Origin of the sequence: Streptomyces sp. NPDC088387, from assembly GCF_044753385.1 — a bacterium.
Taxonomy (GTDB): domain Bacteria; phylum Actinomycetota; class Actinomycetes; order Streptomycetales; family Streptomycetaceae; genus Streptomyces.
Genome location: NZ_JBIVNC010000002.1, coordinates 1 through 56926 on the forward strand (window position 1 = coordinate 1; position 56926 = coordinate 56926).

Genomic DNA, 56926 nt, shown 5'->3' on the forward strand with positions numbered 1-56926 from the left:
ACGTTGTCGCTGTTGACGACGAGGCTGGTGGTGGCCTTGCCGACCGCGGCGCCGCCGACACGGAAGTACACGTCGTGCAGCGAGGTCGGGTTGGCGGCGTGCGACGCCGACGAGCCGGTCGGACCGACCTCCATCAGCGTCTGCGAGTTGGTGGTGCCCGCGTCGAAGAGCACACCGGCGACCTTCACACCGTCGACGTCGGCGACCCGCATGGCGGTGACGCCGTTGTCGGGGATGAACGTGGCCAGGCCCAGACCCAGCACGACCGTGTCGGGACGGTTCACCTGGAGCGTCTGGTTCAGGTGGTAGACACCCGGCGTGACCAGCAGGTTCTTCCCCTCGGCCAGAGCGGCGTTGATCTGCGCGGCGGTGGCGCCCGGCTTCACGACGTAGAACTGGTCGATGGACAGCGAGGATCCGGGCGTGTTGCCGTTCGCCCACGTGGTGCCCGCGGTGTTGGTCCGCAGGGACGGGACGAACACCTGGTAGTCACCGTTGGAGTCGATGTACAGGTACGGCTTCTCGCGGGTCACCGGGCTCTGCGCCACCGTGGTGTACGGCGGGTTGGGGAAGCTGGTGCCCGGCACGCCCTGGCTGCCGACGAAGACCATGTTCCAGTTGGAGCCGGTCCAGCTGCCGAGCTGCGAGTTGCGGGTCAGCCACTGCTGCTGGGTGCCCGAGTTGACCTGGCCGTCGATCTTCGAGTCGGCCATGTAGCCGCCGCTGGACCAGCCGCCGTCGCTCAGCGCGAGGCCTCCGCGCACATGCATCCGCCGGTACGCGGACGCCTGCGAGACCGCCCAGCGGTCGGCGCCGCCGGTCGGGTTGACCGAGAGGTTCTCCGCGCCCCGCCAGAAGTTCTGTGTGGCGTTCTGCGGCGGGAACCAGTCCGCCTCGACATGCACGGCCCCGTTGATGGTCACCGAGTCCGGCGACTGGCCGAGCCCGAGGACCTGGGTGTAGAAGCCGACGTTGACGTCGGCGCTGTACGTGCCGGGCTTGAACATCACGGCGTAGCGCTGGGAGCCGAACTGGTTCGTCTCCTGCTGCTGGAAGATCGAGTTGAGCCGGCTCTGGATCGTCGAGGACGGCATCGACGGGTCGAAGACGACCACGTTCGGGCCGAGGTCGATGTCACCGGGCGGTGTGGTCACCGGAGCGACCTGGAAGCGCTGGGCGGCGCTGCCGTTGCAGGTGTACTGCACCAGCTGCACGCTGTCCGCGGTCGACGCGCTGGGCACGTCGAGGCACTTGCCGCTGTTGCGGTTGACGAAGTGGTAGGCGCCGCCGCCCTCGTCGACCGGCAGCCACTGCTGGTTGGTGCCACCGCCGTAGGCCCACAGGTGCACGAGCGCGTTGTCGGCCGTGGAGACGTTCGAGACATCGACGACCTGGTTGGCGTTGTTGCCGTTGTTGATCCGGACATAGCCGTCGCTGGTGGTCGTGAACGTCCACTGCTGGGCGGTGGAGCTGTTGCAGGCGTACTGCTGTACGACCGTGCCGTTGGCGGTGGCTGCGGACCGGGCGTCCAGGCACTTGCCGCTGCCCGAGTTGACCACGGTCGACGCGCCGGTCGGCAGGGCGGCGATTCCGACCTCGGCGTCCGGGGCGGCCTGTGAGGGAGCCGCGGTGAGCAGGGACGCGGCGGAGACCGTGCCCAGCAGGGCCGCGGCCCAGCGGCGGCGGACGGTCGCGGATCCGGGGTGCCGCGTGGGGGTGGGTGGAGAGAGGCGAAGCACACATCCTCCTAGCGAGGACTCGGCCGGGGACAGCCGTGGATGGGGGGGTGCGGGTGCGGGTGCCCGGACTGTGTGAAGTCCGGGCACCCCCACGGGTGTTGCAGTGTCCCGTGAAGCTATTGGTCTGCACCAACAGCGTCAAGAGATGAAACAAAGTGCGTCCCACCCGTGCTCTGCCGAACAGAAGTTGAAGCTACGCAGTGCTACTGGAAACGCCCCGCCCAGTACGCGGTGCGGTCCAGATACGCCGTCTCGGCGGCGGCTCCCGTCTGCCCGTAGGCGCCGTTGTAGGTCTGGTAGTTCTGGCCCGCCGGCGGGGTGGAGTCGGCCGGCTCGATGGTGCTGCCCTCGTGCCACTCGTTGAACGACGTCACCGACACCCATGTCGGATTGCCGCCGATCGCCGGGTCCAGGGCGTTGTTCCACTGCCGGTCGTAGGCCGCGCCGTTGGCCCGGGCCACGGTGGGTGTGGTGTTGCCCGGCACCGCGCGGTCGTCGACGTAGCCGGGTGCCACGGACGGCGACCAGATCAGCCCGTTGGCGCGGGCGTAGTCGCCGGCCTGCTTCCAGCCGGGTGCCGTGGCGCCCGCGATGCCGTCGTAGGTGTACATGCCGGAGAAGTGCGCGATCCTCGTGGTGTCGGTGGTCTGCGCCAGCACGATGCTGTTGCCGGTCACCTGGTCCAGCGCCGTCCAGTCCGGGATGTCGAGGCTCTGGAAGACGTAGAAGGCGTTCTTGCCGCCGTGGTCCGCCGACCGGTAGAAGGCGGGGTGGCTGCCGTAGGTGCTGTTGATGTACTGGATGTCGGCGACCGTCGACGCCGCGCTGCGGCCTCCGTACGGCTCCAGGTGCCAGGCCACCTTGATGCCCTTCTCCGCCGCCGCGTCGAGCACACCCCGGGCGAGCTGGTCCTCGTAGCTGCCGCGGCCCCACCAGCTGTAGACGAGCACACCGGCGCCCGAGCGGACGACCCAGTCCATGTGCTGCTCGACGGCTCCGGCGAAGTCACCGGAGTCGTAGGCACCGAGTGTGGGGTAGAAGTCGGCGCCGACGTCGTTCGGCGGGGTGCGTCCGCCCTGCTGCCAGTGGCGCCAGGAGCCGTTGACCGCCGGGCTGCCGTACCACGGGTAGTAGAAGAGATGGACGTTGTCGTCGAGGGCGTCGGCGATCGGTGCCGTGCCGAGGCTGAAGGTGTCGACGTCGAACAGGGCTCCGCCGCCCCCGGTGAATCGGAGGAACAGCGGTCCGGTCGCCGATCCGGTCAGGGTCGTGGTGACGGTGGTGAAGGTCTCCCAGCCGCCGGTCACCGGGACCGCCACCGAGCCGAGCAGGGTGCCGGTGGCCGAGCCGGAGCGGACCTCGATCCGGCCGCCCGCGCCCGCGGACGACACCTTCGCGGTGAAGGTGCGGGCCCCGGCGGTGGTGACGCCGGAGTAGCCCGCCCAGTCGCCGTTGTCGATATGGCCGAGGGTCTGCCCGCCGCTGGCCGGGGCATGTGCCGCGGCCTGTACGCCGGAGCCGGAGGTGTACGACTCCGCCTCGACCTGTCCGCCGCCGGCCGGGGCCGAGCAGTTGGCGCTGACCTGACCTGCCGCGTACCGCAGTCCGCCGAGGAGCAGCGAGCGGAAGTTGGCGTCGGCGTAGGACTCGATGGTGTGCCCGAGGCCGGTGTAGAAGGAACGGCCCTGGCCCTGGGGGTGGCACCAGGTGATGGGGTGGTCGCCGCCCATGGAGCCGCCGCTGTAGCTGCTCTCGTCCAGGGTCTGAAGGACGTGCACGTTGGGGCGGGGGTTGGCGCGGTAGTTGTACCACTCGTCGGAGCGGGTCCAGGTGGCGCCGAGGTGCGAGGTGGCCGGGTGGGTCCGGTCCTCGTTCCTGATCGTGGCCGTCTGGATCGCCGGGTGGCTCTGGAACCAGGCGCCCACGAGCTGGCCGTAGTACGGCCAGTCGTACTCGGTGTCGGCCGCCGCGTGCACACCGAGATAGCCGCCGCCGCCGTCGACGTACGACTGGAGGGCGGTCTGCTGGGTGGTGTTGAGGACGTCGCCGGTGGTGTTGAGGAAGACGACGGCCTCGTAGGCGGCGAGGTTGGCCGTGGTGAAGGCGCCCGCGTCCTCGGTGGCCGTGATGGTGAAGTCGTTCTGCTGGCCGAGTGTGCGCAGGGTGTTGATGCCGGTCGGGATGGCGTCGTGCCGGAATCCGGCGGTCTTCGAGAACACCAGGACCTCGAAGGGCGCGGCGTGGGCCGTGCTCATCGGTGTGATCAGCGCTCCGAGCAGGGACATCGCCGCGACGGCGGTGCAGCGGCGCAGTGTGCGCATCAGGTTCATGGTCATCACCCCTTTCGCGTGGAGGCGGTGGTGGTGGAGGACAAGGTGAAGGTGTCGACGTCGAAGAGCGAGCCGGCCCCACCGGTGAAGGTGAGGAACAGCGGGCCCGTCCCGGAGCCGTTGAGCGTGGTGGTGACGTTGGTGAACGTCTCCCAGCCGCCGGTCACCGGCACGGTCACCGAGCCGAGCACCGGCCCGGTCTGTGAGCCGGAGCGGAACTGGATGGTGCCGCCGGCGCCCGCCGAGGAGACCCGGGCGGTGACCGAGGTGGCGCGCACGGTCGAGACGGAGGCGTAGCCCGCCCAGTCGCCGTTGTCGATGTAGCCGAGGGTCAGTCCGCCGCTGGCGCCGGTGTGGGCCGCCGTCTGGACGCCGGAGTTCGAGCTGAACGACTCCGCCTCCCACGGGGTGGTCGTGGTGGAGCCGGTGCCGAATGTGAAGGCGTCGAGGTCGAGCAGGTTGCCCTGGCCGGTGACGCCCTTGAACACCAGGAAGAGTTCGGTGCTCGCGGCGGGCACATTGGTCAGGTTGGCGCTGACGTCGGTGTAGTTCTCCCAGCCGCCGGTGGGGGCGACGGTGGCGGTGCCCAGCAGGGTGCCGGTGGTGGATCCGGCCCGCACCTCGATGGTGCCGCCCGGTCCGCCGGAGGCCACCCTGGCGGTGAACCGGGTGGCGCCGGTGAGGGCGTAGGGCTTGAAGGAGACCCAGTCGTTGTTGTCGGTGAAGCCGACGGTCCTGCCGCCCTCGGCCGTGGGGTGGTCGGCGATCTGGATGCCGGACTGGGCGCCGAAGTGCTCGCCCTGGCGGTGGCGCGGCTGGAGGGTGCGCAGCGAGTGGGTGGTCAGACCGGCCGAGTCGGTGTACTCGGCGTCGAACACCCCGTAGAGGTTCGCGGCGCTGTCGTGTTCGCCGTCGGCGGGCACGGTGAGATTGCCCGAACAGCCGTTGGTCGAGGTGATCGCGTGGGTGTGGCTGTCATGGCCGAGGAGGTAGGTGACCTTCACCCTGGAGCAGTCGATCGTGCCGTCCTCGGGGTCGCTCACCGCCACCCGGAACGGGACGGTGTCGCCGAAGGAGAACAGCTGCCCGTCCAGGGGTTGTTGCAGGGTCACCGTCGGCGCGGTGTTGCCCGCGGTGATCACCAGGCTCGCGGTTCCGGTGAGCCCTTGTGGGTCACGGACGGTGAGGGTGGGGCGGAAGGTGCCCGCGGTGGTGTACGTGTGGCTGGGGTTGGCCTGGGTGGACGTGGAGCCGTCGCCGAAGTTCCACGAGTAGGTGAGCGCGCCGCCCTCGGGGTCGGAGCTGCCCGCGGAGGAGAACTGCACGGCCAGCGGCAGGGCGCCGGAGGTGCGGTTGGCGGAGGCCTGGGCGACGGGGTTGCGGTTGGCGCCGCCGATGTACTCGATGCGGTACAGGCCGGCGTTGTTGCTGCCGGTGCCGTAGTCCAGGACGTACAGCGCGCCGTCGGGGCCGAAGTCGCTGTCCATCACCTGGGTGCCGTTCCAGGGGACGTCCTCGATGACACCGTAGGAGCCGTCGCTGCGGACCTCGATGGCCTTGATCCACTGGCGGCCGTACTCGCCGGCGAAGAAGCGGCCGTCGAGGGACTGCGGGAACTTCACCGTGGACGAGGAGTTGGGGTCGTAGCGGTAGACCTCGCCGCCCATCGGGGACTCGGAGCCGCCGCCGAACTCGGGCGGGGAGCCGTCGAGGCCGTACTTGATCCAGCTGGGCCGCGCCGGCGGCAGCTGGGCCTGCCCGGTGTTGCGGAACGAGTTGTTGGCGGGGCCGCCCGAGCAGTTGTACTTGGCGTTGGCGGGGCCGCTCGGGAACGTGTACTCGTTGTACGTCTCGTTCGTGGTGTTGGTGCCCGTGCAGTACGGCCAGCCGTAGTTGCCGGGCGAGGTGATGCGGTCGAACTCGACCTGGCCGCCGGGCCCGCGGTTGGGGTCGGTGGCTCCGGCGTCGGGGCCGTAGTCGCCGAGGTAGACGATGCCGGTGGCCTTGTCGACGGACATCCGGAACGGGTTGCGGAAGCCCATCGCGTAGATCTCGGGCCGGGTGTTCGCGGTGCCCGCGGCGAAGAGGTTGCCCGACGGGACGGTGTAGCCGCCGGCGGCGGTCGGCCTGATCCGCAGCACCTTGCCGCGCAGGTCGTTGGTGTTGCCGGAGCTGCGCTGGGCGTCGAACTGCGGGTTGCGGTTGGTGCGTTCGTCGATCGGCGCGTAGCCGGCGGAGTCGAACGGGTTGGTGTCGTCGCCGGTGGTCAGATACAGGTTCCCGGCCGCGTCGAAGTCGATGTCGCCGCCGACGTGGCAGCACTGGCCGCGGTCGTTGGGCACTTCGAGGACGACCCGCTCGCTGGCCATGTCGAGGGTGCCGTCGGTGCGCAGGGTGAACCGCGAGAGGTTGAGATGCCCCTTCCAGGCCTCGAAGTCGGCGGCGCTGCCGGTGGTGGGCGCGTCTCCCGCGGGGGTGTTCAGCCGTGGGGAGTAGTACGCGTACACATACCGGTTCGTGGTGAAGGCGGGGTCGGCCGCGATGCCCTGGAGGCCTTCCTCGTCATGCGTGTAGACGTCCAGCTTTCCGGCCTGCCTGGTGTTTCCCGCGGGGTCCGTGATGCGGATCGTGCCGTCGCGGGCGGTATGCAGGACCGAGCGGTCGGGCAGCACGGTCAGGGACATCGGCTCGCCCATCTCGGCGGCGCCGGTGGCGAGTTGGACCTGCTGGTAGTCGGCCGGCGGCAGGTCCGCCACGGCCGCGGACGCCGTGCCGGCCGCAGGGGCCGCGGTGGCGGCTCCGGCCAGTACGAGCGTGAGCGCAAGGAACGTTCTCAGCCCTGCGCGAGGGCGTCGGAACATGGGGGATCGTCCTTCCTGACGTTGGGGGATGTCAGGCAAGGCGCGCGCCGGCCGCGCTTGCCGGGTACCTGTGCGACGCGCGGATCCGGAACACCCGAGTCCGTGCGTTGTGCAGTAATTGCGTTACGCAACAAGGGAATTGCAGATATCTGCGAACCCTTTGCATGCTGCGAGGCACCCGTCAATTTGTCAAGGGCCTGTCAAAACTAGACTACGGCAGTGTTTCCCGGCCCGTGCGCGAACGCGCCCCCTGCTGGACCGGACCACCGCATCCGTCGCACCTCAGTGCGGCGCCCGCTCCTCCAGCACCGCGTGCCACGCGGGCGCCGGGCCCTCGGGCACCGGCTCCGGGCGCCGGCCGCCGCGCGCGAAGAAGTCGGCGAGCGGCAGGATCGCGGCACCCACGGTGACCGCGTCGGGACCGAGCCGGCCGAGCTCGACGGTCACCTTCTGCGCCGGGTACTTCAGCGCGTACGACACCGCGTGCCGGCGTACGTCCGGCAGGAACCGCGGGCCGAGCTGGAGGCCGGCCCAGCCGCCGATGAGGATGCGCTCCGGCTGGAACAGGTTGATCAGGTCGGAGAGCCCCGCGCCGAGATACTCGGCGGTCTCCTCCAGGACCCCGAGCGCGACCGGGTCGGCCTCGCCGCCGTCGGCCGGATAGGCGGCGGCGAGCATCGCGGTGAGGGTCGTCTCCTCGTCGCTGTCCTCGGGCGGCCGTCCGCCCGCCTCGCGCCAGCGCTCCAGCAGCGACTCGGCCCCGGCGTAGGCCTCCAGGCAGCCGAGTGCGCCGCAGCGGCAGCGCCGGCCGCGCACCCGGACCGTCAGATGGCCCCACTCCACGGCCCGGCCGTGCTCCACCTCCGGCGTGACCAGACAGGCGCCGACACCGGAGCCGAACAGGACGACCACCGCGTTGTGCGCGCCGCGTCCGCCGCCGAACCACATCTCGGCCTGGCCGAGGGTCTTGGCGCCGTTGTCGATGAAGTACGAGACGGAGACGGGCAGTTGGGAGCCCTCGCGGAGCAGCTCCTCCAGCGGGACCGCGTCCCAGCCGATAGTCTGGCCGTGCACCACGGCACCGCGCTCCGCCGTGCGCTCGACGATGCCGGGGACGCCGATGCCCACGCCCAGCAGCTGCTCGGGGCCGACACCGGCGGCCTCGATCACCTCGCTGATGCCGTCGCGGATGTGACCGACGATGACGTCGACGTCGTAGCGCTGGTGCTCCAGCGCGCGCTCGGTGCGGGCGAGTTCGGTCAGCGCGAGATCGAACAGCTCGACCCGCACACGGGTCTCGCCGACGTCGACGCCGATCATGTGGCCACTGGTGGGCGCGACGCGCAGCAGGGTGCGGGGGCGACCGCCGTCGGAGTCGACGCTGCCGGCCTCCTCCACCAGTCCGTCGCCGACCAGGTCGGCCACGACATTGCTGATCGAGCCGGAGCTGAGGCCCGTCGCCGGGCCCAGTTCGAAGCGGCTGAGGGGGCCGTCGAAGTACAGCCGTTGCAGCACGGCCGTGCGGTTGGCCCGCCTGAGGTCCCGCACTGTGCGCCCGTTCCGCCCCGCCATGTGGCTCCTTCCGACCCGCGTCCGACCTGCAACATACCTCTGGGGTTGCCCCGGGCGCGACCTTTCTCGAACCCTTAATTCATGTTATGAGCAAAGCGCGGGGCAAGGCCGGGCGGGGTACGGGACGCCACGCACACGTCCCCGCGGACAACCCCGGAGCGACGCCCGCCCGGGAGGCGGAGCGGCCCGACGCCGACCGGGGGGCCGGCCCGACAGACCTTGCCGGCCGGCCGACGAGTCCTGCCACGAGCGACGGCGTGCTGTCGGTTCCCTGTGCGGTCCCGTCACAGGGTACGCAACAGCGGGTGTACGGGAACTGTGCGCGGAGTGAGTGCGTGGGTCCGCCGTGGTGTCGCCCGGCGGGGGTGACGGCGGGGCGGTGCCCAACTCCCTTGGCGGCAGGGGCGGTTCAGGGGCTCGGCCGCACCTGCGCCTGGGATCCCGGATGTACCGAGCGGTGACGGTATCGGCTGCGTCCCGCGTTCACGGGCTCGTCGGCACCCGGCGTACACGGGCTCGTCGGCACCCCGCGTTCACGGGCTCGGCTGTACCCGTGCCGCCTCGATGCCCGAGCAGGCGGTCCCCGCGCCCTCGGGGGCCCCGAAGCGTGTCGCGCGACGTGGTGCAGGGCGGCCCGCGCCCGCGGTGGCCGGACCCCGTCCGGGAAATCCATTGGTATCCCCCTATCCTGACTATCTATCGTAGGACCGTTCCTAGGATGCCTAGGAATCTAGGAATAGCTGATACCACGCTTGCAGCACACCCGGGAGGCTCCCCATGCGCTCACTCACCGAGCAGGACATCCGCGCATCCTTCGTCAACTGTTCGAAGGGGGAGGCGAAGCGGCTGGCCGTGCCTCGGGATCTTGAGCAGCGGCCCTGGAGCGATCTCGACTTTCTCGGGTGGCGGGATCCGGGCGCGCCCGACCGCAGCTATCTGGTGACCGAGCGGGACGACCGACTCGTGGGGGTGACCCTGCGGTTCCCCGCGTCCCAGCGCGGCTTTCTGCACCGCAGTATGTGTTCGCTCTGTCTGACGACCCATCCCGGTGGTGGCGTCTCGCTGATGACGGCCCGCAAGGCGGGCACCGCCGGCCGCGAGGGCAACTCGGTCGGTCTGTACATGTGCACCGACCTGGCCTGCTCCCTCTACCTGCGGGGCAGGAAGGTGCCGGACAGCGGGGGCCGGTTCGAGGAGAGCCTCACCGTGGAGGAGCAGATCGCGCGGGCGACCGGGAATCTCTCCGCCTTCCTCGACAAGCTGTATACGTAGGCACCGGCCCCGGCGTCCAGCGGTGGATCACGCCTCCCGCGGTCTCCCGCCCCGCCGTCTCCCCCACCCGGCCCTCCCGGAACACCCGGCACGTTCGACACACCGGATCGGGGGGAACAGCCCCAGGGATGCGAGACGTACGTAAGTGGTGGCCGCCGCTCGTCCGCGAGGTGCGGCGGCGGAGCCGGGACCCGGTGATCGTGCAGACCCTGCGGTCGACGGGCGCGGCGACGATCGCGTATGTCATCGCGCTCCGGCTCAGCCCCGAGGCGGCGCCGCTCACCGCGCCACTGACCGCGCTGCTGGTCGTGCAGGTCACCCTCTACTCGACGCTCACCACCGGCATCCGCCGGGTCAACTCCGTGGTCGCGGGCGTCCTCGTCGCCATCGCGTTCAGCCTCCTGGTGGGTCTGACCTGGTGGAGCCTCGCGCTGGTGATCCTCGCCGCGCTCGGGGTCGGGCATCTGGTGCGGGTCGACGAGTTCGTGCCCGAGGTGGCCATCAGCGCGATGCTGGTGCTCGGCGTCACCGCCGTCGGCGACACGGCCTGGGCGCGGATCGTGGAGACGCTGATCGGCGCGGTGGTCGGCCTCGGCTGCAATCTGCTGGTGGCGCCGCCGGTCTGGGTGGACGAGGCGGGTGCCTCGATCGAGGGGCTGGCGCGCCGGGTGCGGCAGTTGATGCTGCGGGTCGGTGAGGAGGCGGCCGGGCGTACCCCGGCCCAGCAGGCGGCCGAGCGGCTGCACGAGGCACGGCAGCTGGACCACGAGATCGTCGAGGTCGACGCGGACCTGCGGCAGGCGGAGGACAGTCTGCGGCTCAATCCACGCGTGAAGGAGGGCCTGCTGCACCGGATCGTGCTGCGCACCGGCCTGGACACGCTGGAGATCTGCACGGTCGTCCTGCGGGTGATCGCGCGCACCCTCACCGACCTGGCCAAGGAACGGGAACCCGAGCCGTTGTTCCCCGCACGCACGGGCGCGCTGGTGGAGCAGCTCCTGTCGGAGATCGCCGACGCCGTGGTGAGCTTCGCGGTGCTGGTCACGACCAGTGTCAGCGTGAGCGCCGAGTCGGCGGAGGCGCGCCTCGCGGCCGAACTCCGGCAGGCCGCGGCCACCCGCGACACGCTGGCCCGGCTGCTGCTGGAGGAGGTGCGGCACAACGACCGGCAGTGGCAGTTGTTCGGCGCGCTCCTCACCGAGGTCAACCGGATCATCGACGAGCTGGACACCGAGCACCGTTCGCGCCGGCTCTTCGAGGAGCTGGACCGTTACTCGCGCGAGCAGCGGGAGCGCAGGCCGCGGCTGACCCGGATGCGGGAGCGGGTGCGCGCGTCGCGTCGCGCGATGCGGAACCGAGCGGCGGCCGCCCGGCGTTCTCTGTGAAGACCGTGCGCGACATCATCGGCGGTCACCTGGACGACGACGAGGGGAGCCCGCGGATGGCCACGGCCGGCACGGTGCGGATCGACGGAAACACACTGCGGCTGCCCGGCGGTGTGGCGGTGCGGTTCATCCGCACGCTGCGACTGCCGGAGACGGGTACGCACGCGCTGCCGCCGGGGCTCGGTGAGTTCCCGGTCCGGCGGGTCGAGGACTTCCCGGACACCGTTCCGCCGGAGTGGCTGGCGCGCGGCGGGGTGCTGCTGCCCGTGTATCTGCGCGAGGCGATGTGGCTGAGCTTCGGCGGCACCACCGAGCCCGCCGCGTTGCAGGTCGGGGTCGGCAAGGTGTGCGCGGTCTCGGGCGAGCCGTGGAGCGACCGGCTCGCCCACGACCCGCAGAACTACGTGGTGCTGCCGCGCCAGCCGTGGCTGGACGGCATCAACTCCGGCAAGGGCACGGTCCGGCAGTTCGTCGCGGTGCCACTGGGCCTCGGCGCGACCGTCGAGGGCCAGGTCACCGGCGAGGAGGTCTGGGGCGGCGTACAGCTGCGGTCCTTCCCGCTGAACGACCGGGCGCTGGCCGCCTGGCGCGAGTCGCAGCGGGAGCGGCCGGCGTTCGCGCGCGGGATGGCGAAGGCGGCCGGGGGCTACGGGGCGGCGATGCCGATGGCGGCACCGGCGGCTTTCGGCGGGGCTCCGCCCGCCCCCGCGGCGATGGGTCTGGGGGTCGGCGGGTCGATGCGGCAGGAGGTCTACCGCGACGACCGGCGCCTGTCGGACTGGTCGCGCGAGCCGTCCGGCCGGGTCTTCGTGCATCTGGTGACGCCGCCGGAGTGGCGGCGGATCACCGGCGAGGCTCCGCCGCCGTCGCCGGTGGACCGGGCGGCGTACACCCGCGCGGGACTGCCCTGGTTCGACTACTACGACCAGGAGGGCGAGGACCTCGCGCCCTCGGAGCAGCTCGGCGGCGTGAAGCCCGTCGGCGACTGGCTCGGCGACGACCACGAGCCCTGGCAGGAACCCTCCGCCGGCCAGACCCACCAGCTCGGCGACCCGCCGGGAAAGCCTGTGCAGGACGGGGACTGGTGACGGGACGGGACGGGGACCAGGTGGCGGGACCGGGGACTGGGTGAGGTGACGGGTACGCGCGTGCCCCCACCCCCCACGCCCCACCGCCCACGCCACGCCCCACCCCCCACGCCCCACCCCACACCTCCACACAAACACCCCCTCGCCCCCACGACCCTCCTTTGCGTCACCGCCCGCCGCACGCCAAGGTGGGTGGCGGGCGGTGAGGCAGTCGACGACCTGAGGTGCGGGCATGGGCAGTGGTGCGGAAGCTGCGGGCGCGAATGCGGCGGGCAGCGGTCTGACGAGACGCCGGCTGGTCGGGGCGTTGACCGGGACCGCCGCGCTGGCCGTGTTCCCGGGCACGGCGTGCGGCGCGAAGGACGAGCCGGCGCCCGGCGCGGCCTCGTCCCCGGCCTCCGGCGGCGCCGCCGCGCAGGACGCGGCCACCAGCCCGGTGCCCGAGCCGACCGCCGGCCCGCGTCCGCTGTATATCGGCACCTACACCTCCGTCGACGGCGGCGGCACCGGCATCGGGACCGCCACGTACGACCCGGCGACCGGTGGGATCACCGGGACCGGCACCGTCACGGGCGTCGGCGATCCGTCGTATCTGGCGCTGCATCCGGGCGGCGGCACGCTGTACGCCGTGAACGAGCGGGCGGACGGCGCGGTGACCGCCGTACGGCTCGACGACCACAAGGTGCTGGGCAGCCGGAGCACGGGCGGGGCGGCGCCCTGTCATCTGTCGGTGCATCCGGGCGGCCGCTGGCTGCTGAGCGCCAACTACACGTCGGGCAGTGTGGCCGTGCACCCGATCGACGCGTCCGGCGCGCTGGGCGAGCGCAGCGACCTGGTGACGCACTCCAGCCCGGCACCCGGTCCCGGCCAGGACGGTCCGCACGCGCACCAGTGTGTGACGAGCCCGGACGGCGGCCATGTCCTCGCCGTCGATCTCGGCACGGACACCGTCTACACGTACCGGCTCGACGAGGCTGCCGGCACGCTCACGGAGGTCTCGCGGGCCCGCACGCGCGCGGGTGCCGGTCCGCGCCACCTCACCTTCCACCCGGGCGGGCGGTACGCCTACCTGGCCAACGAGCTCGACAACACGGTCGCCGTCTGCGCGTACGACGTGGCCGGCGGCCGGCTGACCGTCGGGGAGGCCCAGCCGACGGGCACGGGCGCGGGCACCAGTTACCCGGCGCAGATCCTGGTGACCGCGAACGGCGCGTACGCCTATCTAGCCAACCGGGGCCACAACAGCCTCAGCCGGTACGCGGTGGAGGCCGACGGGGCCCGGCTCAGGCTGCTGGACACGGTGCCGGTGGGCGGTGACTTCCCACGGCAGATCGCCTTCTCGCCGGACGGGCGGCTGCTGTTCGCGGCGAACCAGCGGTCGGGCACCGTGACGGTCTTCGAGGTGGACGACACGAGCGGTGAACTGTCCCGCGCGGGCGGGCCGTTCGCGTCACCCGTCGCCGTCTGTGCGCTGCCGCTGTAGCGCCGGACGGTTGCACGCGGCGGCGCTCGCCTGGGCGAGCAGGACGTGCATCCGCTCGGTGAGCTGCGCGACGGTGTCGGCGGGGGTGTGGAAGGGGAGGCGTACGTCGCCGTGGGCGCGGCGGCGTTCGATGCGCAGGGTCAGTCCGTGCCGGTCGACGGCGAGGGGCTGGACACGGACGACACCGTGCAGGTTGTCGGACTCCACGAGGCGGGTGAGCCGCTCGACGGCGTCGGGGTGGGCGTCGGCGAGGTGGGTCAGCAGCCGGGCCTCGGCGGTGGCCAGCGGGTCGGGCGTGGCGGCGGCGAAGTCGTCGAGGTCCACGACCTCGGCTCCGGTGGGCTGGTGCAGCACCACGCGGGTCGCCTTGAAGACGAGGTGTCCGTCGACGGAGGAGAACCAGCCGGCCAGCCAGAGCCGGGCGCGGATCCGGTTCTTCACGGGAACGGGGGCGACGTCGGCGAACTCCAGGACCGCGGACGGCTCGCCGCGCGGGGCGCAGATCGCGGTGGCGAGCAGCGCGCTGTCGTCCGGTACGTGCAGGAGCACCCGGCCGTCCTCGGCGACCTCGTGCGCGCCGACGAACTCCTCGCGGCTGCCCTCCGCGGTCACCGCGCACGACCACGCGGCGGCGAGCACCGAGCGCGCGCGTTCCGCCGCGCCGGGGGCGGCCGTCCAGGTTTGGCTGTCACCCATCCGAATCCTCCTTAGGTAAGGCTTGCCTAACCTATCGAAGATCGGGCCGCGCGCCAACCAGGCGGACCGTGAAGTCACACAGAAGATGCGCCCCCTTCACAAAGACGGGGTCCGGCTCAGTCCGGGACGACCCCGAGCAGCGCCCGCGCACACAGCTCCCGCACCTGGTCCCGCGAGAGTTCGGACCGTCTCAGCCACTCCAGGCAGACGGACGTCGTGAACGCCAGCCAGCCGTGCACCGCGAGCCGCAGCTCCGGCCGGGCGACCGCGGCGGGCCCGAACTCCGGGTCCGCTTCGAGCGCGGCGAGGATCTGCCGTTCCTGCGCGGCCAGCGCCCGCTGGTAGACACGCCGTACGGCCTGGTCGCCGGCCGCGTCCGCGCGGTGGAACGCACGGAAGCCGTGGGCGTGCTCCTGGACGTACTCCAGGAACGTGTCCAGGCCGGTGGAGAGCTGGTCGCGGACCGGCACCCCGGGCACCGCGGCCGTCATCCGCAGCATCCGCTCGCTCTCCCGCTCCACCACGGCGGCGAAGAAGACCCGCTTCGTCGGGAAGTAGTGGTAGAGCAGCCCGCGCGACACACCGGCGATCTCGGCGACCTGCTCGATCCAGACGTCGTCGTACGGGTTCTCCGAGAAGAGCCGCGCGCCGACCGACAGCAGTTGCTCCCGGCGCTCCTGCGTGCTGAGCCGACGCCGTACGCGCTCGCCCTGGTTCGCGGCCATGCCGGCACCTTACTTGACGCCGGTTCAACAGCGGGTCGAGACTGAACCCGCTATTGAACCCACGTACAACACGCGCAACCCGCCGCCGAGTCAAGGGAGATCGCGTCATGGCGGAGACGGCACAAGCCGCACTGCCGAAGGGCTTCCGCAGCGCCGAGCAGGGCTGGCCCGAGCTGCACCGCATCCCGCATCCGCCGCGCCGGGTCCCGCTGGTGGGCGATGTCGTCGGCGCACGGCCACGCAGCCCGTTGCAGGACTCCATGCGTTACGCGCGCCTGCTCGGCCCGATCTTCCGGCGCCGGGCGTTCAACAAGGAGTTCGTGTTCGTGTGGGGCGCCGGTCTCGTGGCCGATCTCGCGGACGAGACCCGGTTCGCCAAGCACGTCGGGCTCGGGGTCGCGAATCTGCGCCCGGTCGCCGGGGACGGGCTGTTCACGGCGTACAACCACGAGAAGAACTGGCAGTTGGCGCACGACGTGCTGGTGCCCGGCTTCAGCCGTGAGGCGATGGCGGGCTACCACCCGATGATGCTGGACGTGGCCGCGCGGCTGACGGACCACTGGGACGGCGCCGCGGGCGCCGGACGGACCGTGGACGTGCCTGGCGACATGACCAAGCTGACCCTGGAGACCATCGCGCGCACCGGGTTCGGGCACGACTTCGGCTCCTTCGAACGCTCCCGGCCGCATCCGTTCGTCACCGCGATGGTCGGCACCCTCGCCTACGCGCAGCGCCTCAACACCGTGCCCGCGCCGCTCATGCCGCTGCTGATGCGCCGGGCCGGCCGCCGCAACGCCGCCGACATCGCGTATCTGAACCGCACGGTCGACGACCTCGTCCGCACCCGCCGCACGGCGAGCGGGGACGGCGACCTGCTGGACCGGATGCTGGACACCACCCACCCGGAGACCGGCGAGCGGCTGTCCGCGGAGAACGTCCGGCGGCAGGTGATCACGTTCCTGGTGGCGGGGCATGAGACCACGTCCGGCGCGCTGTCGTTCGCGCTGCACTACCTGTCCCGGCACCCGGAAGTGGCCGCACGCGCGCGTGCCGAGGTGGACCAGGTGTGGGGCGCCACGGCGGCACCCGGCTACGAGCAGGTCGCCAAGCTGCGCTACGTCCGCCGGGTCCTGGACGAGTCGCTGCGGCTGTGGCCGACCGCGCCCGCGTTCGCCCGGGAGGCGCTGGAGGACACCGTGCTGGCCGGGGACCATCCGATGCGGCGCGGCGCCTGGACGCTGGTGCTGACGTCGATGCTCCAGCGCGACCCCGAGGTGTGGGGCGCGGACGCCGAGTCGTTCGACCCGGACCGTTTCGAGGCCAAGGCGGTACGGGGGCGGGCCGCGCACTCGTTCAAGCCGTTCGGGACGGGGGCCCGGGCCTGCATCGGACGGCAGTTCGCCCTGCACGAGGCCACCCTCGTGCTGGGCCTGCTGCTGCGCCGCTACGAGCTGCTGCCCGACCCCGCCTACCAACTGCGGGTGACCGAGCGGCTGACCCTGATGCCGGAGGGACTGCGGCTGGGACTCACGCGCCGGAGCGGGGTCTACGGGGGTGGGGCCTACGGGGATGGGGCCTACGGGGATGGGGAGCCCGTCACCGACGGCGAACCCGTTGCGCGGGAAGCGGTCGGCGGCCCGCCGTCGGACACGGCACCCGGCGCTCCGGACACCACCGGCGCGTCCGGCGCCTCAGACGCCCGCTGTCCAGTGCACCGGCCGGGTCACTGACCCGGGCAGCCGGGTGCCCGCACTCCCCCGGGCCGCGTTCAGCTGCGGCTGGGTGAGGAAGAACGCGCCGGTCAGGTCGGCGTCGGTGAGGTCGGTGTCGCGCAGGTCGGCACCGATGAGGTCGGCGCCGCGCAGATCGGCGCCGGTGAGGTCGGCCGCGATGAGGTAGGCGCCGCGGAGGTTGGCGCCCCGCAGGTCGGCCCCCTTGAGGCGGGCGCCGATCAGGTCGGCGCCGCGCCGCTGCTTGCCCCGGCCGCGGGCGCCGGCGCGGGCCAGCTCGCTGGTGCGCAACAGCAGGACGTTGACCTCCTGCCGGTGCGCGGCAACGTCGAGCGCGGCGAGCTCCTCCGGGGTGCCCAGGGTGAGCTGTTCCGTCCGTTCCAGGGCGCGGCGCAGGTCGGGGTGGACCGGGCGGGCGGCGGACAGGGTGAGTGCCTCGGTGAGGCACCAGAGCAGTTCGTGCAGCTGGCGGACCACCGGGAAGACGTCGAACATCCGGCGGGCGTCCTCGCGCGGGCCGGTGCGCCAGTCCGTGCCGCCGAACGTGCGCTGCGAGACCTTCTGGCCCGCGCCGAAGCAGTCGTAGACCGTGCAGCCGGTGAAGCCCTGCTGCCGGAGCCGGGCGTGGATGCCGCACCGGTGGTCGTCGCGGAGGTTGGGGCAGGGGGTGCCGGCGTCCTTGTCGAGCGCGAAGTCGGCGGAGGCCGCGAAGGGCAGGGCGACACAGCACAGTCCGAAGCAGTTGGCGCAGTCGCCGTGCAGGACGGCCAGGTCACCGGGTTGGTCTCGCATGACGTCCAGCCTAGTCACCGGTCCCCCGGCACCGCGCCGACGTTCAGTCGGCCGGTCACCGGGAGAAGAGCTCGAATGAGACCGCGGGGCGGCCGCCGAACCGCTCGCCCGTGCTGCGCGCGAACCCGGTGAGCAGATCACGCACATGTGTCTCCGGGTCCTCGTCGGTCAACGCCTCGATGTAGGCGCGGTGTTCGAGCAGCGAGCGCACGGCCCGCTCCAGCCCGGCGGTGGCGTCGACGGCGTGGGTGGGCGAGACGGAACCGGCCACGGCGACCCACCGGACGCCGTTCCACGGTTCGAGGCCCTGCTCGCCGAGTTCGGGGAAGATCCAGCGGTTTCCCGCGTCGCCCGCCGCGTCGAGCGTGGCCCGGCCGACGGCCACGTGATCGGGGGTGTTCCAGGCGAACCCGCCCCAGGTGTCGCGGTGGTTGAGGGTGATCACCAGCTCGGGGCGGTGGCGGCGGATCGCGGCGGCGATGTCGCGGCGCAGCGGGACGCCGTACTCGATGACGCCGTCCTTGTGGTCCATGAACTCCACCGTCGACACCCCGACGACCGCCGCGCTCGCCCGCTGCTCGCGCTCGCGCAGCGGGGCCGCCTCCGCGGGCGCCAGGGTGTCGATGCCGGCCTCGCCGCGGGTCGCGAGCGCATACGCCACCTCGCGTCCGGCGTCCGTCCACTGCGCGATCGCCGCCGCGCATCCGTATTCGAGGTCGTCGGGGTGCGCGACCACCGCGAGGGCGCGCTGCCAGTCGTCGGGCATGGGCTCAAGCTGAGTGGTCGTCGGCTCGCTCATGTCCGCAGACTAGCCCGCGGCACGGGACCGCCACCCGAGGGTCCCGGAAGATCACATCCGGGACCCTCGCCTCCGGTTGCGGACCGTGCCACGAGCCCCGGGCGGCCGGCCCGCACACCGGCACCGCGCCGCGGTCCCGGCCCGTTCAGACCTCGTCGCGGGCCAGTGCCAGCAGCCGGTCCAGGACCCGCGGGCCGCCCGCGCGGACGCCGTCGTGCTCGAACTCGTCGGTGACCCAGGTGCGCAGGCCGCGGATGGAGCGGGCGGTGTGCAGGGCGTGGGCCGTGTCGACGTACATGTCGTCGTGGTAGACGGCCGCGGCGACCGGCACCTCGTTGGCGGCGAGGCGCTCGCGGTCGTAGAGCGGCTGCCAGTCGGCGCGGGCGGCGAGGAGTTCGGCGGTCTCGCGCAGCGGGCGCAGCGCCGGGTCGGCGTCGAACGTCCAGGGGTGCACCGACTCGCCGGTGAACAGCAGCGGCCCGTCGCCGGTGAGCGTCTTGGCCGCGTCGAACTGCGGGAACTCGCCGCGGACCCGCTCGGCGGACCAGTCGGTGGGCCGGTCGTCCTGGCCGTAGATCGCCTCGTGGATGAGGGCGTAGAGCGGGTGGCCGGCGTACGAGAGCAGGCTCTGGGCCTCCTCCTGGAAGGCGTCGGACAGTTCGCCGCCGCCCGGGGTGCGCACGAAGGCGTCCTCCAGGAGGTAGTGCAGCCGGTGACTGCCCTCGCTGCCGCCGAGGAGGATGCCGAGCGACTGGAACGCCTCGACGGTGAGGCGGTAGCCGTTGGGCAGGACCACGTCGTGACTCAGCAGGTGGTCGGCGATCCGGCGGGCCCGCTCGACGTCCTGCGGGTAGCGGGCGTAGTGGGCGGCGACCTTGCGCTCGATACGCGGGTAGGCGGCGCGGTAGACGTCGTCGGCGTGGGCGTCGAGGGCCGGCAGGCCGCCGGTGATGACGGCGGCGCTGAGGCCCTCGGGGGCGGTCGACAGGTAGTTGACCGTGCAGAAGCCGCCGAAGGACTGGCCGAGGACGGTCCAGGGCGCGCCGCCGGTGATCTCGCGGCGGATCAGTTCGCAGTCCCGGACGATCGAGTCCCCGCGGAAGAGGGTCAGGTAGTCGGCCTGTTCGGCGGGGCCGCCGCGCAGCGGGAGGGTCTGCCGGTTGGCGGGGGTGGAACGGCCGGTGCCGCGCTGGTCCAGAAGGAGGACGCGGTACTCCTTCAGGGCCCGTTCGAGCCAGGCCTGCCTTCCGACGAAACGGTTCGCCCCGAAGCCGGGGCCGCCCTGGAGGTAGACCAGCCACGGCAGGTCCTGGCCCGGCCTGTCGGCGGCGGCGACCTCGCGGGCGTAGATCTCGATCGTCTCGCCCGCCGGGGCGTTGTGGTCGAGGGGCACGGTGAAGCGGCGGTCGGTGAGGACGACGCCGGGCTGGCGGTAACTGACGCTCAACGGGGCTCCCGGTGCGGACGACTGTGCTGGCCGCGTCCCAGTTCAGCACACCCGGCGGGGCGCGCGACGAGCGGGGATCATGAACGGCTGCTGAATGGTCGGTCAAACGGCTGCTGAACGGCGGGTCAGCGCCGGGTCAGCGGCCGGCGAGGCTGGAGCGGCGGACGACCAGCTCGGGCTGGAGCACCAGGCGCCGGTGCTGGTGCGGCGGGACCCCGGGTCCGGCGTCGGTCTCCTCCAGCAGCAGCTCGGCCGCCAGGGCCCCCATGGTGACGGCGGGCTGCCGTACGGAGGTGAGCGGTACGGCGGCCGCGGCGGCGAACTCGATGTCGTCGTAGCCGACGATCGCGAGGTCGTCCGGCACCCCGACACCGGCCGCGTACATGGCCTGGAGGACACCGAGGGCGAGCAGGTCGTTGGCGCAGAACGCCGCCGTCGGCCGGTCCCCCAGGCCCAGCAGCCGGGCGCCCGCGTCCCGGCCGGCGGCGACGTCGAGCCGCTCGGTGGGCAGCTCGCGCAGCGCGTCGGGGCCGAGGCCCGCGCCGGCGAGGGCGTTCAGCGCGCCGGTGCGCCGGTCGCGCACCTGGTTGAGTCCGGGCGGTCCGCTGACGTACGCGATCGAGCGGTGCCCGGCGTCCACCAGATGGCGCACCGCCAGCGCGCCGCCCGCCACGTCGTCGACCGACACCGAGCACTCGGTGATGCCGTCGGAGACCCGGTCGACCAGGACGAACGGGATGTTGTGGCGCCGGAACGCGGCGATGTTGCGCCCCGTCGCGTCGGCCGGGGTGAGCAGGACCCCGCGGACCCGCTGCTCGGCGAAGAGCGACAGGTAGTCGGCCTCCTCGCCGGCGTCCTGGGCGCTGTTGCAGACCATCACGCCGAGCCCGGCCTTGCGCGCGGCGCGTTCGGCGCCGCGCGCGACGTCGACGAAGAACGGGTTCCCCATGTCCAGGACGAGCAGCCCCATGATGCGGCTGCGGCCCGCGCGCAGCTGGCGTGCCGACTCACTGCGGACGTAGCCGAGCCGGTCGATCGCCGAGAGCACCCGCGCGCGGGTCTCGGTGGCGACCGAGTCCGGACGGTTGATCACGTTGGAGACCGTGCCCACGGAGACTCCGGCGGCGCGGGCGACGTCCTTGATACCCACCGACTGGGCCATGGGGCGGAAACCTCCAGGTGAACGAGGGGCGGCGGGGGCCTTCACAGTACCGCCACGGCACACGGCGGCCTCAGAAGTCGTACTGGTCGATGTTCCCGGCGTTGAAGACGGTCGGTTTGCCGAGGCTGATCACACCGTCCGCGCCGATGGTGAACCCGCCCATGGATCCGGCGGTGAAGGTCTCGCCCTCCTTGCCGGTGATCTGCCCGGAGGACAGCGCCACGGCGGTACGCGCGGCCAGTTCGCCCAGCTTGGCCGGGTCCCAGAGCTCGAACGCCTCGACGGTGCCGTTCTTGACGTACTTGCGCATGTCGTTCGGGGTGCCGAGGCCGGTCAGCGCGACCTTGCCCTTGTACTTGGAGCCGGACAGGTACTGGGCGGCGGCCTTGATGCCGACGGTGGTCGGGGAGATGATCCCCTTCAGGTTCGGGTGTTCCTGGAGCAGTCCCTGGGTCTGCTGGAAGGACGCCTGCGCGTCGTCGTTGCCGTAGGCGACCTCGACCAGCTTCATGTCCTTGTACCGCGGGTCCTTGAGTTCGTCCTTCATGAACTCGATCCAGGTGTTCTGGTTGGTGGCGGTCTGCGCGGCGGACAGGATCGCGATCTCGCCCTTGTGGCCGATCTGTTCGGCGAGCAACTGCACCTCGGTACGGCCGAGGTCCTCGGCGGAGGCCTGGGAGACGAAGGCGTTGCGGCAGTCGGCCTTGGTGTCGGAGTCGTACGTCACGACCTTGATGCCGTTCCTCATGGCCTGCTTGAGCGCGGTGCACAGGGCGCCGGGGTCCTGCGCGGACACGGCCATGGCGTCGACCTGCTGCTGGGTGAGGGTGTTGACGTAACTGACCTGCCCTGCGGTGTCGGTGGCACTGGACGGCCCGACCTCCTTGTAGCTGGACCCCAGTTCCTTCAGCGCCTTCTCACCGCCCTTGTCGGCGCTGGTGAAGTAGGGGTTGTTGACCTGCTTGGGCAGAAAACCCACCGTCAGGCCCTTCTTGAGGGCGGCATCGGGATCGGCCTTGCCGCCACTGGCGGCAGAGGCGTCCTCGTCGGCCACGTCCTCCTTGGTGGTGCCGCCACAGGCGGTCAGGGCGAGCGCGAGGGACGTGACGACGACGAGGCTCACGGAGACACGCCGGAGGAGTGCATTGAGCATTACGGCTCCATTTGGAAGAGGTTGCGGAAAGCCCAGCCAGGGGCGCGGGGCTGTATTCGACATGCGGCTCCGCCGCGTGGCCGCGACCAGCCACATACAACGGTCAGCCGGACGACTGAGCACGTACTACGGCGATCTGCCGGGCCACCCGCGGCCCGAGGACGGAGAGCACGAGCAGTACACCCGTGACGACGATCTGCGACTGCGCGGAGACGTCCTGAAGGCTCATGACGTTCTGTAGCGCGCCCAGCAGGAACACCCCGGCGATCGCGCCACCGAGCGTGCCCCTGCCGCCGTCGAAGTCGATCCCGCCCAGCAACACCGCGGCGACGACGGAGAGTTCGAGGCCTGTCGCGTTGTCGAAGCGCGCGCTCGCGTAGTGCAGCGCCCAGAAGACTCCCGTCAGCGAGGCCATAAGTCCCGTGACGGTGAACAGGACCAACTTCTCCCGCTTCACCCGCAGCCCGGCGAACCGCGCCGCCTCCTCATTCGCCCCGATGGCGAACAACGCCCGCCCGAAGGGTGTGGCGTGCAGCGCCACAACGGCGATCGCGAGCAGCACAACAAACGGCAGAGAGGCGTACGGCACGAACGTGTCCCCCATACGCCCGGAGGCGAAATCCAGATAGCCCGACGGAAAGTCGGTGACCGCGTCGGCCCCCAGCACGATCTGCGCGATCCCCCGATACGCGGCGAGGGTGCCGATGGTCACGGCGAGCGACGGCAGCCCCAGCCCCGTGACCAGCAGGCCGTTGATCAGCCCGCAGACCAGCCCGAGCAGCAGACAGATCGGGATGATCGCCTCGATGGTCAGGCCCTGGTTCCACAGGGCGCCCATCACCGCGCCCGACAGCCCCGCGGTGGAGGCCACGGAGAGGTCGATCTCGCCGGCGACGACGAGCAGGGTCATCGGCAGGGCGATCAGCGCGATGGGCAGGGTGTTGCCGATCAGGAAGGAGAGGTTCAGTGCGTTGCCGAAGCCGTCCACGAAGCCGAAGGACAGCAGCAGGACGACCAGCAGGAGCACACCGACGACGGTGTCCCAACGGACCGCGCGCGTCAGGGAGTCAGGCACGGCGGGCGCTCCTCTTCTTCAGGGCGGACGCCACCCGCAGCGCGACCACACGGTCCACGGCGATGGCGAGGATGAGCAGCGTGCCGTTGATGGCGAGCACCCAGACGGAGCTGACGCCGAGGGCGGGCAGCACACTGTTGACCGAGGTGAGGAGCATGGCGCCCAGCGCGGCGCCGTAGACGCTGCCGGAGCCGCCGGTGAACATCACGCCGCCGACCACGACCGCGCTGACGACGGTGAGTTCGTATCCGGTGCCGGTGCCGGAGTCGACGTTGCCGAAGCGGGCCAGGTACAGCGCGCCGGCGAGTCCGGCGAGGGCGCCGCAGAAGGTGTACGCGGCGAGGATCCGTCTGCGGACCGGGATGCCGGCGAGCCGCGCGGCCTCGGGGTGGGAGCCGAGCGCGTACAGCTCCCGGCCGCCGCCGTAGTGCTTGAGGTAGTACGCCGTCGTCACCAGCACGGCCAGGGCGATGAGGGCGAGCCAGGGGACCGCCGAGATGCCGCCGGAGCCGAAGTCGACGAATCCGCCGGGGAGATCGGCGGCGGTGATCTGGCGGGAGCCGACCCAGATGGAGTCGATGCCTCGGACGACGTAGAGGGTGCCGAGGGTGACGACGAGTGCCGGCACCTGGCCGAGGCTGACGAGGAGTCCGTTCAGCAGACCGAAGCCGACCCCGGTGAGGACCGCGAGCAGGACGGCCACGACGGGGTTGCCGCCGCCCTGGAGGAACGTACCGGCGGCGAAGGCGCTGATGCCGAGGGTGGAGCCGACCGAGAGGTCGACGTTGCGGGTGATGACGACCAGGGACTGGCCGGTGGCGACCAGGACGAGGATGGTCGCGTTGAGGAGCAGGTCCTTGATGCCCTGCTCGGAGAGGAACTCGCTGTTGCCGGCCCGGGTGACGGCGATCATCACCAGGAACACGGCCAGGATGGCGAGTTCGCGCATCCGGAACACCCGGTCGACGAGGCGGGTGCCGCTGGACCTGGGCACGTCGGTGACGGGTGCCGGCTGCGGGGAGGTCACCGTCATGCGGCGGCCCTCCCGGTGGCGGCGGCCATCACGGTCTCCTCGGTGGCGGCGGAGCGCGGTATCTCGGCGGTGAGCCGGCCCTCGTGCATCACCAGCACCCGGTCGGCCATGCCGAGCACCTCGGGCAGGTCGGAGGAGATCATCAGCACCGCCACGCCGTCGGCGGCGAGCTGGGAGAGCAGCCGGTGCACCTCGGCCTTGGTGCCGACGTCGATGCCGCGGGTCGGCTCGTCGACGATCAGCACCTTGGGCCGGGTGGCGAGCCACTTGGCGAGCACGACCTTCTGCTGGTTGCCGCCGGAGAGTGTGGCGACGGCGTCGGCGATCCGGGCGTACTTGACCTGGAGCCGGACGGCCCAGTCGCGGGAGCGGCCGCGTTCGGCGGCGGGATCCATGAACCCGGCCCGGACGGTCGTACGGAGTCCGGTGAGGCCGATGTTGCGCTCGATGGACATGTTCATCACCAGGCCCTGGGCGCGCCGGTCCTCGGGGACCAGGGCCAGCCCGGCGGCCATGGCGGCGGACGGGGCGCCGCCCGCGAGCCGGCGCCCCTCGACCTCGACGTCGCCCGCGTCCGGGCGGTCGATGCCGAAGACGGCCCGTGCCACCTCGGTGCGTCCGGCGCCGACCAGGCCGGCGAGGCAGACGATCTCGCCGCGCCGGACCTCGAAGGAGACGTCGGTGAAGACGCCCTCACGGGTCAGGCGCCGTACGCTCAGGGCGACTTCGCCGGGCCGGACGTCCTGCTTGGGGTAGAGCTCGTCGAGGTCGCGGCCGACCATCCGGCGGACCAGGTCGTCCTCGGTGATACCGGACAGCGGTTCGCTCGCCACGCGGGCTCCGTCGCGCAGGGTCGTGACACGGTCCCCGATGCCGAAGATCTCCTCCAGGCGGTGCGAGACGAACAGGACGGCGGCGCCCTGTTCGCGCAGGGTGCGCACCACGCCGAAGAGACGGGCGACCTCGCTGCCGGTGAGGGCGGCGGTGGGTTCGTCCATGATCAGGACCCGGGCGTCGAAGGAGAGCGCTTTGGCGATCTCGACGATCTGCTGGTCGGCGATGGACAGTCCGCGGGCGGGCCGCTCGGGGTCGAGTGCGACGCCGAGCCTCCGCATCAGGACGGCGGTCGCCTCGTACGCGGCCTTGTGGTCGACGCGGCCGAGGGAGCGGCGGGGGCTGCGGCCCACGAAGATGTTCTCGGTGACGGACAGGTCCGGGAAGAGCGTGGGTTCCTGGTAGATGACGGCGATCCCGGCGTCGCGGGCGTCGCGGGGGCCGTGGAAGACGGCGGGCGCGCCGTCGAGCAGCAGCCGGCCGGTGTCGGGCCGGTGCACTCCGGCGAGGGTCTTGATGAGGGTCGACTTGCCCGCGCCGTTCTCGCCCGCGAGGGCGTGCACCTCTCCGGGCCGTAGCTCCAGGGAGACGTCCCGCAGGGCGCGCACGGCGCCGAAGGACTTGGAGACGTCCCTGAGCGCCAGCACCGGGGCCGGACCCGGGTCGGACGGGTGGGTCATGTCAGGCTCCTCGACGACGCCGGCGGGAGCTTTCCCACGGCGGCGTGAAAGGTTTCAACTGGGTTGCCGGGGACGGTAGGCACCACGCACCGGGCCCGTCAATGGGTCGGTGGCGAAATTCTTGCGGTGGGCGGAAGGCACCCGGGCGACACGGGGAACGTCCCGGGTCGAAGGCCTTGACACGTCATCGCAGGGCTCATATTTTGCGAACCTGAATCGTTTCACGGTGGGGTGTTCCGATCCGTGTCACGGTGCGACGGTGCAGCGTTTCCCACCCATGTCACAGGAGACCGGCAGTGACCGACCTCGCCGCGGTGAAGGCCGCACTCAGGACCCAGGCCGTCGAGACGCCGTCGTGGGCGTACGCGAACTCGGGGACCCGCTTCAAGGTGTTCGCCCAGCCGGGCGTGCCGCGCGATCCGCGCGAGAAGGTGGCCGACGCGGCGAAGGTCCACGAGTTCACCGGAATCGCGCCGACCGTCGCGCTGCACATTCCGTGGGACACGGTCGACGACTACGCGGCGCTCGCGAAGTACGCCGAGGAGCGCGGGGTGCGGCTCGGCGCGATCAACTCCAACACCTTCCAGGACGACGACTACCGGCTCGGCAGCGTGTGCCATCCGGACGCGGCGGTACGCCGCAAGGCGGTGCGGCATCTGCTGGACTGCGTCGACATCATGGACGCCACCGGGTCGCGGGACCTGAAGCTGTGGTTCGCCGACGGCACGAACTATCCGGGGCAGGACGACATCCGCTCGCGCCAGGAGCGGCTCTCCGAGGCGCTGGCGGAGGTGTACGAGCGGCTCGGCGACGGGCAGCGGATGCTGCTGGAGTACAAGTTCTTCGAGCCGGCCTTCTACGCGACGGACGTGCCCGACTGGGGGACGGCGTACGCGCACTGTCTGAAGCTCGGGCCCAAGGCGCAGGTCGTGGTCGACACCGGGCATCACGCGCCGGGCACCAACATCGAGTTCATCGTGGCGACGCTGCTGCGCGAGGGGCGGCTCGGGGGGTTCGACTTCAACTCGCGGTTCTACGCCGACGACGACCTGATGGTGGGGGCCGCCGATCCGTTCCAGCTGTTCCGGATCATGTACGAGGTCGTGCGGGGCGGGGGGCTCGACGCGGGGGTCGCGTTCATGCTGGACCAGTGCCACAACATCGAGGCGAAGATTCCGGCGATCATCCGGTCCGTGATGAATGTGCAGGAGGCCACGGCGAAGGCGTTGCTGGTGGATGCGGAGGCGCTGGCCGCTGCGCAGGGGGCGGGGGACGTGCTGGGGGCGAACGCGGTGGTGATGGATGCGTTCAGCACGGACGTGCGGCCGTTGTTGGGGGAGGTTCGGGGGGAGATGGGGCTGGAGGCGGATCCCTGCGGGGCGTATGCGCGTAGTGGGTGGCAGGAGCGGATTGTTTTGGAGCGGGTGGGTGGGGTTCAGGCCGGCTGGGGGGCCTGAGGGGGCTGTTGGTCGTGGATGCGTGCGGGTCGAGTGTGGCTGGTCGCGCCCGCGCGGCGGAGCCGCAAATCGGTACAGCCCCGTGCTCCTGGACGGCCGCTTCGCGGCCGAATTGGTCATCCCCTTTCTGGAAGGACTGGACGTTCATGGTGTTGCATCCCGAGGCCTCGGCCCTTCTTGCCCGGTCACGTCGGCTCGGTGCCGATCCGCGGAACACCAACTACGCCGGGGGCAACACCTCTGCCAAGGGGGTCGGCGTCGATCCCGTGACCGGTGGGGGTGTGGAGCTGATGTGGGTCAAGGGGTCCGGCGGGGATCTCGGGACCCTTTCCGAGAGTGGGCTGGCGGTGCTCCGGCTGGATCGGCTGCGGGCGCTCGCCGGGGTGTATCCCGGGGTCGAGCGTGAGGACGAGATGGTGGAGGCGTTCGAGTACTGCCTGCACGGGAAGGGCGGGGCGGCGCCCTCGATCGACACGGCGATGCACGGGCTCGTGGACTCCGCGCACGTCGACCATCTGCACCCGGACTCCGGGATCGCGCTCGCCTGTGCGGCGGACGGGGAGAAGCTGACCGGCGAGTGCTTCGGGGACGCCGTGGTGTGGGTGCCGTGGCGGCGGCCCGGGTTCCGGCTCGGGCTGGACATCGCCGCGGTGAAGGACGCCAACCCACGGGCGATCGGCGTGATCCTGGGCGGGCACGGGATCACGGCGTGGGGCGACACGGCCGAGGAGTGCGAGCGGAACTCCCTGCACATCATCCGGACCGCGGAGGCGTTTCTGCGCGAGCGGGGGAAGGCGGAGCCGTTCGGGCCGCCGCTCGACGGGTACGCGGGACTGCCGTCCGGCGACCGGCGGGCGCGGGCCGCCGCGCTGGCCCCGTACGTCCGCGCGATCGCCTCGCAGGACCGGCCCCAGGTCGGCCACTTCGACGACTCCGCGGTGGTGCTGGACTTCCTGGCGCGGGCCGGGCATCCGCGGCTCGCCGCGCTGGGGACGTCCTGCCCGGACCACTTCCTGCGGACCAAGGTGCGCCCGCTGGTGCTGGATCTGCCGCCCGGCGCGCCCCTGGAGGAGGCCGTCGCGCGGCTCCGGGAACTGCATGCCGAGTACCGCGAGGAGTACGCCGCCTACTACCGCCGGCACGCCACGCCCGACTCCCCCGCGATGCGCGGCGCCGATCCGGCGATCGTGCTGGTGCCCGGCGTCGGCATGTTCTCGTTCGGCAAGGACAAGCAGACCGCGCGTGTGGCGGGCGAGTTCTACGTCAACGCGATCAACGTGATGCGGGGCGCCGAGGCCGTGTCCTCGTACGCGCCCGTCGAGGAGTCGGAGAAGTTCCGTATCGAGTACTGGGCGTTGGAGGAGGCCAAGCTCCGGCGGATGCCGCCGCCCCGGGCGCTGGCGACGCGGGTGGCGCTGGTGACCGGTGCCGGCAGCGGGATCGGGAAGGCCGTCGCGCGCCGGCTGGTGGCGGAGGGGGCGTGTGTCGTCGTCGCCGATCTCGACGGCGAGAGCGCGGCCGGGGTCGCCGAGGAACTCGGCGGTCCCGACAAAGCCGTCGCGGTGACCGTGGACGTGACGTCCGAGACGCAGATCGAGGAGGCGTTCCGGGCGGCTGTACTGGCCTTCGGCGGTGTTGATCTGGTGGTGAACAACGCGGGGATCTCGCTGTCCAGGCCGCTCCTGGAGACCTCGGCGAAGGACTGGGACCTCCAGCACGACATCATGGCGCGCGGCTCGTTCCTGGTCTCGCGGGAGGCGGCGCGTGTGATGATCGCGCAGGGGCTCGGCGGTGACATCGTGTACGTCGTTTCCAAGAACGCCGTGTTCGCGGGCCCCAACAACATCGCGTACTCGGCGACCAAGGCCGACCAGGCCCATCAAGTACGGCTGCTGGCGGTCGAGTTGGGCGAGCACGGGATCCGGGTCAACGGGGTCAACCCGGACGGTGTCGTGCGCGGTTCCGGGATCTTCGCGGGCGGCTGGGGTGCCCAACGGGCCGCGGTGTACGGGGTGGAGGAGGAGAAGCTGGGCGAGTTCTACGCGCGGCGGACGATCCTCAGGCGCGAGGTGCTGCCGGAGCATGTCGCGGGCGCCGTGTTCGCGCTCACCGGCGGGGACCTGACCCACACCACGGGCCTGCACATCCCGGTCGACGCGGGTGTCGCGGCCGCGTTCCTGCGATGAGCGGGGCCGTGGGGGTGTACGCGGCGGTCGACCTCGGTGCCTCCAGCGGGCGGGTGATGGTCGGCCGCGTCGGGCCCGACGAGCTGGAGCTGACGCAGGCCCACCGTTTCCCGAACCGGCCGGTGCGGCTGCCGGAGGGGCTGCGCTGGGACGTGCTCGCGCTCTACACCGGCGTGCTGGACGGGCTGCGCGCGGCCGGACCCGTCGACTCGGTCGGCATCGACGGCTGGGGTGTCGACTACGGCCTGCTGGACGCCACCGGCGCGCTGCTCGGCAACCCCATGCACTACCGGGATCCCCGGACGGAGAGTGTCTTCGAGCGGGTGTGGGCGTGTGTCCCGCCCGCCGAGCTGTACGCGGCCACGGGCATCCAGCACGCCCCCATCAACACCCTCTACCAGCTGATGGCGGAGCCCCGGCTCTCCCGGGCACGGCGGCTGCTGCTGGTCCCCGACCTGCTGTCGTACTGGCTCACCGGCGTACAGGGCACCGAGCTGACCAACGCCTCGACGACCCAGCTGGTCGACCCGAGGACACGCGCGTTCTCGGCCACGCTGGCCGGGCGCCTCGGCATCGACCTCGGACTGTTCGCGCCGCTGCGGCAGCCGGGGGATCCGGCCGGTGTGCTGCGGCCCGAGGTGCTGGAGGAGACGCGCCTGCCGGGGCCTGTGCCGGTGACGGTGGTCGGGTCGCACGACACCGCCTCGGCGGTCGCCGCCGTACCCGCCGACGGCGAGCGCTTCGCGTACATCTGTACCGGCACCTGGTCGCTTGCCGGTCTGGAGCTGGCCGCGCCCGTCCTCGGCGAGGAGAGCCGGGCCGCCAACTTCACCAACGAGCTGGGGCTCGACGGCACGGTCCGCTATCTGCGGAACATCATGGGCCTGTGGCTGCTCCAGGAGTGCGTACGGGACTGGGGTGGGCCGGAGCTGGGGCCGCTGCTGCGGGCCGCGGCCGAAGTGCCGGGGCTGCGGTCGTTGGTGGACGCGGGGGACCCGGCGTTCCTCGGGCCGGGGCGGATGCCCGAGCGGATCGCCGGCGCGTGCCGTGCCTCGGGGCAGCCCGTGCCGGAGAGCCGCGCCGAGATCACCCGGTGCATCCTCGACTCGCTGGCCCTCGCCCATCGCCGGGCCGTGCTGGACGCGCAGCGGGTGGCCCGGCATCCGGTCGACGTGGTGCACGTCGTCGGCGGCGGCACCCGCAACGAGCTGCTGTGCCGGCTCACCGCCGACGCGTGCGGGCTGCCGGTGGTCGCCGGTCCGACGGAGGCCGCCGCGCTCGGCAACGTGCTGGTGCAGGCCCGCGCCCACGGCCGCGTCGGCGACCTCGCCGACCTGCGGCGCCTGGTGGCCCGTACCCAGCCGCTCACCCGGTACGAACCGCGCGGGGACACGGCGGACTGGCGGGCGGCGGAGGCGCGGCTCGGGGGACGGCTCGGAGCGCGGTGACGTCCGCGGGCCCCGCCCGTACGGCCTCCCGATGACCATGGTCCGACCCTGGATCTGCCCGTTGTCGCGCTCCCCCATTACGCTGATCCCGCGTGCCGGTTGTCCGGCACACATCCGATGATCGATGACGAGGAGCCGCGATGCGTGTCGCCCTGTTCCTGACCTGCGTCAACGACACGCTTTATCCGGACACGGGCATCGCGGTCGTGAAACTGCTGACCAGGCTGGGTGTTGACGTCGACTTCCCGATGGCGCAGACCTGCTGCGGGCAGGCGCACTACAACACGGGCTATCGACATGAGGCCGAGCCCCTCGCCCGACATTTCTCCGATGTTTTCGGCGATTACGACGCGATCGTGACGCCCTCCGGATCATGCGGGGCGATGGTGCGGGAGCTGTATCCGCGGATGGGCGAGCGGGCCCGTGCGGAGGGGCGCGGGAGCGGGCTGGCGACGCTTCTCGAACCCGTGGTGCCGAAGACGTACGAGCTGACGGAGTTCCTCGTCGACGTGCTCGGTGTGACGGACGTCGGCGCCTTCTATCCGCACCGGGTGACCTACCACCCGACCTGTCACGGGCTGCGCAGCCTGGGGCTCGGCGACCGGCCGCGGCGGCTGCTCCAGTCGGTGAAGGGGCTGGAGCTGGTGGAGCTGCCGGGGGCCGACGAGTGCTGCGGGTTCGGCGGCACGTTCGCGCTGAAGAACGCGGACGTGTCGGCGGCGATGGGCACCGACAAGGTGCGCAACGCGGAGTCGACCGGCGCCGAGGTGCTGTGCGCGGCCGACAACTCCTGTCTGATGCACATCGGCGGCACCATGACCCGCCTCGGTACGGGCATCCGGCCCGTGCACATCGCGGAGATCCTGGCGAGCACGGAGGAGGAACCCGCGGTATGAGCGGCACGTTCGTAGGAATGCCTGTGTTTCCCCCGCCCGCCCACCCTGCGTTTCCCCCGGCCCATCCGGCCTTCCCGGAGGCCGCGCACGAGGCGGTGCGCGACACCCGGCTGCGCGCCAACCTGAAGCACGCCACGCACACCATCCGCGCCAAGCGCGCGGGCGCGGTCGCCGAGGTGTCCGACTGGGCCGAACTGCGCGAGGCGGGCCGCGCGATCAAGGACCACACGCTCCGCCATCTCGACCAGTACCTCGTGCAGGTCGAGGAGTCGGTGACGGCGGCGGGCGGCACCGTGCACTGGGCGGCCGACGCGGACGAGGCCAACCGGATCGTCGCGGACCTGGTGCGGGCGACCGGCGAGTCCGAGGTCGTGAAGGTCAAGTCGATGGCCACGCAGGAGATCGGACTGAACGAGGCGCTGGAGGCCGAGGGCATCCGCGCCTACGAGACCGATCTCGCCGAGCTGATCGTGCAGTTGGGCCACGACCGTCCCTCGCACATCCTGGTCCCGGCGATCCACCGCAACCGCGGCGAGATCCGGGACATCTTCCGCAAGGAGATGGCCGCGTGGGGCCGCCCGGCCCCCGAGGGGCTCACCGACACCCCGGCCGAACTCGCCGAGGCGGCCCGGCTGCACCTGCGGGAGAAGTTCCTGCGCGCCAAGGTCGGCATCTCCGGCGCGAACTTCATCGTCGCGGACACCGGCACGATGGTCGTCGTGGAGTCCGAGGGCAACGGCCGGATGTGTCTCACCCTCCCCGAGACACTGATCTCGGTGGTCGGCATCGAGAAGATCGTGCCGACCTGGCGGGACCTGGAGGTGTTCCTCCAGACCCTGCCGCGCTCCTCGACGGCCGAGCGGATGAACCCGTACACCAGCACCTGGACGGGCACCACCGACGGCGACGGGCCGAGCACCTTCCACCTGGTCCTGCTCGACAACGGCCGCACGGACACCCTCGCCGACGAGGTCGGCCGCCAGGCCCTGCGCTGCATCCGCTGCTCGGCCTGTCTCAACGTCTGCCCGGTGTACGAGCGGGCGGGCGGCCACGCGTACGGCTCGGTCTACCCGGGCCCGATCGGCGCGATCCTCAGCCCGCAACTGCGGGGTACGGGCAGCGAGATCGACGCCTCGCTGCCGTACGCCTCGTCGCTCTGCGGGGCCTGCTACGAGGTGTGCCCGGTCGCCATCGACATCCCCGAGGTGCTGGTGCATCTGCGGGAGCGGGTGGTGCAGGGCGGTGAGGTGACCCGGCAGGGCAACAAGGTGGTGCTCAAGCCGGCCAAGGGGCACGGCGCCGAACGGACGGCCATGCGCGCGGCCCGCTGGGCGTTCGGCCGTCCGGCCGCCCTGCGCACCGGCCAGCGCCTCGCGTCCCGCACCCGGAAACTGCATCCGAGGTCGCTGCCGGGACCCGGCAAGGCGTGGAGTGACAGCCGGGATCTGCCGCCGGTGCCGGCGGAACCGTTCCGGGACTGGTGGCAGCGGACCAACGGCGGGAAGGGCGACACGAAGTGAGCAGCAGGGAACGGATCCTCGGACGGGTGCGCCGCGCGCTGGCGGACGTGCCGCGGGACGACCCGTCGTACGAGGACGCGGTGCGGCGCGACTATCTGCGCGAGCACGGAGACCGGAGCGTGGAGCAGACGGTGGAGCTGCTGGCGGAGAACCTGGCGGACTACCGGGCGCTGGTGCACCGGTGCACGGAGGCGGAGTTGCCGGGAACGCTGGCCGGGCTGCTCGCCGGGCGGGGTGCGCGGACGCTGCTGGTGCCGCCGGAACTGCCGGCGGCCTGGACGGACACCGCCGACGTCACCCGCGTCCAGGACCGCGCCGGGTCCACTCCGCACGAACTGGACGGCGTCGACAGCGTGGTGACCGCCTGCGCCGTCGCGATCGCCGAGACCGGCACCATCGTCCTGGACGGCGGCCCCGACCAGGGCCGCCGCCGGATCACCCTGGTCCCCGACCACCACATCTGTGTCGTACGGGTCCCGGAGCAGGTGGTGTCGTCGGTGCCGCAGGCTCTCGAACGCCTCGACCCGGCGCGCCCGTTGACATGGATCTCCGGTCCGTCGGCGACCAGTGACATCGAGCTGGACCGGGTCGAGGGGGTGCACGGTCCGCGCACCCTGGAGGTGGTCCTGGTGAGCGGTCAGCCGAGCGCCGACGTCACCTCGTAGCGGCCCGACGGGAGCCGGTAGGAGGCGGTGCCGTCCGCGTGGCCGAGGAAGCGCACGCCACGGACCCGGGACAGCGGTGTCCTGCCCTCGCGGACGGTGGCCGGGTCGGTGGTGGGGATGCTCAGGGTGGCCGTCGAGTTGGCGGGCACGGTGGCCCGGTAGGACAGCGTCCGGTCCGTGACCGTCCAGGCGCTGGTGATCTCGCCGTACGGGGAGCGGTGGGTGCCCGACACCCGGGTGATCCGCCCCGTCGGGTCGAGGTGGGGGCGCAGCAGGAAGTGCCGGAAGCCGGGGTGGGCCGGGTCCTTGGCGATACCGGCCATGCCCTCGTACATCCACTCCATGATCGCGCCGTAGGAGTAGTGGTTGAAGGAGTTCATCTCGACGGGGCCGAAGCCGTCCTCGACGGAGTAGGAGTTCCAGCGCTCCCAGATGGTGGTGGCGCCGTTGTCGACGGAGTACAGCCAGGACGGCATGGCGTTCTGGTGGAGCAGCTTGTAGGCGAGGTCGGCGCGGCCGAGGTCGGTGAGCACGGGGGCGAGGACGTTCACACCGAGGAAGCCGACGGCGAGGGTGTTCTCGGCGTACTGGACGCGGGTGCTGTCTGGGTGGGCCTCCTTGTAGGCGGCGTCGTTGCCAATGTTCTCGGCGAGCCGGTCGAGCAGGCCGCGGCGCTGTTCGTCGGTGTCGTGGAGGCCGAGTTTGAGGACCCAGAGCAGGGCGGTCTGGCTGTTGTCCTCGGGGTCGGGGCCGTTGATCGGTTTGCCGCCGAGGCTGGAGCGCACGGTCGGTCGGCCGTCCTCGGTGGTGATGTATTTGGCGATGAACGCCTGCTTGATCCGGGCGAAGAGCTCCTCGTAGGCGCCCGCCTCGGTGCTGCGGCCGGTCGCGCGGGCCATGTCGGCCATGAGGCGGGCGACATAACCGTAGTAGACGTCACTGACCAGTTGGGTGCCGGTGCTCTGCGGGGCCAGCCAGTCGGCGAAGAGGGCACCCTGGCCCGCGTAGCTGTCGCCGGTCCTGGCACGGATCCAGTCCATGTAGCGGGTCATGGCCTCCCAGCTGCGGACGACGATGGTGCGGTCGCCGCTCATCTGCCACACCGTCCAGGGGACGACGACACCGCAGTCGGCCCAACCGCTCACCGGGGCCGCCGCGTTGTAGCGGTTGCCGGGTGAGACGGCGGTGAACTGGGCCCCGTCGAGGCCGTACACGCGCTGGGAGTCGATCAGGGTGTCCTGGAAGTGGGCGAGGAAGTTCACCGAGTCGGTGTTGTAGAGGCCGGTGTTGCAGAAGAGCTGGGTGTCGCCGGTCCAGCCGAGGCGTTCGTCGCGCTGCGGGCAGTCGGTGGGCACCCAGAGGTAGTTGCCGCGCTGGCCCCGGTGGACGTTGCTGATCAGCTGGTTGACCTTGGGGTCGTCGGTGGTGATGGTGCCGGTCTCGTGGATCGCGGAGGTGGCGACCTTGCCGGTCAGGGCGGTGACGGTGACCTCGGGGCCGGACGTGGTGACGGAGGCGTAGCGGAATCCGTAGAAGGTGAGGGAGTCCTGGTGGGTCTCGCCGTCCGGGTCGCCCTTGAGAATGTAGGTGCTGGTGGCCCTGGCGCCGCGCAGGTTGGCCCGGTAGGCGGAGCCCTTGGGGCCGTCGGCGCCCGCGCTGCTGTCGTTGAGCATCTCGGCGAACCGGAAGGTGACTTCGGCGCCCGCCGGGCCGCGGACCGTGTACCGGGGTACGCCGACGAGGTTCTGCCCGAGGTCGAGGACGGCGGTCTCGCCGCGGCCGATCGTGACGGACGCGGTGGCCGCCTCGGCGGGGTCGGTGACCGTGCGGGCCGGGTCGACGACGACCTCGCCCCTGCCGTTGGGGCTTCCGGCCTCGCCCGTCACACCGGTGCACAGGGTGATCGACCGCGGCCCGCGGTCCCAGCGCTCCACGAGGCGGGCGCTCTCGCCCGGGTAGGCGATCAGCCGGGAGTCCGGGAACCGGGCGGCGAAGTCGTGCTCCTCGACCTCCGACCAGGTGGCGGTGTCGAATCCCGAGGCGGTCCAGCCGGGCAGCTCCTCGCGGGCGTCGTAGGTCTGCCCGTCGTAGATGTCGTCGGCGCGGAACGGGCCGGTGTCGGTGGCCCGCCAGCCGTCCCCGGGCGCGGTCACCAGGGTCTGCGCGGTGCCGTCGGTGTACCGGATCAGCAGCTTGGCCTTGAGGGCGAGCCGCTGCCCGGACGCGGAGTAGTACGTACTGCCCTCGGAGACCCGGGAGTTGTACCAGCCGTTGCCCAGGACCGCCGCCAGGGTGACCCGCCGCTCCCCCGCGACGAGGCCGGTGACGTCGTAGCCGAGGTAGGTGTGGGTGCGGTCGTAGTTGGTCCAGCCCGGGGCCAGCAGTTCGTACGTGGTTCCGTCGCCCTCGGGGACGCCGACGCGCCGGCCGTTGACGTAGGCGTCGTACACGCCAAGGGCGGACACGTAGAGCCGGGCCTCGCGCACCCGGTCGCCGGTCAGGGCCGCCTCGCGGCGCAGCAGCGGGGCGCCGGGGGTGTTGGGTCGCTTGCCGGCCATGGTGATCCAGCGGGCGCCGGCCCAGCCGGTGACACCGTTGGTGGAGAGCAGGCCGGTCTCGAAGCGGGCGGGTGCGGCGGCGGTGGCACGGCCGTCCTCGTCCCAGACGGTCACGGTCCAGTGGTAGCGGGTCGAGGGGCGCAGCGCGGGGCCCGCGTACGGGACGGCCAGCGAGTCGGCCGTGCCGACGCGGCCGCTGTCCCAGACGTCCGCCCGGCCGGGGGCGAGCCGGTCGGGCGCGGTCGCGACCAGGATCCGGTACGCCGTCTGGCGGCGGCCCCGCACCGCGGAGTCCGTGCGCCAGCCGAGGCGGGGCCGGGCCGCGTCCACGCCGAGCGGGTCGGTGCGGTGCTCGACGGTCAGCCCGGTCACGGAGGTGCGGTCCCTGCCGGTCCCGGCGGCGCCGGCCGTGCCCGCGCCGCCGACGCCCCCGGCCATGGCGAGGGGCACCGCGCCCAGTGCGGTGGTGAGCACGGTCCTGCGGCGTACCTCTCTGCCGCCGCTGCCGTTCACTCCGTCAGTCATGCCGTCTTCCCTTCGGCCGGTCGGAGTCGGATCGGGATTGGATCGATTCAGTGGGTACGGCGGTTGAAGCTAGTGAGGCGCGGGAGCGGTGTCCACCCTCCACACAGGACCAAGTTGCGGCGAGGACCAGAACCACTGGTCACACGCCAGAGACCGTGTCGATGATCGACTTGAACCATTTCAAAAACGGAGCGCATGCGTCACCAGCCGGTGGGACCTCGCCGGAGGGCGCCCCGCCCACCGCGCGGCTAGCGTGAGTGCATGATCCGGTTCGAAGAGGTCACCAAGCGGTATCCGGACGGGACGACCGCCGTCGACGGACTGTCCTTCGAGGTCTCCGAGGGCGAGCTGGTCACCCTCGTGGGCCCGTCGGGCTGCGGCAAGACGACCACGATGATGATGGTCAACCGCCTGATCGAGCCGACCTCGGGGCGGATCCTGGTGAACGGCGAGGACATCGCGGACGTCGACCCGGTCCGGCTGCGCCGCCGTATCGGCTACGTCATCCAGCAGGTCGGCCTCTTCCCGCACCGCACGGTCCTCGACAACACGGCGACCGTGCCCGCGCTGATCGGCTGGAAGCGCCCGAAGGCCCGGGAGCGGGCGGCGGAACTCCTCGACCTGGTCGGCCTGGACCCGAAGACGTACGGGCCGCGCTATCCGCACCAGCTGTCGGGTGGTCAGCGCCAGCGCGTCGGCGTGGCACGGGCGCTCGCGGCGGATCCGCCGGTGCTGCTGATGGACGAGCCGTTCGGGGCCGTCGACCCGGTGGTGCGCGAGCAGCTCCAGGACGAGTTCCTGCGGATGCAGGCCGCCGTGCGCAAGACGGTGCTGCTGGTGACGCACGACATCGAGGAGGCGGTCCGGCTCGGCGACCGGATCGCGGTGTACGGACAGGGGCGGATCGAGCAGTACGACACGCCGGGTGCGGTGCTGGGCACACCGGCGTCGCCGTACGTCGCCTCGTTCGTGGGCGCGGACCGGGGGCTGAAGCGGCTCTCGGTGACCGCGATCGAGCCGGGCGATCTGGAGCAGCCGCCGGTGGTGCGGCTGGACGAGGAGCCGGAGCGGGCGGCGGCGCGGCTGCGGGCGGACGGGGCGCGCTGGGCCGTGGTGCTGGACGCGGGCGGCGATCTGCACGGCTGGGTCGCCCTGGACGAGCTGTCCGGGGGCGGTGGCTCGATCACGTCACGCGGGCACCGGATGAAGGCGTGGGTGCCGGTGGGCGCACCGCTGAAGCAGGCGTTCGGGGTGATGCTCCAGCACGACGCCGGGTGGGTGGCGGTGGTGGACGGTTCCCGCTTCCTGGGTGTGCTGACACCGGCGAAGCTGCACGAGGCGCTGCGCAGGTCGGTGGACGCGGACGCGCAGGGTGTGGCGCGTGAGCAGGTCGACTTCGACTCGGTCTCCGACGTCTAGACGCACGGACCGCCGGGGCCGTCTAATCCCCCCGGGGGGCTCACTTCAGCAGGCCCTTGTCCTCCAGGTAGGTGCGGGCCACGTCTTCGGCGAGGCGGCGCCAGCTGTCGACCTGCTGGTTCATGGAGGCCAGGTCGGCGGTGGTGAGGACGTCGTTGAGCTTGCCGAGGGCCTTGGTGACGCCGGAGCTGCCCGCACGGGAGCGGTTGACGACCGGGACGACGTAGTCGGCGTTCTGGAGATGCTTGTCGTCGGCGAGCAGCACCAGGCCGAACTCGTCGAGGGTGGCGTCGGTGGTGGTGGTCAGCACCATCTGGTCCTGGCCGTTCTGCACGGCCCGCTTCGCCGGGGTCGTGCCCACACCCTTGGGGTCGACGGCCGTGATGTCGATGCCGTAGACCTTCTTCAACCCCGGTTCGCAGTACGGCCGTTGCACGCACTCGTCGCCTGCCGCGAGCCGTACCTTCAGTCCTGAGGCACCGAGGTCGCTGAGGGTCCTGAGCCGGTGTTCGCGGGCGTAGGCGGTCGTCACGGCGAAGGCGTTCTGGTCGACGGCCCGGCCCGGGGGCAGGACGGTGAGGCCACGGGGTGTGGCGAGCCTGCGCAGTGCCTTCATCGTGGCGTCGAGGTCGGGTGAGCCGACGGGGGGTGCGTCGGCGCCGTTGGTCTTGGCGTTGAGCCAGTCCGCGAAGGTCGCCGCGTACTCCGGGACGACGTCGATCTGACCCGACTCCAGGGCGGGTTCGTACAGTTCGCGGTTGGCGACGGTCAGGAAGGACGTCTTGTATCCGGCCTGGTTGAGCAGCAGTGCGTACATCTGGGCGAGCAGGTCGCTCTCGGTGAATCCGGCCGAGCCGACGGTGAGATGGCGGCTGTCGCCGGGCGGTGCGGTGACCGCGCCCTGGTTCTCCAGGGACGGGCCGGTGGAGCAGCCGGCGAGTGCGGCCAGCGCCAGAACGCCCGCGAGGGACGTACGGACTCTCATCCCGTCCCCCTCACCCAGGCCGGCGCGAGCCGTTCCGCGATCTCGAAGAGGCCCTCGACGATCAGCGCGAACACGGCGACGAGAAGGGCGCCGGCCACCACCTGGGGGGTGCTCGCGAGGTTGAACCCGGCGGTGATGATCCGGCCGAGGCCGCCGCCGCCGGCCAGCGCGGCGATGGTCGCGGTGGCGACGAGCTGGACCGCGGCGATCCGGACGCCGGTGAGGATCATCGGGGCGGCCAGGGGCAGTTCCACACCGAACAGGACCTGCCGGCCGGTCATCCCCATGCCGGTCGCGGCCTGGACGGTGCTGCGGTCGACCTCGCGCATCCCGACGTAGGCGTTGGTGAGCAGCGGAGGGATCGCGAACAGCACCAGGGCGACCACGGTGGGGCCGTCGCCCCAGTCCCCGACCGGGGTGAGCAGCAGCAGCACCAGGACGGCGAAGGTCGGGACCGCGCGGCCCACGTTGGAGATGTTGACGGCGAGGGCGCCGCCCTTGCCGAGGTGGCCGAGGACCAGCGCGATCGGCAGCGCGATCAGACAGCTGACGGCCAGGCAGACCACGGTGAGGACGAAGTGCTGGAGGAGGCGGTGCCAGATGCCCTCGGCGCCGGACCAGTGCGACGCGTCCGTGAGCCAGTCCCAGGTGTCGCTCAGTGTGTTCATCCGCGGGCCGTCCTCGTCCAGGGGGTGAGCAGCCGCTGTACGCCGAGGAGCAGCACGTCGGCGAGGATCGCGATGATCACGCAGAGCACGGACGCGGTGAGCACCTGGGCCTTGAAGTAGGTGTTCATGCCGGAGTAGATGAGGTTGCCGAGGCCGCCGTAGCCGACGATCGCGCCGACCGTGACCAGGGAGATCGCGGAGACGGTGGCGATGCGCAGACCGGCCATGGCGGCGGGCAGGGCGAGCGGGAGTTCGACGGTGAGCAGCAGCCGGACCGGGCCGTAGCCCATCCCGCGCGCGGCCTGCCGGGTGTCCTCGGGGACGGCCCGCAGGCCCGCGAGGATGTTGCGGACCAGCAGGGTCAGCGAGTACAGCACGAGGCCCGCGACGACGAGGGTCGCGGAGAGCCCGTACAGGGGCAGCAGCAGCGAGAACATCGCCAGCGACGGGATCGTGTAGAGGACCGTCGTGAGGGCGAGGACGGGGGCGGCGGCCCAGCCCCAGCGCCGGGCCACCACGGCGAGCGGCAGCGCGATGGCGAGGCCGATCAGTACGGAGACGGAGGTCAGCTGGAGGTGCTGGAGCACCGCGTCGGTGAGGATCTCCCGGCGGGTGCTCAGATACTCGCCGCAGATCCAGTCGTTGTGCGCGAGACAGTCGTCCGGGGGCGCGGCCATGCGTCCATTGCAGCGGCGCTCCGGGACGGCTGCGCGTTGTGGGCACCCGTTCGGGTTCGCCCGGCCGTCCGGTGGTGCGGACCCGGCGTCGGGGTGTCGCTGAGTACACCCTCCGATACGGGTCTTGCGCCCAATGTGGTCCGGCCGCGCTCTCCGTAGCGTCTTCGGTGAGGCACAGGGAGTGCCGCACGGAAGGTGATGACGATGTTTCGCACCGGCTCACGACGCATGCACGACCAGGGACCCGCCGCCGAGGCCCTGCGCCTGGTGAAGGTCTCCAAGACCTACGGCCAGGACGACAGCGCCGTGACCGCACTGGACGAGGTGACGCTCAGCCTGGGGCGTGCGACCTTCACCGCCGTGATGGGACCGTCCGGTTCCGGGAAGTCCACGCTGCTCCAGTGCGCGGCCGGACTCGACCGGCCGGACAGCGGGATCGTCTCGGTGGACGGCACGGTGATGTCGGAGGGCGGCGAGGCGGAGCTGACGAGGTTCCGGCGGGGCCGGATCGGCTTCGTCTTCCAGCAGTACAACCTGCTGGACACACTGACGGTGGCGCAGAACACGGTGCTGCCGCTGAAGCTCGCCGGGCGGCGGGTGGACCGGCGCCGGGCCCGTGAGGTCCTGGAGTCGGTGGGTCTCGGCGACCGGCTCGGGCACCGTCCCGCGCAGTTGTCCGGCGGTCAGCGCCAGCGGGTGGCGATCGCCCGCGCGCTGGTCACCGAACCGCGGGTGATCTTCGCGGACGAGCCGACGGGCGCCCTGGACACCCGCAGCGCGCGGGACGTGCTGCGGCTGCTCCAGGAGGCCGTGCGGGTGCACGGGCGGACGGTGGTGATGGTGACGCACGATCCGGTCGCCGCCTCCTACGCCGACACCGTGCTGTTCCTGGCGGACGGCCGGCTCGCCGGTCAGATGCACGCCCCGACTCCGGACGCGGTCGCCGAGCGGCTCGCGCACCTGGGCGACGACGTGCGTGTGGGGGTGTGACCGATGCTGGTACTCGCTCTGCGTTCGATCCGGCAGCGGCCGGGCCGGTTCCTCGCGACACTGCTGTCCGCGTTCCTCGGCGCGGCGATCATGATGGCGTTCAACTCGATGCACGACACCGCGGGCCAGGCCGGTGTGGACTCGGTGAGTTCCGAGACCCTGACGACCTCGGCGAGCGTGGTGGGCGGTTACGGCAGTCTGCTGGTGTTCTTCGCGGTGGCGTCCACCCTGACGGTGAACGTGCGGCAGCGGACGGCCGAGATGGAGCTGCTGCGCAGTTCCGGCGCCACCCCGGCGCAGATCAAGCGGATGATCGTCGGTGAGGCGGTCGCGGTGGCGCTTGCCGGTGCGGCCCTGGCGATCGGTCCGGGCATGCTGGGCGGCCGGGCGCTGCTGTCGGTGTTCCAGGACAGCGGTCAGGTCGCGGACTCCGTCGGCTACGTCTTCGGTCCGATCGCGCTGATGTCGGGCATCTGGATCACGCTGATCGCCGCGGCGGGCGCGGCCTTCCTCGCGGTACGGCGGGCCACGCGCCGCCAGGAGCCGAAGGGGCGGGGGCGCAAGCTCCTCACCTACGCGGCACTGGGCGCCGGCGGGCTGTCGGCGGTGTCCACGTTCGCCTTCTCGGCGACGGACTCGATGCTGATGGCGCCGCCGGCGTACGGGGCGATCCTGCTCTCCGTCGGTTTCGCGATGACGGCTCCACGGCTGCTGGGGCGGCTGCTGGACCGGTTCGACCTCGCGGGGGCGGGCGGCTGGCTGGCCGTGCGCAATCTGCGGGAGCGGTCGGCCCAGCTCGCCGGGATCCTGGTGTCGCTGATCCTGTTCACCGCGGTGGCGACGGCGACGCTCACCATGCAGGCGGTGGAGAGCGCGCAGGTCGAGGCGTCGGGCCTGGTCAAGTCGGTCGAGGCGAAGACGCTGGAGACGCTGAACTTCACGGTCGTCGGGATCATCGTGGCGTTCGTCTGCGTGATGCTGGTGAACTCGCTGTACGCGGCGACGACGTACCGGCGCCGGGAGTTCGGGCAGCAGCGGCTGGCCGGCGCGACGCCGGGACAGGTGCTGTGGATGGTCGGCTGCGAGACGCTGGTGCTCACCGTGACCGGCCTGTTCTTCGGGACGATCGGGGCGCTCGCGGGGGTCGTGCCGTTCACGGTGGTCCGCGCGGACGAGGCGCTGCCCGGCCAGTTCCTCGGGGTGTGGGCGGCGGTGGCGGCGATCGCCGCGGCCGTCACGGTGGGCACGGGCCTGCTGACGGCCCACCGGGTCCTGCGTTCACCGGCGGTCGGCGCGGTGGGGCTGGCCGCGTGAGGACGCGGCAACACGGAGGGGCGGGTCGCTACGGCGCCCCGCCCCTCTCCGTCTGTACCGGGACCGGCAGCTCGTGCCCGCCTCCGGACGAAAACCCGCACCTCACGAAGCCCGCACCTCACGAAGCCCGCACCTCGCGCCTCCCGCCCCCGGGCGGACACCCGCGCCCACGTCTCCGGACCTCGGGCGGACACCCGCGCCACGTCTCACGAGCCGCCTACGCCACTCCCGCCGCGTCCAGGAGGGTGGTCGCCATCGTCAGGGCCAGGCCGTCCGCCAGGGTTTCCACGCCGGCCCCGGACCGGGCGCTCGCGCCGTCGAAGACGAGGGTGAGCTGGCGGGCGAGGAGGTCGGGATCGTGGGCGCCGCCCAGCTCGGCCAGTTCGCGGAAGGTCGACTTCAGGCGGTCCTTGGCCTCGCGCGACACGACGTGCGCCGGGTGCTCGGGGTCCTTCAGCTCGACCAGCGCGGCCAGGTAGGGGCAGCCGCAGTAGCCCGGCTCGTCGGCCGACTCGGTCAGCTGCCGGAAGACGTAGAGGATCCGCTCGCGAGGGGTGCTCGCCTGCTCCGGGTCGGCCCGGAACCGGCTCTCGTAGCCCTCGATCCGGCTCTTCAGGCCCGCCGCCAGCATCTCCTCCTTGCTGTCGAAGAGCTGGTACATCGACCGCTTGGAGACGCCCGCGGCCCGGCACAGCGCGTCGACGCCGATGTTGACGCCCTCGCGGTAGGTGAGCTCGACGGCCGCGTCGAGCAGCCGGTCGCGCGGCGATGCCTTGTCCATGGTGGCCATACCGCGAGGTTACCGCGCCACGACGGCAAAGGAAACCGATCGGTGTATCACACGGGCCGCGCCACACGAGCAGCGGGGGCTGCGCCGCATCGGGGCCGGGCGCACGCGGACACCGGATGACAGATCCGGTGAACAAGCGCTTAGATAGGTGGTCCGAAACCGTACAGGTGCCTGAATATGTTCGGGCGGCCCGGACCCGTACCGCCCCCACCGCACCGCCGGAGGCCCGTGTTGTTCACTTCCGTCGACGACGTCACCGCCCGCCTCGCCGGGACCGGCTATCTGGCCTCGCCCGCCGTCGCCACGACCGTCTTCCTCGCCGACCGGCTCGGCAAGCCGCTCCTGGTCGAGGGACCGGCGGGGGTCGGCAAGACGGAACTGGCCAAGGCCGTCGCACAGGTCGCGGACGCCCGGCTGGTCCGCCTCCAGTGCTACGAGGGCGTCGACGAGTCCCGCGCGCTGTACGAGTGGAACCACGCCAAGCAACTGCTGCGGATCACCGCGGGGCGCGGCGAGAGCTGGGACGAGACCCGCACGGACATCTTCAGCGAGGAGTTCCTGCTCCCCCGTCCGCTGCTGACCGCGATCCGCGGCGACGAGCCGACCGTGCTGCTGATCGACGAGACCGACAAGGCGGACGTCGAGGTCGAGGGGCTGCTCCTCGAAGTACTCAGCGACTTCCAGGTCACCGTCCCCGAACTCGGCACGATCACCGCGACCAGGCGCCCGTTCGTCGTCCTGACCTCCAACGCGAGCCGCGAGCTGTCCGAGGCGCTGCGCCGGCGCTGTCTCTTCCTGCACATCGGCTTCCCGGACGAGGAGCTGGAGCGGCGGATCGTCCGGCTGAAGGTGCCGGAGATGGACGCGGCGCTCGCCGAGTCCGTGGTGCGGGTGGTGGGCGCGCTGCGCGCGATGGACCTGCGCAAGGTGCCGTCCGTCGCGGAGACCATCGACTGGGCGCGCACCCTGCTGGCCCTCGGCGCGCACACCCTGGACGACGCGGTCGTACGCGAGAGCCTCGGTGTGGTCCTCAAGCACCAGGACGATGTCCTCAAGGCGACCGCCAAGCTAGACCTGGACGCCGTGTGACGGCCCCGGCCGACGATGTCACCGCCCGGCTGACGGACTTCGTCGCCGCGCTGCGCTCGCACGGGGTGCGGATCGGCACCGGCGAGACGGTGGACGCGGCCCGCGCGGTGACCGCACTGGGCTTCGCCGACCGCGAGTCGCTGCGCGAGGGGCTCGCCGCGACGCTGCTGCACACCGCCGGCCAGCGGCAGGTGTTCGACCCGGTCTTCGATCTGTACTTCCCGCGCGGTGTCGGCGGACCGGACACGGGCGCGGTGGACCGGGACGAGCTGCGCGACAAGCTGGTGGCCGCGCTCGCCGCGAACGACACCGCCGCGATGGCCGCGTTGGCGGCGCAGGCGGTGGACGGCTTCGGCGGGTACGGGAGTTCACCGGAGTCGGACGGCTGGTCGTCGTACCAGACGCTCGAACGGCTGCGTCCGCAGACCCTGTTCGCCCGGGTCCGTGACACCGTGCGCGAGGGCGACGGTGGTCCCGGGTTCGTGGACCGGCTCCTGGACGACGAGATCCGGCGCCGTATCGACGCCTTCCGGGCGCAGGTGGCCGCCGAGGCGCGGCGGCGGGTCGCCGAGCAGCGGGGCCGGGACCGGATCGCCCGGCGCGCGGTGGCGCCGACCGCGGACCGGGTGGACTTCCTGTACGCGGGGAAGGACCGGCTGGCCGAGCTGCGCCGCACGGTCGGACCGCTGGCCCGGAAGCTGGCCACCCGGCTGGCCGCGCGCCGGCGCCGGGCCGCGCGGGGCAGCATCGATCTGCGGCGCACGCTGCGGGGTTCGCTGTCGACGGGCGGGGTGCCGATGCGGCCGGTGCTGCGCAGACGGCGGCCGGTCCGGCCCGAACTGGTGCTGCTGTGCGACGTGTCGGGCTCGGTGTCCGGCTTCTCGGACTTCACGATGCTGCTGGTGCAGGCGCTGCACGACCAGTTCAGCAAGGTGCGGGTGTTCGCCTTCGTCAACCGGATCGACGAGGTGACCGGGCTGCTGGAGCACGGCACCGCCGACCCCGAGGGCCTTCAGGCCCGGATCCGCGCGGAGGCCACGCTCACGATGTGGCACGGCAGCAGCGACTACGGCGCCGCCCTGGGCGAGTTCGCCGAGCGCTACGGCGACAGCGCGGTCGGCCCGCGCACCACCGTGTTCGTGCTCGGCGACGCCCGGACGAACATGAGCGACCCCAACCTCGCGGCGCTGCGGCGGATCTCGGCGCGGGCCCGCCGTGTCTACTGGCTCAACCCGGAGCCGCGCGGCCAGTGGGGCACCGGCGACTCGGCGGCTCCCGCGTACGCCGGCCTGGTCGAGATGCACGAGTGCCGCACGGCCCGGCAGCTGGGCGCGCTGATCGAGCGCCTGCTGCCGGTCTGAGCCGCTGTACGGAGCGCCGTTACGCGGAGAGCTGCGCGTAGAAGTCGGCCGGGTCGATGGAGAGGCCGGCCTTCACCTGCCGGGTGAGGTCGTCCGCGAGCACCTCCCAGGCACCGGAGGCGATGCCGTCGAGAGCCTGCGCCGCCACACTCTCGGGCGCGATCTTGGGCTCGGTGATGTGGGCGGCCATGTCCGTGTCGACATACCCGACGTGCAGGCCCGTGACGTCGATGCCGCGCGGCTTGAGGTCCAGGCGCAGGGAGTTGGTCTGCGACCAGAAGGCGGCCTTGGAGGCGCTGTAGGAGCCCGCGATGCCGACCCACGACAGCACCGAGTGGAAGTTGAGGATGTGGCCGCCGCCGTTGCGCTCGATGATCGGGACGAAGGCGCGGGTCACGAGGAGGGGGCCGTAGAAGTTGGTTTCGAACTCTCGGCGGATGTCGTCGACGGGCGAGTCGAGGAAGTTCGCGCCGACCGAGCCGGCGGCGTTGTTGATCAGGATGTTGACGTCCTGCGCCTGCTCGGCGGCGGCCGCCACGGACGCGGGGTCGTTCATCTCCAGGGCGAGCGGCACGGCGTCGGGGTGGGTGACCGTGCGCGGGTCGCGGGCGGTGGCGTAGACCTTCTTGGCGCCCCGCTCGTACAGGGCCTCCACCAGGGCGCGGCCGATGCCTCGGCTGCCACCGGTGACGAGGGCTACGGATCCTTCGATGCTGGTCATGAGATCTCCCGGGGGGGTGGGACGGGGTGGAAACGGCATAAGCGACAGGACTGGCCGCCGGAGCGGCCGGACACACGGGAAACCGATCGGTTTCCTGCTGCTGTGCCAGCGTAAACCGATCGGTTTCCATGTGACAAGTCGGAGCCGTTCCTCCTCGCTCGTCCCTTCCGTCGTCCGGGGTTACTCGTCCTGGGCCCTGGCGTACTCCTTGGCCATGGATCCGGCGAAGTCGTACAGCACGACCTGCTCGTCGCCGACCACCCAGGCGTCGTGCCCCGGCGGCAGCACGAAGACGTCGCCGGGGCCGACCTCGCCCTCGGCACCGTCGTCCATCCGGATCCGCATCCGGCCCTGGACCATGTAGCCGTTGTGATGGATCAGACAGCTCTCGGTGCCCGCGATGGGCGCCACGGACTCCGACCAGCGCCAGCCCGGCTCGAAGGTGCCGACGGCGAAGTCGAGTCCGGTGAGGTGTACGGCCTCCAGGTGGCCACGCGGGAAATCGCGCCGCTCGTCCGGCTTGTCGAGCGTCTTCATCTCGAACATGACGCTCCTCCTTTCCGGCCGCGGAGATGTGCGACCGGGTCCGGTCTCCGTCTCCCGCTCACCGGGCGCGAGCGGCACCGGCGGGGGCCGGGCCCCTCGGGGTCCATCCTCCGCCTCGGGGGACGATGAACGCCATCGGAACGTCAGGCGGGTTCAGCGAGTCAGGCGGGGTGCGGCGACATCTCTGGGACTTCTCTGAAACTTTTGGGCCTGCGGCGGGCTACGAGCCACGCTCCACGGGCTCCACCGACCGGCCACGGCCGCAGCTACGCGAAGATCGCGTCGATGGCAGCGCCGCCTCCGGCGCCGGCCCGGGGCAGGAAATGGGAGTACTTCCGCAGCGTGAACCCGGGGTCGAAGTGCCCCGACCGGCGTGCCAGGGAGACGACCGATTCGCCAGCCCCCAGTTCCTCGGAGGCGAAGAAGTGGCGCAGGGCGTGGAAGCCGTGTTCCCGGGACGGCTCCCACACGCGTGTGCCGTCGGTGCCGCCCTCCTCCAGCGGGGCGATCACACCCGCGGCGGCCAGAGCAGGCTTCCACACAGGCGCCGGACGGCCGTGGACCGGGTCGCCCGGCAGGCGGCCGACCCCGCCTCTCCACCCGGATACGACCGTGCACCATCAATCGGGCGGCACCTACGGCGTCCCCAGGATCTCCGCCGAACTCCGCGACGACGGCGAGCGAGTCAACCACCAGCGGATCGCGCGGGTGAGGCGGAGCATCAGCCTGGCAGGTGTGCGGCTGCGTCGCAGGCACCGCACCACTGTTGCGGACCCGGCTGCGGCGAAGGCCCCGGACCTGATCGGCCGCGACCTCACCGCAGGCGAGCCGAACAGAAGTACGTCGGCGACTCGCACTGGACGGCGGGAGGTTCTTGTTGGCCACCGTCATCTACTTGGCCACCGTCATCGACCTCGCCTCACGCCGCCCGGCCGGCTGGGCGATCGCGGACCGCATGCGCACCGACCTCGTCAGCGACGTCCGGGCCGCTGCCGAACGGACCCGCGGCAGCCTCGCCGACCCGGTCACGCACACCGACCACGGAGCCCAGTACACCGGCCGGGGCTTCGCCGAGTCCTTCAGCGCGACGTTCGAACGCGAGACGCTCCAGGGCCGCAGGACCTGGTCCAGTGAACGCGGCCGACGCCGCACAGCCCGTGTCCAAGGTTCCGGGTCAAGGCCCCGAGAATCTCCGTACGGTTCACTTTCGTGACAGTGACTACCGGCGGCGGCACGCGAGCCGGCAATGGGCTGATGCCCTCCGCGATCTCACAGGAAATATCAGTCGTCAAACACGAAGACGATCTTCCCGGCACGTTCGGTTTCAGCGTGCTGGAAAGCCTGGCGAAAGTCCTTGAGCCGGTAGGTCGCCTCGACCGGTACGTTGAGCGCGGCAGCGTCGAGCAGAGCGAGGAAACTGCGGTAAGCACTCTCCACCTCGGCCCGAGACGCCCTGGTCAGCCAGTTGTAGAACCAGAAGCCCGTGGAACGGACCTCGTTCACGATCAGTGCCTCGGCCGAGAGTTGAGCGGGGCCGCCGGTGAGGGATCCGTAATTCACGGCGTAGCCGCCGAATTTCAGGGCGGAAGACAGTTCCCGCATGCCGGTGTCGCCGCCGAGCGCATCGAGCGCCAGCGAGAGTTTCCTGTCGCCCAGTGCGTCATGGATCCGCTGCTCGAGATCGTCGCCCATGACGACCACGCGGTCGCCTCCGTGCCGGAGGACGGTCTCGGCCGCAGCTTCCCGACGGACGATGTTGAGGGTCTTCACCCCTCGACGCTTGGCCAGTTCGATCACCCACTGCCCCACGGCACCGTTGGCGGCGGTCTGGCCGACCCAGTCTCCCGGCTCCAGGTGGACGAAGTGATCGAGCATGACCTGGGCGGTTATCGGGTTGAGTGGAAGCATCGCCAACTGAAGCGCGTCGGCGTCGCTGTCGATCTCGATGACGTTGTCGCGGCTCGCGACGACCGTGTCGGCCCACGCGCCCTGCTGGTAGGTGGGCAGGACCAGCACGCGATTGCCGACCATGTCGCGTGCGGAGTCACCGGATGCGATGACCCGGCCGACGCCCTCCACCCCGAGATGGTGGTAGGGCAGTTCCGGCCTGATGGGGTATTGACCCCGGATGAGCAGGAAGTCTCCCGGGTTGATCGTCGCCGCTTCCATCCTGACGACGACCTCTTCGACACCTGGCGCCCTGGTCGGCGTTGCGTCGAGTTCAACGGAGTCGACGGGTTCTCCGAAGGCGGTCATGATCAGTCGAGTCATAGGTGTCACCTCGCACGGTCTTTTGCTTCGTCGACGGCGGAGTGCCGGTCGACTTGGAGGTTGCTGCCGAAGCAGGCCCTGCGGGGGCGTACGCACCTTCCGGCACAGGGCCGCACTGGGATACTCGCGACTACTCTCCCGCTCCGCGGCGGACGCGGACAGAGGACTCCGCGGAGGCGCGAGCCGGCGGACGGAAGGCGCGGCGCTCTCGCTGCCGCGCCTCTGCGGTATCCGGTCAGCCGCCGCGGTGAAGCGGTTCCGCCTCGTCCATGAGGTTCTCCTCCAGCGCGCCGGGCTGCTGGAGACCGCGCTCGAACATTCTCTGGGCCCAGCCCTGCGTTTCCGGCAGACCCAGGCCGTTGTGGAAGGCATCGGCCTCCGGCGCGAAGGCATCGTTCTCCGGCAGCGTGATCGCGTCGGTCAGCTGCTTGAGTTCACGGATTGAGCGAGGGAGGAATCCGGCGAGACGATCGACGAACGCATGGACGAAAGTGTCGAGTTCGGCGTCCGGGAGCGATCGGTTGACGTAGCCGTATCGCTCGGCCAGATCCCCGTCGAAGTCGAGGGCGCCGGCTGTGATCTCAAGTGCTCGGCCCCGGCCGACCAGACGGGTCAAGCGACCGATTCCACCACCACCGGGAACAACACCGCCGGACATCTCGAACTGTCCGATACGGGCGCGCTCTCGGCTGGCGAACCGAATGTCGGTCGCCAGCAGGAACTCACTTCCCGCTCCGCGAGCACGCCCCCGAACGGAGCTGACTGTGATGACGGGAAGCCTGCTGAGGCGAATCATCGCGTCCATGAAAGCCCCCTGCCCCGTTGGACCGGCGGGCACGGCGGACGCGTCGTCCGTGAGGTCCCAATGGGCGATAAAGTAGTCGGGATTAGCGCTCTCGAAGAGGATGACGTTGAGGTCGCCATCTCGCTCCGCGTCCTCGATGATGGACCGAAGCTCAAGGACGCTCTGCGAGCCGAACAAGTTGATCGGCGCGTTGTCGAACGACACACGCCACTGCGACGCGGACGGCTTGGTGACCGTGAACTGACTCATGCTGATTCCGATTCCTTGAGATTGGATTGGGTGCCGCGCAACGCGCGCTACCCCTGGTAGAAGCTGTCGGCCGGGACAGCCCCAGTGGCACTGAACCGGCTCCCGAAATCAGTCGAGAACTCAAGCAGTCCTCCGAGCGGACGCTGATGCACCGCGATGTGACTGATCAGGCCCTCGGCGTTGCGCGTGATGACGGTGGCACCCTTCAACTCCGTGCCCGAGGGCGTCGTTCCCTCCCACTGTAGGTAGGTGGCATCGCCCAGAACGGCCGACGGAGCCGTGAACTCCATCCGCGCGTAATAGTCGGATACGGCGATCATCAGCGCCTGAACCGTTTCCCGCCCCTTTACAGGCCGGTACAGGGCTGCCGCTTCAAAGATGACGTCCTCCGCAAGTTCATTCTTTGGCGTCGGAGGCCAGGTAGTTTCTTTCGTCGCGTCGTTTTGCTTCTCGCTCATGAGTCTGACCTTCTCCGTCGTGGACACGAACGGGGTGTAGGGAATAGCAGCCGGGGAATTGCAGGTCCTGCGCCCCGCTCACCGGCTTTCCTCTTCCGACGGTACGCGCGTCCGCACGAAAAGGGAAACCGATCGGTACCCTAGATGTTGTGACCTGGATCACAGCTAAAAAGGGGCCGATGACGCGACCCCGGGGAATATTTTGCATAATTAGGTAACGAACGGTACCGTCACAGCATGACTGTGACAGGAACCGCTACGGGCGGTACGGTGAGCCCGAGGCAGCGCATCATGAGGGCAGCGTCCAGCCTCTTCTACAGCCGGGGCATCAATTCCACCAGCATCTCGGATGTGGCCGACCGGGCAAGCGTCTCGAAGCGGACTCTTTACCAGCTTTTCCTCAGCAAGGACGTGCTGGTGGCCGCGTATCTGGAGACGGGAGTCGGGTATCTCGAGCCGGGCAACAACGAGGGCAGGTTGAACGACCCGTCCCTGTCCCCCCGTGAACAGCTGCTGGCACTGTTCGACCGGCCGCCGGAAGACCCACACTTCCGCGGCTGCCCCTACCACAACGCGGCAGTGGAACTGTCCGACCGAGACCACCCCGGGCTGCCGCTCGTCATCGAGCACAAGCGCCAGTTTCTCCAGCAGGTGGTCGACGCGGCCCGTCGGGCCGGCGCCCGTGAACCCGACCGTCTCGGAAGACAACTCGCCGTGCTGTTCGAAGGCGCCATGGCTCTCACGGCATCGCTCGACGACTCGGAGGCGTTCGAGTTCGCACGCACAGCCGCCGAGGACATCCTCCGTCACGGTCTGCCCCGCGATCACCCCGGCCAGGCGCCTCCGGTTCACCAGTCACCGGAGCAATGAAAAAGGCGTCGGGCGCGGGACCATCGTCCGCTGACCGTTGAATGACAGCTTCATGACATTGAGCTGCGACGGTCGGGCCATGCTTACGATCGCAGACGGGCGACGGCGGCTCGCCCTCCGACCGATTTCCGGCGCAGCCGTCCTGCCCGGCGGATTCACCCGGCGTGCCGGCACGGGCCGGCCCCACTCCCACGAGGTCCTGACATCCGGGAACGACCATGGGTGAGCGGCGCCTTACCCGTGAGTCACGCCGTCGTAGTCGGGTCGGCCTGGCCGTGATGCTGGTGACAGTTGTCGTGGCCGGCACCGTCGGTGTCGCCGCGGTGGTGCGGCATTCATCCGCACCACCCGACCCCGGCGCGACCGCAGCGCCCCACGTCGAGACGGCCAAGGTGGTCCGGCGCGACCTGAGCAACAGCGTGACGGTGCAGGGTCACTTGGGATTTGGCCCGGTGAAGCAGCTCAAGAGTCCCGGGACCGGCACGCTGACCAGACTCCCGGCCAAGGGCGAGGTCACGGAGCGCGGCAAGGCGCTCTACCGCGTCGACGACAAGCCCGTACCTGTCTTCTACGGAGACACACCCTTCTTCCGCGAGCTGAAGAAGACCGGTCTCGTCGGCAACGACGTCAGCGTGCTGCGCGACAATCTCGCCGCTCTCGGCTACGCCGTGGGCCACGACGGCACGAGCCTACGCTCGGCTGGTCCGACGGACGTACAGGGGGCGACGTTCACCGCGTCTCTCGCCGCCGCGCTGAAGGAGTGGCAACAGGACGTCGGAGTCGAGCCGACCGGCACGCTCAAGGTGGGGCAGGTGGTCGTGCTCCCGGGACAGGTACGCGTGCACGAACTCAAGGCGCAGATCGGCGATCCGGCCGGCCAGGACATCCTCAGCTACGTCTCGCCGAAGAAGGTGATCACGGTACCGGTAGAGGCCCAGCAGGTCTCCGCGATCAAACCCGGTGATGCCGTGACGATCATGCTGCCCGACGCGAAGATCTCCGGAATGGTGAAAGGGATCAGCGACAGGCCTTCGGGGGATCCCGCGCCCTCCGGCACCGGCGACTCCTCCGGTGTCGATGTGACCGTCCTGCCCAAGCACGCCTCGGACGTCGCGGACCTCGATGACGCCGACCTGCCCGTGGAGTTCGTCTCCGAGATCCACAAGGACGTGTTCACCGTTCCCATCGGCGCGCTCGTCGCCCTCAGCGGTGGGGGTTTCGCCGTTCAGCGCGTCGACGGAGAACTCCTGAGGGTTCAGACCGGCATGTTCGCCACCGGCCTGGTCGAGATCAGCGGACAGGGTCTCACCGAGGGACTGACGGTGGAGGTCGCGTCGTGACCTCCCGGCCGCCGGACGACGAGACCTCCGCGCCGGTCCTCCTCGTGGACCGCGTCAGCCGCGTCTTTCCGGGCGGCGTGACAGCGCTGCGGGACGTGTCCCTGGCCGTCCGGCGAGGTGAACTCCTCGCCATCGTCGGACCATCGGGGTCGGGAAAGTCCACGCTGCTCAATCTCATGGGGACACTGGACCTGCCCAGCAGCGGCCGGGTGGAGATCGGCGGCACGGACGTCACCGCACTGAACGACAGGCAACTCTCCACGCTGCGGGGCCGGACGCTCGGATTCGTCTTCCAGCAGTTCCACCTCACCGACGGCCTGACCGCGGTGGAGAACGTGTCGACCGGACTGCTGTACGCCGGTGTTCCGCGTCGTGACCGTCGGCCCCTGGCCGAAGAGGCGCTGGACCGGGTTGGGCTGGCCCACCGGACCGGGCATCTGCCGGCCCAGCTCTCCGGCGGAGAGCGACAACGGGTCGCCATAGCACGCGCTCTCGTCCACGGTCCCGAGCTGATCCTCGCCGACGAGCCGACGGGCGCGCTCGACACCGCCAACGGAGACTCCGTGATGGAACTACTGGCCGACCTCAACCATGACGGGACGACTGTCGCCGTCATCACCCATGACCGTGACATCGCCGCTCGGCTTCCGCGACGTATCGAGATCCGTGACGGCCACCTGACCAGCGACACGCTTAACGGAGCGACCAGTGCTCTCGGACAATGACAAGATCCCGACGCCGCGTAGTGCAGGCGAACGGGGCAGTTCAGGCAGGGGCCGGATCGTCCGTCTCGGTCCGGTTGATCTGGTCGGGGTCGGTGTTCTGGGCCTGCGCATGCGCAAGGTCCGTGCCGTCCTGTCGGCTCTCGGTATCTCGGTGGGCATCGCCACGATGGTCCTCGTCACCGGAATACCCGCTTCCAGCCAAGAGGCGCTTCTGGAGAAGCTCACAGCACTGGGCACCGACCGGCTCAAGGCCCAGCCGCTCGTTCCCGAGGGGCAGCAGCCGATCAAGCTGCCTTCCCAGGCCGCCGCCATGGCGGCGCGGATAGGGCCCGTGACCGCCACCAGCGAAGTAGCCAATACCCACCAGCCCATCCGGCGCACCGATGCGAGCGATCCGAACGACACGGCCGCGCTCACTGTCCTGGCGGCACGGCCCAACCTGCTGCACCTGGTGGGCGGGTCTGTGCACGTCGGACGCTTCCTCAACGCGAAGACGGCGAGCCTGCCCACGGTGGTGCTCGGCCACAAGGCCGCGGGGACGCTCGGGTTCGACCGTCTGCCCGCCGGTGAGAACGCTCCGCTGCTGCGGCTGGGAGAGCGCTGGTTCACCATCACGGGCATCCTCAACCCGATGCCGCTCGACCCGGACCTGGAACTCTCCGTGTTCGTCGGATGGAACGCTGCCGAGCGCTACCTCGGGTTCGACGGACATCCGACGGTGATCTACGCCAAGGCACCGGACCATGCCATCGACTCGGTCAAAGCAGTGCTCGGCGCGACGGTCTACCCGCCACTGCCCAACTTCGTACGGGTCACCAACCCTTCCGACGCCCTCGCCGCCAAGCGCGCGACCCAGAGCGCGTACTCGAGCCTGTTCGTCGCCCTGGCCGGCATCGCCCTCGGCGTCGGCGGCATCGGCGTGGCCAACACCATGTACATCTCCGTTCTCGAACGGCGCCGGGAGATCGGCCTGCGCCGCGCCCTGGGCGCGAGCCGCAGGCACATCCGTGGCCAGTTCCTCACCGAGTCGGTGGTGCTGTCCGTCCTCGGAGCCGTCGCCGGTGCGGCCGTCGGAACACTGTCCACCGCCGGCTACGCCCTGACCCATGACTGGCCCATCGTCATCCCGCTCAACACCGTTCTCCTGGGCATGGCCGCATCGCTGGTACTTGGCGTACTGGCCGGCGTCTACCCGTCGGTGAGCGCCTCTCGGCTGACCCCGACCGAGGCGCTTGCCACCACATAACCCCAGTACACGAGCCGTCTTGCGGCCTGGTCCCCTTCGTCAACCGTGCTCGAACGCACTCTCCGCGTCAAAGGAAGCAGGAAGATGTTCCCCAACAACAAGCGATCCGAGCCGGCAGTTCCCCTGCTGACGATCGCCGCCCTCGCCCTGGGCGTGCTGCTCACGGGATGCTCCGGCCAGGACGGTCCTGCGGCGGACAAGGAGGGTGTCGCCTCGCTACCGCCCTCTGCCGCAGCTCAGGATTCCCCGGATCGGTCGACCGGCTCCGGCGGAAAGCGGCCGACGGCCTCGGATTCCTCGGACGACTCACCGGGTGTCCAGCTCCGGCTCGACGACACCATGGAGAAGCGATTGCAGATCCGCAAGGTCTACGCCGGCTGCCTGGCCAAGAACGGCATGGGCCAGAGTGCCAACGGCGAGGTGAGTGACAGTGTGCGCAGGAAGGCCGAAGAAGCCTGCAAAGACAAGGCACCGATCAATCCGCCCGAACTCGATCCTGCCAAGAACCCGCACTACAGCGAGGGTGTGGTGGCCGTAGTGAAGTGCCTCACCAGCCACGGCGTCCCAGCGGTGATCGTGCCGGCCACCGGCAGCCAGCCACTGAGCTGGACCCTGACGTCGGCCAATGTCCCGGACGGCTACGACCAGATCAACTCAGCGTGCACAGTGAAGTCCTTCGGCTCCTCGTCCTGACCCTGGCGGGCGCTCATGTGGGCCCGGACCGCAGCCGAGAATTATCAGGGCTTTGTCAGAACCTGATGGTCGACTTGTCACCCCCCTGTGGAATCACTTCCTCCGTTTCTAGAATGAGACGCATGTGCGCGCATGTGATGGTCGCGGAAGATGACATCGACCAGGCTGAACTGATACGTCGGTACCTGGAACACGAAGGCCACACGGTGACGGCGACCGGCGACGGCCGCGCCGTGCTGGATCAACTGCGCCGTCACCCGTCGGACCTCGTGATCCTCGACGTGATGATGCCCGGTGTCGACGGACTCGACGTGTGCCGTGTCATCCGGGCCGACGCGGACCTGGCCCATCTGCCGGTACTCCTGCTCACAGCGCGGTCCGCGGAGGAGGACCTGCTGCTGGGCCTCGATCTCGGGGCCGACGACTACATGACGAAGCCGTTCAGCCCACGCGAGCTGATGGCGCGTACGCGCTCATTGCTCAGGCGCAGCCGACGGCAGGGCATCCCGGGCCCTCCTGAGACTCCGGGACCTGCCCCTGCCCCGCGTCCGCGCTCCGTGTCGGTCGATCCGGTACGGCACGAGGTGCGCGCCTACGG

48 protein-coding genes and 1 pseudogene (1 of these 49 cut by a window edge) are annotated in these 56926 nt (G+C 71.0%); 24 read left to right on the top strand and 25 right to left on the bottom strand.

Translation table 11 applies throughout. The features are described 5' to 3' along the window. The 4 genes from ACIQAC_RS04665 to ACIQAC_RS04680 all read right to left on the bottom strand — a co-directional run. On the bottom strand, positions 1–1664 hold a 1664-nt coding region (locus tag ACIQAC_RS04665), incomplete at its 3' end, for an RICIN domain-containing protein (RefSeq protein WP_402188175.1). A gap of 278 nt (positions 1665–1942) precedes the next feature. Continuing rightward, positions 1943–4069, bottom strand: a complete 2127-nt coding sequence (locus ACIQAC_RS04670) for a ThuA domain-containing protein (protein ID WP_402188177.1) — start codon at positions 4067–4069, stop codon at positions 1943–1945. A 5-nt stretch (positions 4070–4074) separates the two neighbouring features. After that, positions 4075–6930, bottom strand: coding sequence for a carbohydrate-binding protein (locus tag ACIQAC_RS04675; protein ID WP_402186979.1), 2856 nt, complete (start codon positions 6928–6930; stop codon positions 4075–4077). A 282-nt stretch (positions 6931–7212) separates the two neighbouring features. Then, positions 7213–8502 carry an ROK family protein gene (locus ACIQAC_RS04680; RefSeq protein ID WP_402186980.1) on the bottom strand — a complete coding sequence of 430 codons (1290 nt, stop codon included), beginning with the start codon at positions 8500–8502 and terminating at the stop codon, positions 7213–7215. 777 nt (positions 8503–9279) lie between these two features. On the opposite strand from ACIQAC_RS04680, the gene ACIQAC_RS04685 reads away from it, so the two are divergent. From ACIQAC_RS04685 to ACIQAC_RS04700, 4 genes are all read left to right on the top strand, one after another. Then, positions 9280–9774: an FBP domain-containing protein gene (locus ACIQAC_RS04685; protein ID WP_402186981.1), complete on the top strand. Its 495-nt coding sequence runs from the start codon at positions 9280–9282 to the stop codon at positions 9772–9774. A 128-nt stretch (positions 9775–9902) separates the two neighbouring features. Next, positions 9903–11159, top strand: a complete 1257-nt coding sequence (locus ACIQAC_RS04690) for an FUSC family protein (protein WP_402186982.1) — start codon at positions 9903–9905, stop codon at positions 11157–11159. A 56-nt stretch (positions 11160–11215) separates the two neighbouring features. Further along, positions 11216–12247, top strand: coding sequence for a hypothetical protein (locus ACIQAC_RS04695; protein ID WP_402188179.1), 1032 nt, complete (start codon positions 11216–11218; stop codon positions 12245–12247). Positions 12248–12479: 232 nt separating this feature from the next. Continuing rightward, positions 12480–13730, top strand: a complete 1251-nt coding sequence (locus tag ACIQAC_RS04700) for a lactonase family protein (protein WP_402186984.1) — start codon at positions 12480–12482, stop codon at positions 13728–13730. Here ACIQAC_RS04700 and ACIQAC_RS04705 read toward each other — a convergent pair. Together ACIQAC_RS04705 and ACIQAC_RS04710 are read right to left on the bottom strand one after the other, a co-directional pair. Then, entirely contained in the window at positions 13698–14426 is a 729-nt protein-coding gene (locus tag ACIQAC_RS04705) for a DUF2470 domain-containing protein (RefSeq protein ID WP_402186985.1), read from the bottom strand. The two genes, ACIQAC_RS04700 and ACIQAC_RS04705, sit on opposite strands and share 33 nt — an antisense overlap. 116 nt (positions 14427–14542) lie before the next feature. Beyond that, positions 14543–15151: a TetR/AcrR family transcriptional regulator gene (locus ACIQAC_RS04710; RefSeq protein WP_402186986.1), complete on the bottom strand. Its 609-nt coding sequence runs from the start codon at positions 15149–15151 to the stop codon at positions 14543–14545. Between the two features lie 107 nt (positions 15152–15258). On the opposite strand from ACIQAC_RS04710, the gene ACIQAC_RS04715 reads away from it, so the two are divergent. Next, a complete protein-coding gene (locus ACIQAC_RS04715; RefSeq protein WP_402186987.1) occupies positions 15259–16881 on the top strand; it encodes a cytochrome P450 in 1623 nt (540 codons plus the stop codon). Here the strand turns inward: ACIQAC_RS04715 and ACIQAC_RS04720 are convergent. The 8 genes from ACIQAC_RS04720 to ACIQAC_RS04755 form a co-directional block, all read right to left on the bottom strand. Further along, a complete protein-coding gene (locus tag ACIQAC_RS04720; protein WP_402186988.1) occupies positions 16843–17673 on the bottom strand; it encodes a pentapeptide repeat-containing protein in 831 nt (276 codons plus the stop codon). The genes ACIQAC_RS04715 and ACIQAC_RS04720 overlap by 39 nt on opposite strands. Before the next feature lie 55 nt (positions 17674–17728). After that, positions 17729–18472, bottom strand: coding sequence for a PIG-L deacetylase family protein (locus tag ACIQAC_RS04725; protein ID WP_402186990.1), 744 nt, complete (start codon positions 18470–18472; stop codon positions 17729–17731). Positions 18473–18617: 145 nt separating this feature from the next. Further along, positions 18618–19919 (bottom strand): alpha/beta fold hydrolase, encoded by a 1302-nt coding sequence (locus tag ACIQAC_RS04730; RefSeq protein WP_402186991.1) that lies wholly within the window; start codon positions 19917–19919, stop codon positions 18618–18620. 136 nt (positions 19920–20055) lie between these two features. Next, positions 20056–21081 carry a LacI family DNA-binding transcriptional regulator gene (locus tag ACIQAC_RS04735; RefSeq protein ID WP_402186993.1) on the bottom strand — a complete coding sequence of 342 codons (1026 nt, stop codon included), beginning with the start codon at positions 21079–21081 and terminating at the stop codon, positions 20056–20058. A 70-nt stretch (positions 21082–21151) separates the two neighbouring features. Further along, positions 21152–22234: a rhamnose ABC transporter substrate-binding protein gene (rhaS, locus tag ACIQAC_RS04740; RefSeq protein WP_402186995.1), complete on the bottom strand. Its 1083-nt coding sequence runs from the start codon at positions 22232–22234 to the stop codon at positions 21152–21154. Between the two features lie 103 nt (positions 22235–22337). Further along, the gene (locus ACIQAC_RS04745; RefSeq protein ID WP_402186996.1) at positions 22338–23309 is read right to left on the bottom strand and encodes an ABC transporter permease; all 972 of its coding nucleotides are present in this window, start codon (positions 23307–23309) and stop codon (positions 22338–22340) included. After that, positions 23302–24342 carry an ABC transporter permease gene (locus ACIQAC_RS04750; protein ID WP_402186997.1) on the bottom strand — a complete coding sequence of 347 codons (1041 nt, stop codon included), beginning with the start codon at positions 24340–24342 and terminating at the stop codon, positions 23302–23304. The genes ACIQAC_RS04745 and ACIQAC_RS04750 overlap by 8 nt, the downstream gene beginning before the upstream one ends. Further along, positions 24339–25856, bottom strand: coding sequence for a sugar ABC transporter ATP-binding protein (locus ACIQAC_RS04755; protein ID WP_402186999.1), 1518 nt, complete (start codon positions 25854–25856; stop codon positions 24339–24341). The genes ACIQAC_RS04750 and ACIQAC_RS04755 overlap by 4 nt, the downstream gene beginning before the upstream one ends. Before the next feature lie 296 nt (positions 25857–26152). Here ACIQAC_RS04755 and rhaI point away from each other — a divergent pair, with 296 nt between their 5' ends. The 6 genes from rhaI to ACIQAC_RS04785 all read left to right on the top strand — a co-directional run bounded on the left by rhaI (position 26153) and on the right by ACIQAC_RS04785 (position 34028). Then, entirely contained in the window at positions 26153–27313 is a 1161-nt protein-coding gene (gene rhaI / locus ACIQAC_RS04760; RefSeq protein ID WP_402187001.1) for an L-rhamnose isomerase, read from the top strand. Between the two features lie 146 nt (positions 27314–27459). After that, positions 27460–29499 carry a bifunctional aldolase/short-chain dehydrogenase gene (locus ACIQAC_RS04765; RefSeq protein ID WP_402187002.1) on the top strand — a complete coding sequence of 680 codons (2040 nt, stop codon included), beginning with the start codon at positions 27460–27462 and terminating at the stop codon, positions 29497–29499. Next, entirely contained in the window at positions 29496–30947 is a 1452-nt protein-coding gene (locus ACIQAC_RS04770; RefSeq protein WP_402187003.1) for a rhamnulokinase family protein, read from the top strand. The genes ACIQAC_RS04765 and ACIQAC_RS04770 overlap by 4 nt, the downstream gene beginning before the upstream one ends. A 140-nt stretch (positions 30948–31087) precedes the next feature. After that, positions 31088–31843 carry a (Fe-S)-binding protein gene (locus tag ACIQAC_RS04775; RefSeq protein ID WP_402187004.1) on the top strand — a complete coding sequence of 252 codons (756 nt, stop codon included), beginning with the start codon at positions 31088–31090 and terminating at the stop codon, positions 31841–31843. Next, positions 31840–33363: a LutB/LldF family L-lactate oxidation iron-sulfur protein gene (locus tag ACIQAC_RS04780; RefSeq protein WP_402187006.1), complete on the top strand. Its 1524-nt coding sequence runs from the start codon at positions 31840–31842 to the stop codon at positions 33361–33363. The genes ACIQAC_RS04775 and ACIQAC_RS04780 overlap by 4 nt, the downstream gene beginning before the upstream one ends. Then, a complete protein-coding gene (locus tag ACIQAC_RS04785; protein ID WP_402187008.1) occupies positions 33360–34028 on the top strand; it encodes a lactate utilization protein C in 669 nt (222 codons plus the stop codon). Before ACIQAC_RS04780 ends, ACIQAC_RS04785 begins: the two co-directional genes overlap by 4 nt. Here ACIQAC_RS04785 and ACIQAC_RS04790 read toward each other — a convergent pair. Beyond that, entirely contained in the window at positions 34001–37111 is a 3111-nt protein-coding gene (locus tag ACIQAC_RS04790; RefSeq protein WP_402187009.1) for a family 78 glycoside hydrolase catalytic domain, read from the bottom strand. The two genes, ACIQAC_RS04785 and ACIQAC_RS04790, sit on opposite strands and share 28 nt — an antisense overlap. 261 nt (positions 37112–37372) lie before the next feature. Here ACIQAC_RS04790 and ACIQAC_RS04795 point away from each other — a divergent pair, with 261 nt between their 5' ends. Next, positions 37373–38530, top strand: a complete 1158-nt coding sequence (locus ACIQAC_RS04795) for a betaine/proline/choline family ABC transporter ATP-binding protein (RefSeq protein WP_402187011.1) — start codon at positions 37373–37375, stop codon at positions 38528–38530. Positions 38531–38570: 40 nt separating this feature from the next. On the opposite strand, the gene ACIQAC_RS04800 is transcribed toward ACIQAC_RS04795, so the two are convergent. From ACIQAC_RS04800 to ACIQAC_RS04810, 3 genes are read right to left on the bottom strand one after another with little or no spacing between them, the layout of a single operon-like run. After that, a complete protein-coding gene (locus ACIQAC_RS04800; RefSeq protein ID WP_402187012.1) occupies positions 38571–39515 on the bottom strand; it encodes an ABC transporter substrate-binding protein in 945 nt (314 codons plus the stop codon). Then, positions 39512–40183, bottom strand: coding sequence for an ABC transporter permease (locus ACIQAC_RS04805; protein ID WP_402187014.1), 672 nt, complete (start codon positions 40181–40183; stop codon positions 39512–39514). The genes ACIQAC_RS04800 and ACIQAC_RS04805 overlap by 4 nt, the downstream gene beginning before the upstream one ends. Then, positions 40180–40860 (bottom strand): ABC transporter permease, encoded by a 681-nt coding sequence (locus ACIQAC_RS04810; protein ID WP_402187015.1) that lies wholly within the window; start codon positions 40858–40860, stop codon positions 40180–40182. The genes ACIQAC_RS04805 and ACIQAC_RS04810 overlap by 4 nt, the downstream gene beginning before the upstream one ends. Before the next feature lie 204 nt (positions 40861–41064). Here ACIQAC_RS04810 and ACIQAC_RS04815 point away from each other — a divergent pair, with 204 nt between their 5' ends. Next, positions 41065–41850: an ABC transporter ATP-binding protein gene (locus ACIQAC_RS04815; RefSeq protein WP_402187017.1), complete on the top strand. Its 786-nt coding sequence runs from the start codon at positions 41065–41067 to the stop codon at positions 41848–41850. Between the two features lie 3 nt (positions 41851–41853). Beyond that, positions 41854–43164 carry an FtsX-like permease family protein gene (locus ACIQAC_RS04820; RefSeq protein WP_402187019.1) on the top strand — a complete coding sequence of 437 codons (1311 nt, stop codon included), beginning with the start codon at positions 41854–41856 and terminating at the stop codon, positions 43162–43164. A 217-nt stretch (positions 43165–43381) separates the two neighbouring features. Here ACIQAC_RS04820 and ACIQAC_RS04825 read toward each other — a convergent pair whose 3' ends face one another. Further along, entirely contained in the window at positions 43382–43954 is a 573-nt protein-coding gene (locus ACIQAC_RS04825) for a TetR/AcrR family transcriptional regulator (protein ID WP_402187020.1), read from the bottom strand. A 231-nt stretch (positions 43955–44185) separates the two neighbouring features. Here ACIQAC_RS04825 and ACIQAC_RS04830 point away from each other — a divergent pair, with 231 nt between their 5' ends. Together ACIQAC_RS04830 and ACIQAC_RS04835 are read left to right on the top strand one after the other, a co-directional pair. Then, positions 44186–45043 carry an AAA family ATPase gene (locus ACIQAC_RS04830; protein ID WP_402188181.1) on the top strand — a complete coding sequence of 286 codons (858 nt, stop codon included), beginning with the start codon at positions 44186–44188 and terminating at the stop codon, positions 45041–45043. Then, complete coding sequence (locus tag ACIQAC_RS04835; protein ID WP_402187021.1) at positions 45040–46404, top strand: VWA domain-containing protein; 1365 nt, start codon at positions 45040–45042, stop codon at positions 46402–46404. The genes ACIQAC_RS04830 and ACIQAC_RS04835 overlap by 4 nt, the downstream gene beginning before the upstream one ends. Before the next feature lie 19 nt (positions 46405–46423). Here the strand turns inward: ACIQAC_RS04835 and ACIQAC_RS04840 are convergent, their stop codons facing one another. From ACIQAC_RS04840 to ACIQAC_RS04850, 3 genes are all read right to left on the bottom strand, one after another. Then, positions 46424–47125 carry an SDR family oxidoreductase gene (locus ACIQAC_RS04840; RefSeq protein ID WP_402187022.1) on the bottom strand — a complete coding sequence of 234 codons (702 nt, stop codon included), beginning with the start codon at positions 47123–47125 and terminating at the stop codon, positions 46424–46426. Between the two features lie 180 nt (positions 47126–47305). After that, positions 47306–47671, bottom strand: coding sequence for a cupin domain-containing protein (locus tag ACIQAC_RS04845; protein WP_402187023.1), 366 nt, complete (start codon positions 47669–47671; stop codon positions 47306–47308). 266 nt (positions 47672–47937) lie between these two features. Continuing rightward, positions 47938–48213 carry a hypothetical protein gene (locus ACIQAC_RS04850; protein ID WP_402187025.1) on the bottom strand — a complete coding sequence of 92 codons (276 nt, stop codon included), beginning with the start codon at positions 48211–48213 and terminating at the stop codon, positions 47938–47940. A gap of 70 nt (positions 48214–48283) precedes the next feature. Here ACIQAC_RS04850 and ACIQAC_RS04855 point away from each other — a divergent pair. Beyond that, positions 48284–48412, top strand: a pseudogene (locus ACIQAC_RS04855) (IS3 family transposase); the annotation flags it as partial. 136 nt (positions 48413–48548) lie between these two features. After that, positions 48549–48884 (top strand): DDE-type integrase/transposase/recombinase, encoded by a 336-nt coding sequence (locus ACIQAC_RS04860; RefSeq protein ID WP_402187027.1) that lies wholly within the window; start codon positions 48549–48551, stop codon positions 48882–48884. A 68-nt stretch (positions 48885–48952) separates the two neighbouring features. Here ACIQAC_RS04860 and ACIQAC_RS04865 read toward each other — a convergent pair whose 3' ends face one another. The 3 genes from ACIQAC_RS04865 to ACIQAC_RS04875 all read right to left on the bottom strand — a co-directional run bounded on the left by ACIQAC_RS04865 (position 48953) and on the right by ACIQAC_RS04875 (position 51454). Then, positions 48953–49942 carry a zinc-dependent alcohol dehydrogenase family protein gene (locus tag ACIQAC_RS04865; protein WP_402187029.1) on the bottom strand — a complete coding sequence of 330 codons (990 nt, stop codon included), beginning with the start codon at positions 49940–49942 and terminating at the stop codon, positions 48953–48955. A gap of 235 nt (positions 49943–50177) precedes the next feature. Next, complete coding sequence (locus tag ACIQAC_RS04870; RefSeq protein WP_402187030.1) at positions 50178–50996, bottom strand: enoyl-CoA hydratase/isomerase family protein; 819 nt, start codon at positions 50994–50996, stop codon at positions 50178–50180. 47 nt (positions 50997–51043) lie between these two features. Beyond that, positions 51044–51454: a nuclear transport factor 2 family protein gene (locus ACIQAC_RS04875; RefSeq protein ID WP_402187031.1), complete on the bottom strand. Its 411-nt coding sequence runs from the start codon at positions 51452–51454 to the stop codon at positions 51044–51046. A 237-nt stretch (positions 51455–51691) separates the two neighbouring features. On the opposite strand from ACIQAC_RS04875, the gene ACIQAC_RS04880 reads away from it, so the two are divergent. From ACIQAC_RS04880 to ACIQAC_RS04905, 6 genes are all read left to right on the top strand, one after another. Continuing rightward, positions 51692–52324, top strand: coding sequence for a TetR/AcrR family transcriptional regulator (locus tag ACIQAC_RS04880; RefSeq protein ID WP_402187033.1), 633 nt, complete (start codon positions 51692–51694; stop codon positions 52322–52324). Between the two features lie 278 nt (positions 52325–52602). Then, positions 52603–53664 carry a hypothetical protein gene (locus ACIQAC_RS04885; protein ID WP_402187034.1) on the top strand — a complete coding sequence of 354 codons (1062 nt, stop codon included), beginning with the start codon at positions 52603–52605 and terminating at the stop codon, positions 53662–53664. Then, positions 53661–54389: an ABC transporter ATP-binding protein gene (locus ACIQAC_RS04890; protein WP_402187035.1), complete on the top strand. Its 729-nt coding sequence runs from the start codon at positions 53661–53663 to the stop codon at positions 54387–54389. Before ACIQAC_RS04885 ends, ACIQAC_RS04890 begins: the two co-directional genes overlap by 4 nt. A gap of 109 nt (positions 54390–54498) precedes the next feature. Next, the gene (locus tag ACIQAC_RS04895; RefSeq protein WP_402187037.1) at positions 54499–55635 is read left to right on the top strand and encodes an ABC transporter permease; all 1137 of its coding nucleotides are present in this window, start codon (positions 54499–54501) and stop codon (positions 55633–55635) included. Positions 55636–55719: 84 nt separating this feature from the next. Further along, positions 55720–56328, top strand: coding sequence for a hypothetical protein (locus ACIQAC_RS04900; RefSeq protein WP_402187038.1), 609 nt, complete (start codon positions 55720–55722; stop codon positions 56326–56328). Between the two features lie 122 nt (positions 56329–56450). Continuing rightward, on the top strand, positions 56451–56926 hold the 5' portion of the coding sequence (locus ACIQAC_RS04905) for a response regulator transcription factor (protein ID WP_402187040.1). 274 nt of this gene lie beyond the right edge of the window; 476 of the gene's 750 nt are visible here — the first part of the coding sequence; the start codon lies at positions 56451–56453; the stop codon falls past the right edge of the window.

Bases quoted from the DNA above. Each gene is read 5' to 3' on its own strand.
- ACIQAC_RS04670 (WP_402188177.1), bottom strand. From the start codon at position 4,069: ATGAACCTGATGCGCACACTGCGCCGCTGCACCGCCGTCGCGGCGATG.
- ACIQAC_RS04675 (WP_402186979.1), bottom strand. From the start codon at position 6,930: ATGTTCCGACGCCCTCGCGCAGGGCTGAGAACGTTCCTTGCGCTCACG.
- ACIQAC_RS04680 (WP_402186980.1), bottom strand. From the start codon at position 8,502: ATGGCGGGGCGGAACGGGCGCACAGTGCGGGACCTCAGGCGGGCCAAC.
- ACIQAC_RS04685 (WP_402186981.1), top strand. From the start codon at position 9,280: ATGCGCTCACTCACCGAGCAGGACATCCGCGCATCCTTCGTCAACTGT.
- ACIQAC_RS04690 (WP_402186982.1), top strand. From the start codon at position 9,903: ATGCGAGACGTACGTAAGTGGTGGCCGCCGCTCGTCCGCGAGGTGCGG.
- ACIQAC_RS04695 (WP_402188179.1), top strand. From the start codon at position 11,216: ATGGCCACGGCCGGCACGGTGCGGATCGACGGAAACACACTGCGGCTG.
- ACIQAC_RS04700 (WP_402186984.1), top strand. From the start codon at position 12,480: ATGGGCAGTGGTGCGGAAGCTGCGGGCGCGAATGCGGCGGGCAGCGGT.
- ACIQAC_RS04705 (WP_402186985.1), bottom strand. From the start codon at position 14,426: ATGGGTGACAGCCAAACCTGGACGGCCGCCCCCGGCGCGGCGGAACGC.
- ACIQAC_RS04710 (WP_402186986.1), bottom strand. From the start codon at position 15,151: ATGGCCGCGAACCAGGGCGAGCGCGTACGGCGTCGGCTCAGCACGCAG.
- ACIQAC_RS04715 (WP_402186987.1), top strand. From the start codon at position 15,259: ATGGCGGAGACGGCACAAGCCGCACTGCCGAAGGGCTTCCGCAGCGCC.
- ACIQAC_RS04720 (WP_402186988.1), bottom strand. From the start codon at position 17,673: ATGCGAGACCAACCCGGTGACCTGGCCGTCCTGCACGGCGACTGCGCC.
- ACIQAC_RS04725 (WP_402186990.1), bottom strand. From the start codon at position 18,472: ATGAGCGAGCCGACGACCACTCAGCTTGAGCCCATGCCCGACGACTGG.
- ACIQAC_RS04735 (WP_402186993.1), bottom strand. From the start codon at position 21,081: ATGGCCCAGTCGGTGGGTATCAAGGACGTCGCCCGCGCCGCCGGAGTC.
- rhaS (WP_402186995.1), bottom strand. From the start codon at position 22,234: ATGCTCAATGCACTCCTCCGGCGTGTCTCCGTGAGCCTCGTCGTCGTC.
- ACIQAC_RS04750 (WP_402186997.1), bottom strand. From the start codon at position 24,342: ATGACGGTGACCTCCCCGCAGCCGGCACCCGTCACCGACGTGCCCAGG.
- ACIQAC_RS04755 (WP_402186999.1), bottom strand. From the start codon at position 25,856: ATGACCCACCCGTCCGACCCGGGTCCGGCCCCGGTGCTGGCGCTCAGG.
- ACIQAC_RS04765 (WP_402187002.1), top strand. From the start codon at position 27,460: ATGGTGTTGCATCCCGAGGCCTCGGCCCTTCTTGCCCGGTCACGTCGG.
- ACIQAC_RS04770 (WP_402187003.1), top strand. From the start codon at position 29,496: ATGAGCGGGGCCGTGGGGGTGTACGCGGCGGTCGACCTCGGTGCCTCC.
- ACIQAC_RS04775 (WP_402187004.1), top strand. From the start codon at position 31,088: ATGCGTGTCGCCCTGTTCCTGACCTGCGTCAACGACACGCTTTATCCG.
- ACIQAC_RS04780 (WP_402187006.1), top strand. From the start codon at position 31,840: ATGAGCGGCACGTTCGTAGGAATGCCTGTGTTTCCCCCGCCCGCCCAC.
- ACIQAC_RS04790 (WP_402187009.1), bottom strand. From the start codon at position 37,111: ATGACTGACGGAGTGAACGGCAGCGGCGGCAGAGAGGTACGCCGCAGG.
- ACIQAC_RS04795 (WP_402187011.1), top strand. From the start codon at position 37,373: ATGATCCGGTTCGAAGAGGTCACCAAGCGGTATCCGGACGGGACGACC.
- ACIQAC_RS04800 (WP_402187012.1), bottom strand. From the start codon at position 39,515: ATGAGAGTCCGTACGTCCCTCGCGGGCGTTCTGGCGCTGGCCGCACTC.
- ACIQAC_RS04805 (WP_402187014.1), bottom strand. From the start codon at position 40,183: ATGAACACACTGAGCGACACCTGGGACTGGCTCACGGACGCGTCGCAC.
- ACIQAC_RS04810 (WP_402187015.1), bottom strand. From the start codon at position 40,860: ATGGCCGCGCCCCCGGACGACTGTCTCGCGCACAACGACTGGATCTGC.
- ACIQAC_RS04815 (WP_402187017.1), top strand. From the start codon at position 41,065: ATGTTTCGCACCGGCTCACGACGCATGCACGACCAGGGACCCGCCGCC.
- ACIQAC_RS04820 (WP_402187019.1), top strand. From the start codon at position 41,854: ATGCTGGTACTCGCTCTGCGTTCGATCCGGCAGCGGCCGGGCCGGTTC.
- ACIQAC_RS04825 (WP_402187020.1), bottom strand. From the start codon at position 43,954: ATGGCCACCATGGACAAGGCATCGCCGCGCGACCGGCTGCTCGACGCG.
- ACIQAC_RS04840 (WP_402187022.1), bottom strand. From the start codon at position 47,125: ATGACCAGCATCGAAGGATCCGTAGCCCTCGTCACCGGTGGCAGCCGA.
- ACIQAC_RS04845 (WP_402187023.1), bottom strand. From the start codon at position 47,671: ATGTTCGAGATGAAGACGCTCGACAAGCCGGACGAGCGGCGCGATTTC.
- ACIQAC_RS04865 (WP_402187029.1), bottom strand. From the start codon at position 49,942: ATGACTCGACTGATCATGACCGCCTTCGGAGAACCCGTCGACTCCGTT.
- ACIQAC_RS04870 (WP_402187030.1), bottom strand. From the start codon at position 50,996: ATGAGTCAGTTCACGGTCACCAAGCCGTCCGCGTCGCAGTGGCGTGTG.
- ACIQAC_RS04875 (WP_402187031.1), bottom strand. From the start codon at position 51,454: ATGAGCGAGAAGCAAAACGACGCGACGAAAGAAACTACCTGGCCTCCG.
- ACIQAC_RS04880 (WP_402187033.1), top strand. From the start codon at position 51,692: ATGACTGTGACAGGAACCGCTACGGGCGGTACGGTGAGCCCGAGGCAG.
- ACIQAC_RS04885 (WP_402187034.1), top strand. From the start codon at position 52,603: ATGCTGGTGACAGTTGTCGTGGCCGGCACCGTCGGTGTCGCCGCGGTG.
- ACIQAC_RS04895 (WP_402187037.1), top strand. From the start codon at position 54,499: ATGCGCAAGGTCCGTGCCGTCCTGTCGGCTCTCGGTATCTCGGTGGGC.
- ACIQAC_RS04900 (WP_402187038.1), top strand. From the start codon at position 55,720: ATGTTCCCCAACAACAAGCGATCCGAGCCGGCAGTTCCCCTGCTGACG.